The sequence below is a fragment of the Chloroflexota bacterium genome (genome assembly GCA_026708035.1).
Lineage (GTDB): Bacteria > Chloroflexota > UBA11872 > UBA11872 > UBA11872 > JAJECS01.
The window spans coordinates 173,015-229,443 of sequence record JAPOVQ010000001.1 but is presented as its reverse complement, the minus strand read 5'-3'; the positions used below and the strand labels follow the sequence as shown (position 1 = coordinate 229,443).

Genomic DNA, 56,429 nt, shown 5'->3' with positions numbered 1-56,429 from the left:
CGCGGATCGCCCGCAATGGCGCGCGCGACGGCGATGCGCTGGGCCTGGCCGCCCGACAGTCGGAGACCCCGCTCACCGACCTGGGTGTCGAATCCGTCCCGCGTGGCCTCGATGAAGTCGGTGGCGGCGGCGATGTCGGCTGCCTGGGCGACCTCGCGCCGGCCGATGCCATTGCGTCCAAACCCGATGTTGTCGGCAATGGACCCGTGAAAAAGCACCGGATCCTGAAACACGACGCCGACGTGCCGACGCGTTTCCGTCGCGCTCGCGGCGCCGATGTCCTGCCCGTCGAGCCGGATCTCGCCGGCGCTTGGCTGGAGGAAGCGCAGCAGCAGGTTGACGACGGTCGACTTCCCGGCGCCGCTCGGGCCCACGATCGCCGTCGTTGAGCCGCCCGATACGCGAAACGACACGTCGGTCAGCACTGGTGTACCGGCCATGTATGCCGCGCCGACGCCGCGAAACTCGACATCGCCGCGGGTCGCGGCCAGTGTCTTCCGATCGCCTGCGTCGTCTTCCGCCGGCGTGTCTAGAAAATCGAAGAGTCGCCGCGCGGCGCCCACGGCGTGCAACAGGTCGACGTAGGACATGGTCATGGGGGTCACCTCTCGGTTGAGCCACGAGAGATAGCCCGCCAGCGCAAGCGCGAATCCGATCGTCACTTCGCCCCCGAAGATCGGCTCTGCCAGCACGAGGAAGATCGCGGCGTAGGCGATCCAGAAGATGGTCGTGGTCACCCAGGTCCAGCCGCGAACGAAGCCCTGATACACGCGCGCATCGCGCAACTCGCGAAGCAGACGCCGCAGTCGTTCGAGCGACCACGCCTGGCGATTGAAAGCGCGGATGTCGCGCATGCCGGCAATGAGTTCCGTGGCCAGACCGCCGAGCTCGCCGGTGGCGCTTTGGACGCGCTGCGCGGAGCGCACGTGGTGTCCTTGGCGAAGCCGCGGCAGCAGCATGTACACCGGAACCAGCATGGCGGCGAGCACCCCGAAGCGCCAGTCGATCACCGCCACCACGATGACGATGCCGAGCACCGAGATGGCGGCGGACAGCCCCTTGCCGTAGGCGCGCTCGTAGGCCTCGGCAATCGCGGCCGAGTCGGCGGTGAAGTGGGTCACCGTGTCACCGGTGCGGTGCCCGCGAAAGTAGGCGAGCGGCAGGCGCAGCACCTGGTCCATCAGCGCTCGCCGCAGGACGTTGGCCGCCTGCTCGCCGGCGCTCGTGAAGAGATAGTTGGCGGCAACGTAGCCAGCCGACCCTGCAATGGCCAGCGCGCCGATGGCGATGAGCAGCGGCGGCAGCAGGCTCAGGTCGCCCCCGATCGCGACATCGTCGACCAGCGCCTTGATGAGCAGCGGCGTCGGTAACTCCGCGCCAACCGTCACCAGGGAGGCCAGCACGGCGCCCAGCTGCGCTCGCCAATGCGGGCGCAGATAGGACGCCATGCGACGAGCCGTACGAAGCACGTTGACGGGCTGCTGGCTCATCGGTCCCGGGCACTGCCCTCCTTGACCCGTTGCCGGGCCCGGCCGACCGCCAGGCCCGAAAAAGGTCTCGCTAACGCCGGGGCACTTCCGGACGCGCGGTCAGCACCGCTAGTCGGCGGCATCGAAGCCGAGGGTGTCGTGCGCGCGTGACGCGACGACCGGCTGCACGGCGTCCAGGAAGGCGTCCACGGGCATGCCCTTGAGGTCCTCGCCGGTGCGCAGACGCACGGAAACGTGCCCCGCGGCAATGTCGCGGTCGCCGGCGATCAGCATGTAGGGGGCCTTTTGGAGCTGCGCGTCGCGAATCTTGCGATTCATGCGCTCGGACCGCGCGTCAAGCTCCGCGCGGAGCCCGGCGGCCCGCAGTTGCTCGACCACGCCCTGGCCGTATTCCGCATGCCGGTCGGCGATGGGGATCACCACGGCCTGCACGGGCGCCAGCCAAACTGGGAACGCCCCGGCGAAGTGCTCGATGAGGATGGCCGTGAACCGCTCGATCGTCCCCATGATGGCGCGATGGACCATCACCGGACGCTCGCGGCTGCCGTCGGCGGCCTCGTAGGTGATGTCGAATCGCTCCGGCAGATTGAAGTCGACCTGGATCGTCGTGAGCTGCCAGGTGCGCCCGATGGCGTCCACGAGATGCACATCGATCTTGGGCCCATAAAAGGCCGCCTCGCCTGGGACGCGACGGAATTTGAGGCCGTGCCGATCCAAGGCCTCGACGAGTCCCTGCTCGGCTAGCTCCCACAGCTCGTCGTCCCCGGCGTATTTGTCGCGGTCGTCGTCGGCCCGCACGCTCACGTCGATCGCGTAGTCCGAAAACCCGAACGTGCCGAGAATCATCTGGGTCAGGTCGATGACGCCGCTGACCTCGTCCACGAACTGGTCGCGGCGGCAGAAGATGTGGGCGTCGTCCTGCGTCATGCCGCGCACCCGCAACGCCCCGTGCAGCGTGCCCGAGCGCTCGTAGCGGTAGACCGACCCAAGCTCGCCCAGTCGCAGCGGCAGGTCGCGGTAGCTGCGCGTGCCCGACGCGAAAATCTGCACGTGGAAGGGGCAGTTCATCGGCTTGTTGATGAACGTCTGGTTCTCCAGCTCCATCTCCGGGAACAGCCCGTCGGCAAAGAACTGCGTGTGCCCGCTCGTCTCCCACAGCTCCTTGCGGCCGATGTGCGGGGAATACACCAGGTCGTAGCCGCGGCGCCGGTGCTCGGCGCGCCAGAAGTCTTCCAGCGTCTCGCGGATCACCCCGCCCTTGGGATGCCACAGCACCAGTCCCGCGCCGACCAGCGGATTGAAGGAAAACAGGTCGAGTTGGCGCGACAGCAGGCGGTGGTCGCGCTTCTTGGCCTCTTCGAGCCGCTGCAGGTGCGCCTTCAGCTCGGCGCGCGTGGCAAAGGCCGTGCCGTAGATGCGCTGCAGCTGTGGTCGCCGCTCGTCGCCGCGCCAGTAAGCGCCGGCGATGGACAGCAGCTTGTACGCGCCGATCTGACCCGTCGACTCGACGTGCGGGCCGCGGCAGAGGTCGACGAACGGCCCGGACGTGTAGGTGCTGAGCGTTTCGTCCGCCGCCAGGTCGTCGATCAGCTCGACCTTGAAGGATTGGCCGTCCTGGCGAAACTGCTCCAGCAACTCCGAGCGCTCATGCTCGGCGTACTCAAAGGGGTAGTCCGCCGCCACGTGCTTGCGCATCAGCGCTTCGAACTGCTTCAAGTCCTCGGGCGTCAGCGCGCGCGGGAGCAGAAAGTCGTAGTAGAAGCCGTCATCCGTGGGCGGCCCGATGCCGAGTTCGGCGTCCGGAAAAACGTCCAGCACGGCTGTGGCCAGCACGTGCGCGGCGGAATGCCGCATGCGAGAGAGCGTGTCGTTCATGGGAGAGATCCTTGGTCAGGTAGAGAGCGGGCCGAACCCCGCCGAGAAAACAAAATCGCCCGGCAGTGCCGGGCGCGGCCCCCGCGGCGCGGCACGCTGGCCGCGACATGGCGGGGGCTAGGTAGTGACGCGGATTTCACCCAGGGATGGGCGACAGTTTCGGCTACAAAACACCATGGCGGGATGCTATCACAGCCCCTCGGCCTCCCACTCGAATTCCAACTCGCCGATCACCACCGTGTCGCCGGGCTCGGCGCCGGCCTTTTCGAGGCGCGCGGTGACGCCGCTGCGGTCGAGCCGGCGCTGGAAGTAGTCGACCGCGTCGGGAGTGTTGAGATTGAGTTGCCGCGCCAACCGTTCGAGCGTCGGGTCGCGGATGACATAGGCCCCGTCCTCGCGACGAAACAGCCGCGGGGCCTCATGGACCGGCTCGGGGCGCAGCACCGGCGGGGCCGTCGGCTGGGGACGCTCCGGCTCGCGCGCCTCGGCCAGCGCGCCCAGCGCGCGTTGAATCAGCGTCGGAATTCCTTCGCCGGTGGCCGCGGACACCGCCACCGGCTCCCAGGCGCGCTCGCGGCACTCCGCGGCAAAGGCGCTCCACTCAACGCGAGATTCGGCAAGGTCGATCTTGTTGAAAACCACGATCTGCGGCCGCGTCTCCAATCCGGCGCCGTGGCTTGCCAGCTCATGGTTGATGGCGTCCAAGGCCTCGATCGGCGGTCGCTCCAGGCCCGAGCCGTCAACGACGTGAATGAGCACCCGTGAACGCCTGGCGTGGCGCAGGAATTGCGCGCCGAGACCTGCCCCCTCGCTGGCGCCCTCGATCAGCCCCGGCAGATCGGCGACGACCACGTGCGTGTCGCTGGCCGCGACGACGCCCAATACGGGCTGCAGCGTCGTGAAGGGGTACGGCGCGACTTTCGGCCGGGCGTCGCTGATGCGCGCCAGCAGCGACGACTTTCCCGCATTGGGCGCGCCAACCAGCCCAACGTCGGCAATTAGCTCCAATTCGAGGCGCAGGTGGCATTCGTCCCCGTCCGCGCCGCGCAGCGCAAGATCCGGCGCCGTGAAGCGCGACGACTTGAAGCGCGCGTTGCCGCGTCCCCCCGAACCGCCGTGGGCGACCACCTCAACTTGGCCCGCTTCAACCAGATCGTGCAGCACGCGCGAGGCCGCGTCGTCATACACCACGGTGCCGAGCGGGACGTCGATGATCACTGGCTTGCCGTCCCGCCCCTGGCGCAGGCTGCGCTGGCCGGGCGCGCCGTTGCCGGCGACGAATCGATGTCGGTATTGCAGGTGCGTAAGCGCGTGTAAGTTTTCGCGCCCCCGAATCATGACGTCGCCGCCGCGGCCGCCATCTCCGCCGTCGGGTCCGCCGAGCGGCACGTGCTTCTCGCGGCGGAAGCTCGCCACGCCGTCGCCACCGCGCCCGGCGCGCACGTAGACGCGGGCCTGGTCGAAGAAATTGGCGGTGGAATCGGGCATAAGTCCGGCGCGGCTGCGGCGCAGGTCAATTCTGCCGCACGCGGCGGGAGCGCCTGAGGCGCCGGGCTAAACTCTCACCACGTCACGCTACGGGGGACTCATGCGCATCCTCGCCCTGGCCGCTTCGCCCGGCGACGCCGAGATGTGCTGCGGCGGCACGCTGGCGCGCGTGGTGGCCATGCGTGGCGCGGTGGCGATCTGCACGCTGGGCAACGGCAACAGCGTTGGCGATGAGGCGCCGCCGCGGGAGCAGGCCGACGCGCATCGCGCCGAAGCGGAGGCTGCGGCCGGGTCCCTGGGCGCGGAGTGTTTCTGGTTCGGCCACTCGGACTTCAGCGTGGCCAACGACGCGGTGACGCGAATGCAACTGGTCGAGGTGGTGCGGAAGTTCCGGCCGAATGCCCTGCTCGCGCCGGCGTCGGTGGACGCGCACCACGACCTGCGCGACGTCTTGCGGCTGGCGCTCGACGCCGCGCACCTTGCCGCCGCGCCCACCGCCCGCACCGACCAGGACCCCCTGGACGCGCCGCCCGCGGTGTTCGGCTACCAGCCGCGATGGTTCGAGGGTTTCACCCCCGACACCTACGTGGACGTGAGCGACACGATCGACGCAAAGCAGGCGGCCATCGCGCACCTCAAGGCGCTGGCGCACTGGTACCTGACGCGGCGGGGCATCGACATCGCCGAGGCGGCCGAGACGGTGTCGGCGTATCGCGGACTCCAGGCCGGCGTGGACTTCGCCGAGGCGTTCGCGGCGACGCCAATCGCCGGCGGCTCGGCCACAACTCGCATCCTCCCGTAGCGGCAACCGCGTGAACGGACCGACCGACGGCCGGCGGTCGCTCGAACGACTGTTCGGCGCCGGCGGCGCCCTGTCGAGGCTGCTCCCCGAATACGAGACCCGCGACTGCCAGCTCCAGATGGCAGGGTTCGTGGAAGATGCGCTCGCCGCCGGACAGCATGCGCTCGTCGAGGCCGGCACCGGCACCGGCAAATCGCTGGCCTACCTGGCGCCGCTGCTGCGCGCCAAGTCGCAGGCGATCGTGAGCACCGCTACCAAGGCGTTGCAGGATCAGCTCTGGTTCCACGACTTGCCGCTGGCCGTCCGCCTCACGGGCGTGTCGCCGACCGTGGCGCGCTTGAAAGGTCGGGCCAACTATCTCTGCCTGCTGTCGCTGGATGCGCAGGCGCAAATGCCCGACGCGGCGGTCGTGGGGCACATGCCTGAAGTTCGGGCCTGGGCCGACCGCACCACCAGCGGCGACATGGACGAGTTGGGCGAGGGCGCGACGCCGGTGTTGCGCGCCGCGCTGACCCGCGGCACGGAGACCTGCGAGGGACGCCTCTGTCCCTTCGTGCGCGAGTGCTGGGCCGAGAAGGCGCGGACGCAGGCCGCCGACGCCCAGATCGTGATTACCAATCACCATCTGGTGCTGGTGGACGCCAAGCTGCGGTCGGTGGGCGACGAGGACGGGTCCGGCATGCCGCTGCCCCAGGGGGCGCCGGCGGTGCTCGACGAGGCGCACACGCTCGAGGACGCGGCAACCTCCGTCTTCGCGGCGGAGATCGACGCCGGCCGCGCCTCCCGCATGCTCAACACGCGGCGGGTGATCGACGCCGTCGGTCGCGGGCGCGCCGGAACCATTCGGGCGGCGCTGGAAGCGTCCACGGCGGCATTTGCCCAGGTCGAGCGCATGTTGGGCGCCGGCCGATCGCCGATCCGGGAGGAGGTCCCCGCCGGAATCCGGCTGGCGGAGTTGGCCACCGACCTGGCCGAGGCGGTAGGCGAGGTTGCCGACGGCGAGGAGGGCGCCTGGCTTAGTCGCCGGCTGCGCGAGCTGGCGATGGACGCCGACCGAGTCTTTCGCGTCGGCGACCCGGATTGGGTGCACTACGCGGAGCGGTCCGACGAACGCGGCATCGTCGCGACCGCCGCCCCAATCGACGTGGCTTCGACCTTCAAGCGGCTGGTGGCCGACCGCCGGCAGGTGATCGGCACGTCGGCCACGCTCACCGTCGGGGGCTCGTTTGACTACACGGCCGATCGACTGGGCCTGGCCGGCGCCGAGGGGATGGTGACCGAGCCGGCGTTCGACTATCGGCGCCAAGCGCTCTTGTATCTGCCGCATGACGTCGCCGAACCGCCGGCGGGCGGCGGCGCCTCGGAGGTCTACGCAGCCGCCGTCGCCGCCCGCATCGAGGCGCTCGTGCAGGCCTCGGGCGGCGGCGCGTTTTGCCTGTTCACCAGCCACCGGGCGCTGCGCGACGCTTGGCGCCGGCTTTCGGGCCGGCTCGCGTTTCCCGTGCTGCGCCAGGGCCAGGCGCCCACGCCGGTACTGCTCGACCAGTTCCGCGCGGCCGGCAACGCCGTTCTCTTCGGCACGCGGTCGTTCTGGGAGGGCGTCGACGTGCCGGGCGAGGCGCTGAGCCTGGTCATCATCACGCGGTTGCCGTTTGCCGTGCCCGACGATCCCGTCATTGCCGCGCGCACCGACCGCCTGCGCGCCGAGGGCCGGAACTGGTTCGGCGAGTTCGCCCTGCCGCGCGCCACACTGCTGCTCAAGCAAGGCGTGGGCCGGCTGATTCGCTCGAGCCAGGACCGCGGCGTGGTGGCCATCCTGGATCGCAGGCTGACCACCCGCCGCTACGGCGACCTGGTGCTGGACTCGCTGCCGCCAGCGCGGCGCACCGCCGAGCTGGCGGATGTCTACCGCTTCTTCAGGTCCGGCGGCCGCTGAGGCTGGGCTGACTGCAGCCAGTGGCCCGCCCCCAATCCGTTCGCCCTGAGCTTGTCGAAGGGGCTCTCGAACGGATTGGGGGCAATTGATGCCATGGGTCCTGACTTGTTTTGAGGCACCTTAGCTCTCCTCGGACTCTTCCTCCTCCGAGTCGCCGTCCTCGTACGGCAGCTCGATGTCGAAGATGATGTTCACGGACACGCGAACCGTGAAGTCGCCGGGCGACACCGGAACGCTCCCGCCGGCGGTCTCCAGCATGACCGCTCGCTCGACGCGGACCGAGTCGGGGAAGCCGCCGGAGATTTCGGCGATATACCGCGGGCTGCCGACCGCGACACCCAGCCGCTCGGCCAGCTGCTCGGCCTTGGCGATGGCGTTGTCGACGGCAGCGTCGCGCGCGGCCTCTTCCAGCGACTGCGTGTCTTCCACGCCGAAGGAGATGCCGCGCACGGTGTTCGCGCCGGCCGCCAGCGCCGCGCCCAGCACGTCGCCGGTCTGGTCAATGTCCCGCACGCGCACCGAGATCTGGTTGACCACGTGGTAGAGGAATCGACCGGTCGGGCCGTCTTCGTCGTAAATCTGCTCGACCCACATGTTGAAGCTGCGCGTCTGGATGTCGTCCTCGGCGACTTCCAGATCGGTCAGCGCCTCGATCACGCTTTGCATCGTCGACGTGTTGTCGTCGATGGCGGTCTTCGGATCTTCGTCGATCGTCTCGACGCCGAGCTGGATATCGACGATATCGGGAGCGGCCGACGCCGTGCCGTCGCCATTCACCGAGAGGGTGCGCGGCGGCTCCAGGTAGGATGTCTCGTCTGAATCCGCGCCCACGACGGCAACGCTGCCGATAACCGCCGCCAGCGCCAGGATGGCGATGGCTAGGGTCACTCTTGCACGGTTCAACATCTCCAGCTCCTTCGGTGGAAGACGGCGCGGCACCGTCCTGAAGAGAGTACGCCCAACGGCTGCACATCGTTCCCTTGCACGTGGGATACGCCACACAACATCGCCACGGTCATTGGCAACGGCGCGCGGTATGCCCAGACGGAGGCAGCGCCCCGCCGCTAACGTGCTAGGGCGTCGGAGCTAGCAGCCGCAGGAACCGCCGCAGCAGCTTGCCCCCGCGCTATAGGCGGGCGGCGACTCACTGCTGCCGGACGACGAGGCCCCGACCATGGCCAGCGCGTGGTAGATGCGGCGCACACGCTTGCTCCGGCAGGACGTGCAAACGACGGGGCTCTCGTCCGTCATGCTGCGGCGAATATCGAACACGTCGCCGCACTTTTCGCATTCGTAGGTGTAGGCCGGCATGCAAGTCCTCAGCGCGGGTCCGTTGGCGCCAGAGTATACGCCGGACGCGGGAGGTCGCTGGGGGCGTGCCATGATGCCGCCCCAGAACCCTTGTGAGACGCCGTCCGCGGGCGGTCAGGTAGGAGGCCATGCGCATGGACCTGGAACGGTTCATTCGTGACATCCCGGATTTCCCCAAGCCGGGAATCATGTTCAAGGACATCACGCCGCTGTTGCGGCATCCAGAGGCATTGCGCGAAGCGATCGACCAGCTCGTGGCGCCCTACCGTGACGCGCCGCCCGACGCGCTGGTGGCGGTCGAGGCGCGCGGTTTCCTGTTTGCGGCGGCTGCGGCCGTGCAGTTGGGTTGCGGGGTGGTGCCGGTGCGCAAGCCGGGGAAGCTGCCCGCCGCGACCCATCAGATCACCTATGAGTTGGAATACGGCAGCGACGCGCTGGAAATCCACCGCGACGCGCTGCAAGCCGGTGATCGCGTGGTGGTGATGGATGACCTGCTGGCGACCGGAGGAACCACGGTCGCGGCCGTGCAGCTCGTGCGCGAGCTCGGCGCTGCGGTCATCGGCAGCGCGTTCCTGATCGAGCTCGTGTTCCTCAACGGACGGGCGCAGATCGACGACCACCCGGTGCATAGCGTCATTCGCATCGAGTGACCCTCCCCGCGCCGGCGGAGCTGGCCGACCGGCTCGAGCCGTTACTGGACGCGCTGGCGGACCACTTCGGCCCGCAGCGATGGTGGACCGATACCGACCCCTTCGAGGTGATCGCCGGTGCGCTGCTGGTGCAGAACACGGCCTGGACCGGCGCCGCCAAGGCAATCGAAAACCTTCGAGCCGCCGGTGCGCTCTCGGTCGAGGGCATCCTGGACCTGGACGAGCTCAGTTGCCAGGAGCTGGTGCGCCCGAGCGGGTCCTTCCGCCAGAAGACGGCCAAGCTGCACGCCTTCGCCACGCACGTGCGTGATGCGCATGACGGCGATCTGCACCGCATGCTCCGCACCCCGCCGGATCCGCTGCGGCGGGAGCTGCTCGGCATCTGGGGCGTCGGACCGGAAACCGCGGACGCCATCCTGCTCTACGCGGCGCGGCAGCCGAGCTTCGTGGTCGACACCTACACGCAGCGGGCCCTGGAGCGGCTGGGCGTCATTCCAAAGGACGTGCCGCGGCCAGCGCTGCGCGCGCTGCTCCTCGCGGCACTGCCGACGGATGCCTGGCAGCTCGCCGAGGCTCACGGGCTGTTCGTGCGGCTGGGCAAGGCGCACTGCCGCTCGACACCGGACTGTCCATCGTGCCCGCTGCTGCTGGGTTGTCGCTACGGTAGCGGCGGCTCCATTGCGGCCCGGACGGACTAGAGAACCGGAAGCGGCTCCGGCTTGGAGGCGTTGAGGCGGCTCAACTGGGCCGTCACGTGCTGCGCGGCGTCAAAATACGCCGACCCGAGCGCATCGTCGGCCCCGGACGCGGCGGGCGGGCGGCCCTGATCGCCACCCCTGCGGATGCTCGGGTCCAGCGGAATCTCGCCCAGCAGCGGCACCCCGGCCGTCTCCGCGGCACGTGCGGCGCCGCCGTGGGCGAATATCTCGTGCCGCTCCTGGCAGTTGCCGCAGACGAAGTAGGACATGTTCTCGACGACGCCGAGGTTCGGCACGCGCAGCTTCTCGAACATCGCAATGCCGCGACGCACGTCCTGTAGCGCCACTTCCTGCGGGGTGCTCACGATCACCGCGCCGGCCAACGGCAGGATTTGCGCTAGGGACAGCGGCGCGTCGCCGGTGCCGGGCGGCAGGTCCACGATCAGGTAGTCCAACTGGCCCCAGTCGACGTCCTCAATGAGCTGCCGCAGGGCCTGCGCCACCATCGGACCGCGCCAGATCATGGCGGTGCCCTCGTCGGCCAGGAACCCCATGGACATCACGGGCACGCCATAGCCGTAGAGCGGCTGAATCTTGTCGTTGGCGAGAATGGGACGCCCGTCGACGCCAAGCATGCCGGGCACGTTGGGGCCGTAGATATCGGCGTCGAGAATTCCCACTCGGGCACCCATGGTGTGCAGCGCGACGGTCAAGTTCACTGCCAAAGTCGACTTGCCGACGCCGCCCTTGCCGCTGGCCACGGCCACGGTGTTCTTCACGCCCTGAAGCGGCTGACCAGACTGGCCGAAGCCGGAGTTCGCGGTGATGTTGCTGGACCAGTCGATGTCGATGCTGCTCACCCACGGCAACCCGGCCAGCCGCTCGCGAACAGCCGCATCGAGCGACTGCTTGACCGGTCCAAGCGGTACCGGCAGCACCAGGCCGAGCGCGACGGCGCCGTCGGTGACCCGTACGTCGCGCGCGAGGTTGTATTCGCTAAACGCCGCGCCCAGAAACGGGTCCTGAATCGTGCGCAGCGCCTCGCGCACATCCGTCGTGGGCTGGTCCATGCTGATTCCTGAGTGCCGCCGTACGGATTTCCGTCCGGCTCTGGCAAGGCTAACGCGGTGCGACCTGGATGCCCAACAGGCCCGCGCGCCGTGCCAGGCGACCGCCCACGCCTACACTGGGGCGGCCAATGACAATCATCGAGGGCACTCCGACGCGCGTCACCGTCATCGGTTCAGGGAGCTGGGGCACCACGCTGGCGGCGCTGGTCGCCGACGTTGGCGGCGCGTGCGTGCTCTGGGTTCACGACCCAATCGAGGCCGACGCCATGGCGCGCCGGCGCGAGAACACGCGCTTCCTCCCCGGGATTCCGCTGCCCGATACGCTCACCATCACCCACGACGCCGCGACGGCGCTGGATGGCGCCGAGGTGGTAGTGCTCGCCGTTCCGATGCGGCGGCTGGCGGAAAACCTGGAGCGCTTGGGGCGCTGGTTGCCGCCCGAGGCCATCCTGGTCAGTGGAATCAAAGGCCTGGACCCACCGTCGGGCGCGCGGGTCTCGGAGGCCATGGCCGAGCTGGTGGGCGGGGAATTGACCGATCAATTCGCCGTGGTTTCGGGTCCCAACTTCGCGCGTGAAATCGCCGCCCGCGAGCCCGCGGCCACGGTCGTGGCGTCGGCGGACCCGGAAGTCGCGCGGACGGTCCAGCGGGCATTGCGCGCACCGTGGTTCCGCGCCTACACCAGCGACGACGTGATCGGCGTCGAGCTGGCCGGATCGCTCAAGAACGTCATCGCCATCGGCGCGGGCATGGCCGACGGCCTGCGCGCGAGCCAGAACGGCAAGGCGGTCTTGATGACGCGGGGGCTCGCCGAGATGACCCGCCTCGGGGTTGCCGCCGGGGCGAATCCCCTGACGTTCTGCGGCCTGGCCGGCGTGGGCGATTTGATTGCCACGTGCAGCAGCGCCAAATCCCGCAACCACTACGTGGGCAGCCAGCTGGCGCAGGGACGTCCGCTGGACGAAATCACCGCGCAGATGGTGATGGTTGCCGAGGGGGTGGAAGCGGCGCGCGGGGCGCTGCGGCTCGCCCAACGTCTGCGGGTGGAAATGCCCATCGTTGAGTTGATGAACGTCGTGCTATTCGAGGGCATGCCGGTGTCCGAGGCCGGCGAACGCCTCATGGCCCGGGAGCCGAGCCATGAGCTGTGGGGCATTGGCGGGCAGGGACCACAGTCGTAGGACGAAGCGATCGCTGGCCACTCGGGAGGAATTGGGCGGCCGTATGTCCGTCATTCCGGCGAAGGCCGGAATCCAGTCCGGGCGATCCTGGTAGCGCGCCGGATGTATGGCGTCGGGTGGGTCCGAACCCAGCCCCCGACAGTTTTCCTGCCCGCGGCGCTCGTCCGATCCCCTCTCCCCACCGAGGGAGAGGGTTAGGGTGAGGGGGGTTCCCACGTCGACCGCGTGCCGCCAGAATCAATACGACCCACGACCCTCTCGCGACGCCATCGGCGCCGTGACGTACACTTCCCGCATAACGGGCACCGGCTGCCGGCCGGAATATCCCGAAACGCGAAGGGGGTGATCTGTATGGGCGATGCCAGTCCGAAGGGTCCCCGAACAGAGAAGGTGCGCGCGAGCTAGCGCGAGTCTTCGCCCGCGGCCAGCGGTCGCGGGCCTGATGTTCGGAGACGCAGAAACGGTCCGCCGTCGAGCGGGCCGTTCCTGCTTAAGGGGACCGTGTTCGTAACCCATCCGTCATTCCGGCGAAAGCCGGAATCCAGCCCGGTCAAACCAGAAAGCGTGCCGGGTGCTTCGGGTAGGGGCGGGTCTCAGACCCGCCCGTCCGGGTCTACGCGGAGGCGGGAATCTAGCGGCCACTGAATCTAATGACCCACGGGTAGGGGCGGTTCGCGAACCGCCCTTGCTCGTGGGTTGGGCGGCCGCTACCCATCCAACTCGAAAACGGCCTCGATCTCCACCGGAATGTTCATCGGCAGCGTGCTCGTGCCCACGGCGGAGCGCGCATGGCGGCCCGCGTCGCCGAAGACTTCCACCATCAGGTCCGAGCAGCCGTTGACCACCCGGTGGGCCTGATCCATTCCGGGCGCCACGTTGACGAATCCCACGACCTTGATGACCTGGCGCACGCGGTCCAGCGATCCGGCCGCCTGCCGCACCTGGGCCAGGATGTTGAGCCCGGCGGCTCGAGCCGCGGCGGCGCCCTGCTCGATCGTGTACTCCCGCCCAATCTGACCGCCGCCCCAATCCGGACCCGGCGGCTGCCCCGCTATCCAAAGCTGTGATCCGCTCCGCACCGCCGGCACATAGCTAGCCATCGGCCGCGGCGCGTCCGGCAGCTCGATGCCGAGTTCGGTCAGGCGGTCTTCAAATGACATGTGTGGGCCTCTTCCGGCCGTCTTCCGCCGCCGAGCATTGTAGGCGTCGGCTGATCATCACCGGACATCGATTCGCATAGGTTGACAAGTGGGCGAAGCCGTCGGAGATTCGTCAATCCGAGCTTGGCAATCGAAATTCACCAGCGAGGCAGTAGGAATGGTGCAGACGGCGGCGGACGTTAGCGACTCGGACGCCGGTCAAGACGGCGAACAGCCGAGCACGTTTCAGGGGTCCCTTCGCGACCTAGCGCGTCGTCCACCCGAGGAGCGCCATCGTGTGCTGCGCCGGGCGCGGATCGCGATCGAACCTGATGTGACTGACGCGTGGGACGCGACGCTGTCTGACCCGATTCACTAGCCGCCGAGCGAGCCGTGGCGAATGACTCACCCTCACGCGGCGAAGTGTGGCTGGTTCGCCTGCCTCGTGCCGTAGGAGCCGAGTTGCAGCGCGACCGTCCGGTCGTGGTGGTGAGTTCGCCGGCATTCGACGTAGCCCTTCTTCGGATCATCGTTCCGCTGACAACCTGGCGACCGGAGTTCGCCGACCGAATCAACAAGCTCCGAATTCCGGTAGATGACCGGAATGGCCTGGATGCGGAGTCCGCCGCCGACTTCTTGCAGGTGCGCAGCGTGTCAACTGAGCGGTTTATTGAGCGGATCGGCGCGCTGGACGCCGACCAGGTCGAGGAAATCGTCGCCGGCGTGGTGATCGCTATCGACTATCCGGGCTGATCGGGTCAGTTCCCGCCGCGACAGTCCAGCACGATCTTCCCGCCCTCGCCGGCCTTGGCGCGGCGCACGCCGTTGACGGCCTCCGTGAGGGGCAGCACCTCGGTCACGATGGGCTCAAGGTCCAGCAGCGGCACGAGGTCCAGTGCGCGCTGGAACGTGTTGAGCCGTGTGTTGCTGCCCACGATCCGCAGCTCGTGCGAGAACAGGTCGTAGGGCTTGAGGTCGAACGTCGCCTCCGGGTTGGCCAGGCTCAGCACCAGGATCGTGCCGCTGTCGCGCACGCTGTCGATGCAGGCCTGGAACGCCGGATTCACGCCGGCGGCCTCGATGCAGATGTCGGCCCCAAGTCCGCGCGTGGCGTCGCGCACCGCCGCGGGTACATCGTCGGTGGTCGGGTCCAGGATGGCGTCCGCGCCTAGCTCCGCCACCAGGTCCCGGCGCGAGGGGTGCGGCTCGCTCACCAGCACTCGCGCGGCGCCACTGTGCTTGGCCATCTGCATGGCCAGCAGGCCGATCGGTCCGGCCCCGGCCACGAACACGAAATCCCCGGCGGTGATGTCGATGCGGTCGAACCCGCGCAGCACGCAGCCTAGCGGCTCCGTGAGGCTGACGAGTTGCGGGTCCAGGTGTTTCGGGAATCGCACGACGTTGCGATAGTCCACCACGGTGTACTCGGCCCAGGCCCCGCTGCCGCGCATGCCGCGCATGCTGGTGCAGAAATTCGTGATGCCCTTGCGGCAGGGCGCACAGGTCTGACAGGGCGTGCGCGGCTCGACCACCACGCGGTCGCCGACCGATAGGTCCGGCACCTCGCCGCCGACCGCCACCACCGTGCCCGTGAACTCGTGGCCCGGCACCCAGGGCTGGTCGTAGTTGGGGAGCCAGGCGTCGAAGGTCCAGCCGTCCCAGTAGTGCAGGTCGGTGCCGCAGATGCCGCAAAACGCCACGTCCACCGCCACGTCCGTGGGCTCGACGTTGGGGACGGGACGGGTTTCGATACGCAAGTCGCCGGGGCCGTGGAGCACGGCGGCGGTCATCGTCGTCGGAAGCATCGCAAGGGCCTCGGATTCGGAGCCGTGCTGCAAGCTAGCCCGCCGCCACGGGGACGGCAACCGGAGAGGGTTGTGGGTCACTCGAATTCCGCCGACAGGCATTCCGGAGTGTCACCCTCACCCCAACCCTCTCCCATCGAGGGAGAGGGGGCCGGACCCCAGCGAACGACAAAGGATCGGACCGGACTGAAGCGGGTACGGGCGGCGTGGATTCCCTTCTCCCCTGGTGGGAGAAGGACAGGATGAGGGGGAACCCAGGCCGGTTGCGGCGGATGCCTCGGCGCGGCCCCTCGGTTACCATGACGCGGCGCGGCGAGCGCCTCGTGCTCCGGGAGGAAAACCCATGTCTGACGAGCGCTCGGGCGCCATCGATTCCGCCATTGCGCAGATTGAGCGCAAGTTCGGCGCCGGCGCGGTCATGCGCATGGACGACCAGGCCCGCGACCCCATTCCGGTCGTCTCCACCGGCTCATTGAGCATCGATCTTGCCCTGGGCGTGGGCGGGCTCCCGCGGGGCCGCGTGGTCGAAGTCTTCGGCCCGGAGAGCTCCGGCAAGACCACCCTGGCGCTGCACGCGGTGGCCGAAGCGCAGCGGGCGGGCGGGACGGCGGTGTTCACGGACGTGGAGCACGCGCTGGACCCGGCCTATGCCGAGAAACTCGGCGTCAACATCGCCGATCTCATCGTCTCGCAGCCGAACACCGGCGAGGAGGCGCTGGAGATTACCGATGTTTTTGTGCGCAGCAACGCCGTGGACATCATCGTGGTGGACTCGGTGGCGGCCCTGGTGCCGCGTGCCGAAATCGAGGGCGACATGGGCGACATGCAGGTGGGATTGCAGGCTCGGCTCATGTCGCAGGCCATGCGCAAACTCACGGCCAACATCAATCGCTCGCGCGCCATCGTCATCTTTATCAACCAACTGCGCGAGAAGATCGGCGTAATGTTCGGCAATCCGGAGACCACGCCCGGCGGGCGCGCCTTGAAGTTCTACTCTTCGGTGCGGCTCGATATCCGGCGCATTGGACAGATCAAAGTTGGCACCGAGAGCGTGGGCGCTCGCACACGGGTGCGCGTGGTCAAGAACAAGGTCGCGCCGCCGTTCCGCACGGCGGAGTTCGACATGATGTACGGCACCGGCATCTCCCGCGAAGGCGACCTGCTGGACCTCGGCGTCGAGCAGGGAATCCTCACCAAGAGCGGCGCCCACTACTCCTACGACGGCACGCGGCTCGGCATGGGACGCGAAAACGCCAAGACCTTCCTGCGCGAAAACGCGGACTTGGCGGAACGAGTCGACCAGGCGGTGCGGACGGCGATCCTGGGCCCGGCCGTCGAGGACGAGGCGGTGGCGGCGGCCGCCGGGTAGGCGGCGCCGGCCAGCGTGGACGAAGACGGCCAGGGACCGGTTGCGGCGGCCGTCAACGGTGGGCACATGGACGAAATCGTCACCAGCACGGCCGCGCTGCTGGCGCGACGGCACCGGCGCTCGCTGCTGCTGCTCCATGTAATCGAGGTCGGTCATCAGCAACCGCTGGAAACGTCGGATGAACAGGCGCTGGTGCGGGCTGAGGCCATCTTGGCAACCGCGCAGAAGCACGTGGGTGATCGCCGCGTGAAGGTGGAAACCGAGGTGTGCCAGGCGCGCGCGGCTTCCACGGCCATCATCGCGGCCGCACTGCGCCACGACGCGGCCTCGATCGTGGTCGGCACGCATCGCTTCCTGGGACAGCACGAGTGCGACCTGGGATTCACCGCGACGCACGTGCTGCGCCAGAGTCCCGTCCCGGTCACCGTCTGCTACGACCCGATCCGCTGACCGGTGGCTCTCCACGGAAGGCGCTTGAGCATGCACGACAACGGGCTGATGGTCTTCGGCTGCCGCGGGCATCCCGCGCTGACCGAGGGAATCTGCCGCGAGGTGGGCTGCGAACCCGGCGCCATGGAGACCTTCGAGTACGGCAACGACAACACGTTTGTCCGCGTGCTGGAAAACGTGCGCGAAGCCGATGTATTCGTGGTCCAAACCTCGCGCCCGCCGGTCAACCAGTCCGTGATGGAGCTGTTCATCACGATCGACGCCCTGCGCCGCGCCTCGGCCGCGCGGGTGACGGCCGTCGTGCCGTACTTCCCCTACATGCGGTCCGACAAGAAGGACCAGCCGCGGGTGGCAATCACGGCGCGCCTGGTCGCCGACCTGCTGGCCACCGCCGGCGCCAACCGCGTGCTCACGCTGGACCTGCACGCCGAGCAAATCGGGGGATTCTTCAGCATCCCCAGCGACCACTTGAGCGGCATGCCGCTGCTCACCCAATACTTCGAAGACCTGGGATTCGACGATCTGGTGGTCGTGGGCGACACCGGCCGCATCAAGACGGCCAGCGAGTGCGCGCGGCGGCTGCGAGCGCCGCTGGCCGTGCTGGACAAGTTTCGCGATCCGCTCACGGCCGAGGTCATGATTCGCGGGCTGGTCGGCGACGTGCGCGGACGCACGGTGCTCTACGTGGAAGACGAGGTAGTCACCGGGCAGTCCATACGTGAGGGCTTGCGTGAAATCGTGAAGCAAGAGCCGCGGGCCGTTTACGCTGCCTGCGTGCACCCGGTGTTCACCGACGAGGCCTACGACATCGTGGAGGCGTCGCCGCTCGAGGAGATGGTGGTGACCGACAGCATTCCGCTGGAGCCGGGCCGGCCCCAGGGCAAGATTCGCGTGCTGCCCGTTGCTCCCCTGCTGGCCGAGGCCATCCGGCGTATCCATACCGGCGAATCGGTGAGCGCGCTGTTCTCGGAATCGGTGGTGGCCTGATGAATCCAACGCGCACGCAGGTCTCGATGCAAAAGTCGGAGGTCGAAGGGTCGCGCGGTCTGGTCGCCACCAAGCATCCGGAGGCCAGCGCGATTGGCTTGGACACGTTGCAGGCCGGTGGAAATGCTGTTGACGCGGCGGTGGCCGCGGCCTTCGCCGTCGGCGTGGCCGAGCCGTGGTCGAGCGGCATCGGCGGCGGTGGGTATTGCGTGGTGGCCGGACCGGCCGGTGCCGACGTGGTGGCCTTTCCCATGCAGTCGCCCGCCCTGGCCACGCCCGATCGGTATCCGCTGGACGGCCGGGGGGCCCTCGGCGCCTTCCTGTGGCCGGGAGTGGTCGATGACGCGAACTTGATCGGCTGGTCGTCGATGTCGATTCCGGGCGCCGTCGCGGGACTGGCGCTGCTGCACCAGCGACATGGCCGCCTGCCGTGGCGGGAGTTGGTGGTGCCGGCGGTCGAGCTGGCGCGCCGCGGGTCGCGGCTGACGTGGTTCGATTTGCTGCAAATGGGCCGCCACGCTGCCGCCGGGCAGCGCCGCGCGGAGTTGGGGCGCGTCTACTACGCCGACGGCGGACCGCCCCGAGCCGACGTGGGCGAGCAGCCGCTGCTGGTGCAGCCCGACCTGGCCGACAGCCTGGACGCCATAGCGCGCGACGGACCGGACGTCTTCTACCGTGGCGACCTGGCCAAGGCCATCGCGGACGACTGCGTGGCCAACGGCGGCGCGCTGCGCCGCGATGACCTGGCCCAGTACCGCGCCTGGGCGATGGAGCCGCTCGAAACGTCCTATCGCGATGCCACCGTCGTCACGCCCGGCCCAGGCTGCGCGGGGCCGACGACTGCCGGCACGCTCAACGTGTTCGAGCAGGCGTACGACGGAGCCGGGAACCAGGTCGATGCGGACCGTCTGCACGCCTACATCTGGGCATTGCGACTGGCGCAGGTCGATCGCTTCATTCACATGGGCGATCCGGACTTCGTCGACGCGCCGTGGGCGGATCTGGTCGGCAAAGAGCACGCAGCGGCGCAGGCCAAGTCGATCGATCTGCGGCATGCGCCCGCGTCCGCCGGTGCCGGCGATCCCTGGGCCTACATGGCGGCCGACCGCGAGATCGAGCGCCTGAAGGGCGACTCCTCCACCACGCACTTGTGTACGGCGGACGGCGACGGCACGTTCGTGTCGCTGACCAACACGCTGGGCGGGGCCTGGGGCGCGGAGATCGTGCCGCGCGGCACCGGCATCTGCTGGAACGACGGCATGTGGTGGTTCGACCCGCGGCCGGGACGCCCAAACTCCCTGCGGCCCCGCTCGTTCGGCCTCAGCAATATGACGCCCGCCATCGTTACGCGGGATGGACAACCGCTGCTCGCGGTGGGCGCGTCCGGCGGACGCCGCATCACCAACTGCGTCTCGCAGATCATTTCCCACGTCGTCGACCACGCAATGGGCGCGCAGGAGGCCATCGACGCGCCGCGCATCGACGCCAGCACGCCTTGGGTCACGGCCGACGCCCGCCTGGGCGACGCGGTGCACGAGGACCTGCGGGCGCGCGGCTGGGACGTGCAAGTGCCGCCGTATCCGGAACAGTCGGCGTTCGCCAGCCCGGTGACGATCCTGGCCGGGCCGGACGGCTCACTGCGGGGCGGCGTGGATACGTTTCACTCGGCGGAGGCGCGGGCGTGGTGATCGGCGCGGCGCCGGCGGTGGCGCAAGTCCTGGAGCATGCCGCCAGGCAGATGGCCGTCGACGGCGGCGGGCTGCGCTACCTGGGCGCCACGCCGGACGGCTACGTACGTCTGAAACTCACCGGCGCATGCGCCACGTGCCCGCGCCGCATGATGACGCTGGACCTCGCCATCGAGACGCCGCTGCGGTCCGTCGGCGCCGCGCGGGGGGTCGAGCTGGTGCCGTCCGCGCCGTTTTTCGCGACTTCTGCAAGCACATCACCAACCGTCCCCGGAACTAGTCGCACTACGCTCATCCACAAGCGCAGAAGACCGACTTGCTGCAAGGCCGGGAAGTCTGGCAAGCGCTAATCGGCTAGAATCTCACTGTCCCGATGTCTCACGCACCAGACTCGCAGTGAATCTGCTTGATCCACACGAATTCCGTGCAATCGCAGCCTCTGTTGAGGCTGCTCATCGAGCCATTGCTCCCACCCTCGAAGAAAACCGAAGGATCCTTGCCTCGACCCAGAAAACCCTTGCTCTCATTCGAGAATCTGTGACTTGGCCCCCTAATGTCGAAGTCATGTATAGCGACCAAATTGCCCGACAGGGCCAGCTGCCACCTCTGCACCCGCAAAAGGTCCTGGCTAAGTATCCGCCCCTGAATCTTCGCGGCTTGCGCCGACACCACCCGGAGCTAATTGCCAAGTTTGGACCCTATTGCCAAGGGTGTAGCATTGATCTCCTTGAGCGTCCTGAGTTGCTTGAGATCGATCATATACGCCCGACGGACGATGGGGGCACGAGCGATTTCCACAATCTTGCTTTACTTTGCTCGTCCTGTAACAGAGAGAAGGGATTCCGCTTCACTCTCACAGGATTGCAGGAGAGATTGCTCAGAAGAGGTGTTCGTATACGGGAAAATTTGATTCGAGAGGGTCGGATTGGTCGAGCAAACAAGACTGAGGAATGGAGAGTTCCTGGCTTCCCTGAAATAGTGGTGCATTTCCGACCACTGGAACAGAGCGCGGCAGATTTCGCAGCCTTTGTCGTTAAACAGAAAACCGATGAACGCATCTCGCTATACCAAGACTTCTACCAGGCATTTCCGAGGACAATCGACCACCAGATTTATCTAAAATACGAGCGAATGGATCCGACCGTCACATTGCCCTTTGCTTGCGTAAGGATCGAGAATACCGTTGAGAGGATATCGCGAGATTGGCTGTCACCTAAAGACGTGATGGATGCACCAGCCAAGCTTGTGGCGGTCGTGCACCGCGAGATTGTCGACCGATATGAGAAGGATCGGGCGAAATGAATGCAGCGCAACTAGGCTGGGCGGTTGGGTAGCCGAGGGTATCGCAGCTCCGCAGCAAATCGTCACAAGTCCCAGTCGGCACAGGAAGGAAAGCGCTCAGCAAAGTCGAGGTTCCGCGAGTGTCAGTTGGGGCTGGGAGTCACGTAGGTGACAAGGTGCGTTTAGCCGCAGCGCGATGGATCCTGGTGACTGTGCTACCGGATTTGTGTCTGAGTTCTTCCCAACCGTAACGCCACCGCAGACGTAGGGTCGGTAGAACGGGATGGTCTCCACCACGATCCACGAGCGCGGTATGACAAGAACAGCCAGCCTCAGCCGCCGCCAGTTGCTGCGCGGTGCCACGGTTATCGCCGTGGGCGGCGCTTCGGCGCTGCTGACCGCCTGCGGCGAGTCGGCGTTGACCGCCGAGGACGGGTCCACCCCATCCCCAAGCCCGGCCGCGCCGACCTCGGCGCCTGCAACTGCCGCTGCGGCAACCCAAGCCCCAACACCGCCGACGGCCTCCCCGACTCCGCCGACCGCCACCCGGGTCGACATGCTTCCACGGGCCACTGTCGCACCGACGACTCCGGCGCCCACCGCCGCGCCGACGACCCCGCCAGCCACCCCGGCGCCATCCCCCACGGCGACGCCGATACAGGCCGCCGATGTCGTGCTGGCCGACGGGGCCATAACCCTTCCGGGAAGCGTCGTCGCTCGGCGCGAGCCGCGCCTGATCGCGCCCGAGTCGCACCACCGGGGACAGATCGAGATCTGGCGGTCGGGCGGATGGCAGACGAACTTCGATCTCAGCGTGGTGTCCTACGGGGAGATTCTCTCCGGCGGCGTACCGCGCGACGGCATCCCGCCCATCGACGCGCCCACGTTCGTCGCCGCGCCCGAGGCGGACGCCTGGCTCGACGACCGCGAGCCGGTGGTGGTCTTCGGCGCCAACGGCGAAACTCGCGCCTATCCGCTCCAGATCCTGACCTGGCACGAGATCGCGAACGACGTGGTCGGGGGCCGACCCGTCGCCGTGACCTTCTGCCCGCTGTGCAACTCAGCGTTGGTGTTCGACCGCGAGGTGCTCGGGGCCACCATGCGCTTCGGCGTGTCGGGCAACCTGCGCAACAGCGACCTGATCATGTGGGACGACCTGACGGAGACCTGGTGGCAGCAGCTCACCGGCGAGGGCATCGTGGGCGACCTGGCCGGGTACTTTCTCGACCCGCTGCCCTCGCAGCTCATCGGATACGGGGAGTTCAAGGCGTCCTTTCCCAATGGAATGGTCCTGGGGCGCGACACGGGCTTCCGCCGCGACTACGGTCGCAATCCCTATCCCGGCTACGACGCGGCCCGCGGCAGCCCGTTTCTGTTTCGCGGGGAGTTGGACGACCGGCTGCGGTCGGGGGAGCGCGTCGTGGCCATTGAAATCGGCGGCGAGGCTGTGGCCTACGCCTTTACCCACCTGCAAAGCGTCGGCGTGGTCAACGACGTGGTGGGCGGCCTGCCGGTTGTCGTGTTCTGGTCGCCGGAAACGGCCAGCGCGCTGGACGCTCGCGCCATCGCCGATGCGAAGGCCGTGGGGTCAGGGGTGGCGTTTGGGCGCGAGGTCGCCGGCCGCACGCTGACCTTTGAGCCTGGGGACGGAGCCTTCACCGACCGCGAAACCGGTTCAACCTGGTCGATCGCCGGCGAGGCGGTGGCAGGAGCCTTGGAAGGCATTCAACTGCCGCCGGTCGTCCACGCCAATCATTTCTGGTTCGCATGGGCCGCGTTCTACCCAGAAACCCGCCTCGTCAAGTAGTAGGCGCGCCCTCGCGGTGAACGGCTGCCACCCGATCCTCGACCTGCGGCGCTCCCGCTTGTACCGTGCGCCCCGGCCCTTGCGGTTGTCGGCCGCCACGACCGGCGCCGGCTCGCTACGCTTGCCCTGATGCACACCCTTGGCTTTTGGCTCGTCGTCGGAATCCTGGCGGTCGTCCAGGCCGCCGTTGTCGTCACCGCGCTGCGCATGCGCGTGCGGTCCACGGCGGCCCGCAGCGTCGTCGGCGGCCGGCCCGCCGAGATCTCGTGGACGCTGCTTCCGGCATTGCTGCTCGCGGTGCTGGTCCTGGTGTCATCGCAGGCCCGGTAGAAGCGCAGCGCCCCTTGAACGCCTCGGAGATTCCGCTCGCCATTCATGTGCGCCGCGCCGGTCAATGGGCCTTCGCCGCGTCGGTGCTCACCATCGGCCTCATCGCCTACGGCGCCTGGGTGCGCGTGTCCGGGGCCGGCCTGGGCTGTCCCGACTGGCCGCTGTGCGAAGGCGTAATCGTCCCTGAGCTCGAGGGCGACACCGCCATCGAGTTCGGTCACCGCGTCTACGCCGGCGTCACCATGCTCGCCACCGCGGTAGCCGCCTGGTACGCATTCCGCGCTCGGACGCTTGAGCCATTAACCAACCGCCTGCTCCTGTGGGCGCTGGCGGCCATCGTCGCCCAAGCCGGGCTCGGCGGCGCCACCGTGCTCACCGAGCTTCACGGCATGGTTCGCCTGGCCCATCTCACCTTTTCCCTGCTCACGCTGGCCCTGCTGACCATTGGTGCGCTGCATGCGCTGGGTTGGACCCGCGCGGCGCTGCCCGGGATTCGTCGCACGCGGGCGCTGCTGGTGGCGACCGCGTTCGTAGTGCTGGTCGGCGGCTCCATCGTGGGCACCAACTCCAGCGCCGGCTGCCCCACGCTGCCGCTTTGCGACGGAAGCGTGGGTGCGGAGAACCTGACCCTGCACATGCTGCATCGGGCCGCGGCCTCGGCGCTTCTGCTGACGTTCTTCTTCACCGCCTGGCAGGTTTGGCGGCGCGCGGGAATCGGTCTTGCCTTCAACTTGAGCCTGGCCGCAGGCCTCGTATCAGCCGCGCAGTTCGCCGTCGGCGTCACGTCCATCGCCATCGGCCTCTATCCCGAGCTGCGCGTGCTGCATCTGGCGCTCGCCACCCTGCTCTGGTGGGTGGTGGTGATCCATTTCGGCCTGGCGCTGCAGCCGCGGCGGCGCTGATGGCCGCGCTGGCTCGCCACCTCTTCACGCTGACCAAGCCCCGAATCGTTCTGCTGCTCGTCTTCACGGCTGCCGCCGGGGTCTGGAGGGCCGCCGCCGGCAGCCCCGAGCCCGCGGTGTTGCTGGCCGTGGTGCTCGCCGGCGCCGTGGCCGCCGCCGGGGCCAATCTCATCAACCAGGGTCTGGAGCCCGACATCGACGCCAAGATGCGTCGCACCCGCGAACGTGCGGTGGCGTCGCGTCGGGTCCGCCCGGCAGCGGCGGTCATCGCCGGGCTCGTGCTGGTGGCGATCGCCGTCGTCGCCCTCGCAGTCACCACCAACCTCCTCGCCGCGCTGCTCACGCTCGCGGCGGCCGCGGTTTATGTGCTCGTCTACACCGTCCTGCTGAAGCGCCGTTCGTGGAACAACATCGTGATCGGCGGCGCCGCCGGCGCGTTCCCGCCGCTGATTGGCGCGGCCGCCGTCTTAGGCCACATCGACGCTGTCGGCCTCTACATGTTCGCCTTTGTGTTCTTTTGGACCCCGCCGCACTTTTGGACGCTGTCGCTGGTGCTGCGCGATGACTACAGCGCGGCCAGGATTCCGATGCTGGGAGCCGTCGCCAGCCCACGCGATACCGCCGTGCAGATCATGCTGTACATCCTGCTGCTCACGGCCCTGGCATGGCTGCCGCTGGCCGCCGGCTACGGCGGGCTGGCGTTTGCCCTTGCGGCGACGTTGCTCGGCGCCTACTGGCTGCGCGCCTCCTGGCCCCTGCGCAACGGCGCCGGCTCCAAGCAGGCGTTGAACGCCTACAAGTTCTCGCTGGTCTACCTCGCGCTGGTGTTCCTGGTGCTAGCCGTCGAGCCGATGCTGCCCTGGTATGTCTAGTCTCGGGTCGGCGTCGAGCGTGCGTGCAGTCGTCCTCCTCGACCCCGGTATGGGCTGACTACCCGGTCACCCCCGCGATTGCGTCGCATACCTGAGCGTCGCGACGATGGGCAGCGCAGCCAGGACGACCACGGCCGCCGCGAAGAACGGCAGACCGACCATGTCGTCGAATTGCCCGGCCAGTCGCCCGCTGCCGGCCGCACCGGCGGCCACGCCCAGCGAATACACCGCATAGAAGACCCCGAACACCCTCCCGCGGCTCCTGGCGCCCGTGGCTTCCGTAACCAATGCCGCCGCCGCCGGAAATACGAGCCCGTACCCGAGGCCGAAGACTGCCATTCCGATGGCGATCCCGGTGTAGCCGGTGGACGTTCCCACCACGGCCAGTCCGGCTGCAACGCCAACGAGTCCAACGATCAACGGAATGAATCGTCCGATGCGGTCGCTCGCGCCCCCGATGGGACTGGCCATCACCAGCATCGACACCAGCGCGTAGATCGCGAAGCTGACGCCGGACCGCGCGGCGGTCTCGCCCTGGTCTTCCAGCACGAGGGGCAGGTGCGTCACCAGGACGCCGACGCCGACAGTGATGGCGAACTGGGCGGCATAGGCCGACCACAACAGGCGGCTGCGCCACAGGGCGGGCAGTGACTCGGCGCTGCTTGCGACGGTGCGTGAATCCGCCGGGCGCCATGCCCCGCGCGAGGTGGTCGCAAAGATGATGAGCGTGGCCATCACGAAGGCGGCGTCGGCCACGAACACGGCATTGGCGCTCCACGCGTCGCGAAGCAGCCCGGCGGCCGGCGGTCCGATCATGGCCGGGATCGCGATCAGGGCGCCGGCAAGCGCCATCGCCCGCGCTCGCCGCTCGGTCACGGCGCGGTCTCCCAGGATGGCGAAGGCCCCCGGCGTGAGCGCGGCCGCCCCAAGGCCGTGGATCGCTCGCGCGGCCAGAAGCTGCTCGGGCGAGCGGACCACCGCGTAGCTAAGGACGGCCAGCGCCGTGATTCCCAAGCCGAGAAGCACTGGCAGCCGGCGCCCCCATCGGTCGAGGACGAACCCGGCGGCCAAGTTGCCGAAGAGGTTGGTGACCGAGTAGGCCGCGACGATCACCCCGACCAACGTGGCCGACGCGCCGAGGTCCCGGGCATGCGGCGCCATGATCGGGAACTGCATGAAGAGATCGAAGAACGCCGCCAGCACAACCATGCGCGCGGCCCAGGTGGCGTAGCGCGTGACGCCTTCGGACTGGTCGTTCCCGGAGCTCGCACGTGCCACGGAGCGGATTGTCCGAAACCTTTCGACTATCGGGCGACTGGGGCGAACTCAGTCACCCACGCCGACCACTCCGGGTTCGCACGAGGCGTGGACTCCCGCCAAACCCGCCTGCTGAGGTCGATGGCACGTCTCCGCTCGATTCGTCGGCGCAGTTGCGCTGCTAGCCTCTAGTCTAGGTCGAGTCTCGGATCTCATCGCCCTCATGGATTTCGCGCACGGGCGGTCGTCGGGGCGGGCTTCCTTCAGTCCGCGCGAATTCGCGCGCGCCCTGGGCGCCACGTTTGCCTACACGCCGCGCGTGATGGCCATGGTGTGGCAAACCAGTCCCGGCCTCACCGCCGGGGTAGCCGCCGTCACGGCGGTTCGCGCCCTCATTCCCGCAGCGACCATATGGCTCACGAAGCTGGTCATCGACGCGGTCGTCGAGGCCATCGCCGTCGGCGGCGCCGGCGACTCGGTCAACCGCGTGGTGATGCTGGTAGTGCTGCAGCTGGCCCTGGCGCTGGTCGGCACGGCGCTCGATCACGGGGGCAACGCGCTGCAGGCGATGCTGGGCGACCGCTTCTCGAACCGGATCAACATCATGATCCTGGAAAAGGCCGAGACACTGGATTTGGCCTATTTCGAAGACTCGACGTTCTACGACATGCTGGAGCGCGCCCGCCGCGAGGCCAACATGCGCCCGACCGGGCTCGTCACCAACGTCTTTTCGCTGGCCGGCAGCTTCATCCAGCTTGTCTCGGTGGCGGCGCTGCTGGCGGCGCTGGCCTGGTGGATTCTGCTGGTGGTGGCGGTCACGTCCATCCCCTATCTGGGCGCCGACATGTGGTTCGCCCGCGCGCGCTACCGGATGAACTGGCGGCGCGCGCCCGACGCCCGCCGGCTCTGGTATCTGGGCTACGTGATGACCTCGGACGAAACGGTCAAGGAGGTGCGGCTCTTCGATCTGGGCGGCCATCTGCTGGCGCAGTACCGCCGCACCTTTGCCCGGTTCTACCGCGAGAATCGCAAGCTCACGCTCTCGCGCGAGAGCATCACTTTCGCTCTCGGCATTGTGTCGGCGGGCACGGCGTCCGGGCTGTACATCTTCGTGGCGCTGGCCACCATCGCCGGGCGGCTGACGCTGGGCGATCTCACGCTCTATCACCAGGCGCTGGTGCAGACCCAGGAGCGGCTGCGACGGATCTTCGCCGGCGTGAACTCGATGTATGAGGCCAATCTGTTTCTGACCAACCTGTTCGACTTCTTGGCCTTCGAGCCGACGATTCGCCCCGATCCGGGGCAACGACCGGTGCCGCGACCCATCCGGAAGGGCATGGCCTTCCACGACGTGCACTTCAGCTATCCCGGCGTGCGGGAGCCGGTGCTGCGCGGCATCGACCTCACCATCGGCCGCGGCGAGACCATCGCGCTGGTCGGGGCCAACGGCGCGGGCAAGACCACCATCGTCAAGCTGCTCACCCGCCTCTACGATCCCTCGCGCGGACGCGTGACGCTGGACGGCGTGGACCTGCGCGAGTACGACGTCGCCAGCGTGCGCAGCCAGATCGGCGTGACGTTCCAGGACTTCGTGCAATTTCACGCCACCGCCAACGACAACATCGGCTACGGCAACCTGCCGCTCAAGGACGTGCGATCCCTGGTGGAATCGGCGGCGCGACGCAGCGGTGCGGCCGAGACTATCGAGGGACTGCCCGAAACCTACGACACCACGCTGGGGCGCTGGTGGGGCGACGGCACCGAGCTCTCCGGCGGCGAGTGGCAGAAGATCGCGCTGGCCCGAGGCTACATGCGCGACGCCCAGCTGCTCATCCTCGACGAGCCCACCGCGTCGCTCGACGCGCGCACCGAATATGAGGTCTTCCAGCGCTTCCGGGAGCTGACCTCGGACCACATGGCGGTGCTGATCTCGCACCGGTTCTCCACCGTGCGGATGGCCGACCGCATCTACGTCATCGAGGACGGGCGGCTGTCCGAGCACGGCACCCACGAGGAGCTGCTGGCCCGCGGCGGAACCTACGCCACCTGGTTCGGCATGCAGGCGTCGGCCTATCGCTAGCCGGCCCGTTTTGTGGGCGGGGTCGGCGACCCGTACGATCGCGGCAGCTACTTCCGCGGGAGATGTGTCATGTCTGAGACGGCAACGTTGAAAGTGGGCGACGAGGCCCCGGACTTCGAGCTTCCGACGGCCCCCAGGGACGCCGAGCCCTTCAAGCTGAGCGACCATCGCGGATCGACGGTGGTGATCAATTTCGTGCCGGCCGCGTTCTCGCCGGTGTGCAGCGACCAGTTGCCGATCATCGCGGAAAAGCTGGGTGGACTCGAGGGCACGGTGACGGTCGCGATCTCGACCGACAACACCTGGACGTTGAAGGCCTGGGCCGAGCAGTCGGGCGTGAGCTATCCGGTGCTGAGCGACTTCAATCCCCTCGGGGCCACCGCGAGCGCCTACGGCGTGCTGATCGAGGACATGAACATCGCCAACCGCGTGATCGTGGTCGTCGACGGCGATGGCAAGGTCGCGCACATCGAAACCGCGCCAGAGGTGGCCGAGCTGCCCGACTACGACCCCGTGATGGCGTGTCTATCGGGCTGAGGCCTCGCTGCGTAGGGCAGGCCGAATCGTAGAAGCGGCCAATCACGTCTTCTTCTGGAGGAAGACGCGATGCCCGGCTGTCGCGAGGCGGCGAACGTGGCCGACCGCCTTACGCCAGAACGAACGGCCAGATCCGCCGAGTGTTAGCGAGCTTCCTCCCAGGCGGCGGGCTTTTCGAATGACCCACTCACGTCTATCAAGTGTCGCGGGAATTGGCATTGCGCTAGCAGCTCTTGGTCTAGCAGCTCGTACGACGTGGCTGCTTTTCGCATACGGTCACTACGGCTCCGCTGCGGATTGACAACCATGACCGGGCGATTGAACTCCTGTCGTACCAGCTTGATTGGCTCCACCAGATCGGTGTCGTTGGAGACGACGACCGCTGCTTGAAAGTCTCTGACCGCAGCATCGAACACTAGGTACGTCGCCAGATTCACGTCAGACCCCTTCTCTTCCGTGCATTGCACACGAACCTTGTCGGGCAGGCCAGGTACCGGCTCAGCGAGATTCATCCATCGGGAGCCACGTGCGAAGCGGCCCTTGTGAATGTCCAAGCATGAAATGGTTCGGAGCGCGCGCTGGCAAATCTGCTGACGCACATGCTTCTGACGATCAGTCGGAACGGGCCTCACGTCCGCCGTGAAGTAGCGAATGCGGCTCAGTGTGAGTCGGGATCCTAAGAGTCGACGGCAAAGCTCTTCTAGGTCCAACCACTTGTAAGGCGTGCCTCGAAGGGCACCGTAGTACAGGTTGAAGCCGTCGACGTATACATTTGTGCGCATTGGCAAGAAAAAGCAGAGGCCACCCTCGGGTGGCCTCTGCCCAGCCGCCGAAGCAACTGGGGGAATTACCCTGACTGTCTGACCATCCCCGTAGGCTTGTCAAGAAGTCGTCAGTCGGAGTGCCCGTTCTGGCATCGGGTGCGTCACAATTGGGTCAGTGAGTCCGTGCTGAACGGAGGACGTTCGTGAGGTTTCCGAATCCGGTCTTGGCCACGCTGCGCCGAGGCGAAGTGTCCATTGGCTCCTGGCTGAACCTGGCGTCGCCCCTGGCTGCCGAGGTGATGGCGGTGGGCGGCTGTGAGTGGCTGGTGATCGACGCCGAGCATGCGCCCTGGGACCTGGGGATGATCACGGAAGGGCTACGGGCCATCGAGTCGCAGGATTGCGTGCCTCTCGTGCGTCCCTGGACCAACGATCCGGCCTGCTTCGGGCAGATCCTGGACGCCGGCGCCATTGGGCTGGTCGTCCCGCACGTGAGCACGGTCGAGCAGGCCGAGGCCATTGCCGAAGCCGTGCGCTATCCGCCCCGCGGGCATCGCTCGTCCGGCACCTCGCGCGCCACCATCGACCGCGCCTGGACCGCGCAGGCCAACGACAACCTGATCATCTGCCCCCAGATCGAGGACCTGGAGGGCGTGGCCAACACTCAGGCGATCATGGAAGTCGACGGCATGGACGTGGCCTATATCGGGCCGTCCGACCTGGCGCTCTCCATGGGGCTCACCAGCGCCGACATGTTCACGAACGCCGACCACGCGGACGCCATTGCCAGGATCCTGGCCGGGGCGCAGGCCGCCGGCAAGCCCGCCGGACTGCCGGCGCCGAACGTGGAACGGGCGCAACAGCTCATCGCGCAGGGATTCACGATGATCGACTACTCGAGCGACTACCGCATCTTGCAGGCCGCTCTGGCTGAGCAACTCGCCGCGGTGCGGGCCTAGTGGCCGCCGGGGGCGACATGAGCTACCTGACCACCGACAAGGTCGCCGTGATGGGCGCGGCGGGCGCCGTGGGCTCGAACCTGGTCCAGGCGCTGCTGTCCACCGGCACGGCCAACACCGTCGCCATGTACGACCCATTCGGGCCCGGCCTGGAGGGCGCGGCGGAGGAGATCTACCACTGCGCCTTTCCCGGCGCCGACGTGACCTGGACGACGGACGCGGGCGAGGCGCTGGACGGCGCGGCCTTCGTACTCAGCTCCGGCGGCGCGCCGCGCCGCGAGGGCATGACGCGCGAGGACCTGCTGCGCGGCAACGCCGAGATCGCCGCGCAGCTCGGGAAGGACATCAGCCAGCATGCGCCGGAGGCCAAGCTGGTGGTCATCGTGTTCAACCCGGCGGACATCACCGGGCTGGTGACGCTGGTGCACTCGGGCCTGCCGCCGCAGCGCGTGACCACGCTGGCGGCCCTTGACAGCACCCGTCTGCAGACGCGTCTGGCGCAACATTTCGGCGTGGCGCAGCACCGTGTGGACGGCTGCCGCACCTACGGCGGCCACGGCCAGGAGATGGCGCTCTACAAGGGCGCGATCCAGATCGACGGCGTGCCGCTCAACGACATTGTCAACGGCGGCGCTGCGGCCAATGGCGTGGGGCTGGACGCCGAGGGATGGCAGGAGATCCGCGAGCACGTGCTCGGCGGCGGCGCGCGCGTCATCAAGTTGCGGGGGCGCTCGTCGTTCCAGTCGCCGGCGCACCTCACCGCGATGATGGTGCGCGCGGCCTGCGGCGGCGAGCCGTTCGAGTGGCCCTGCGGGGCCTTCGTGACCGGCGAGCCGTACACAAACGTGATGATGGCCATGCCCACGACGCTCGGTCCGGGCGGGGTCGCCTGGCGCCTGCCCGAAGGCGACGCGGACGAGCGCGCGGAGCTCGACGCCGCCTACGCGCACCTCCAGCACCTGCGCGACGAGACGATTGGCATGGGCCTGATCCCGGCCGTCGCCGATTGGGGCTCGGTGAACCCGCACCTCGCGGGCTGACGCGGGGTCAGCCGTAGGTGCGCATCAGCTCTTCGGGCGTGAGGCGGCCGGCGTTGGTGGCCGAGTAGACGGCCGCCTCGACGCGGCGATCGGCGTCCAGCACGAAGGCCGTGGCCTGGAAGGCCCGGCGGCGCTCAAAACGGTAGGCGCCCACCGCGTCGGGGGCGTCCGGATAGGCCAACTCGCCCACCAGTGGGAACTCGAGCCCCAGGCGCTCCGTCAGCGCCGCGATGTCCTCGCGCGGATCGACGGAGAGTCCCACCACGTCGACGCCGATCGCGTCAAGGGTGTCGAGCAGCCAGTTGTAGCCGGCCAACTGCCGGCGACAGTGCGATCACCAGTGGCCGCGGTAGAACAGCAACGCCGTGCGCCGGTCCCCCAGATCATTGGGGATTCGGAACGGCGTGCCGTCGCCCAGCACACCCTCCAGCGCTGGAAACGCATCGCCGAGGTTGAGTCTTGCCATGTCGATGCTCCCCTTTCGTTCGCGCCAGTATGACCGACGGCGGCAGTGGCTCGGGTGCCGGGTGCTTGGGCCGGCAGGGCCGCCCGCCGTTCGTGGTGAGCCGGTCGAACCAAGACCGGACTCCCCGCCATTACCGACTGCGGCCCCGATTTGACACAATTGGGAGACGACCTTCCCGCACCGCCGGGACTTTCCTGGAGACAAACCATGGCAACGCAGTCAACGCCTGAGATCGTGGCGTACCTCAAGCCCGTCTGCGGCTGGAGCGCCGGCGTCCGCGCCGTCCTCGACAAATACGACCTCGGCTACGAGGACAAGGACATCATCAACAGCCCGACGAACTACCACGAGATGGTGATCAAGAGCGGGCAGCCGCTGTCGCCGTGCGTGGTGGTGGACGGCCGCATGCTGGCCGACGTCAGCGGCGAAGAGGTCGAGGCTTGGCTGGCCGACAAGGGCTACATCGCCAAGAACAACCTGCCCACGCCGGTCCCCATCGACCGCGCCTGCGCCGACGAGGTCCACGCCGCCAACGTCGCGTTCGAGGACCTGTAGCGCCGGACGCACAACCCGATTCGCCGCGCGCGCGGCGGTGATTCGGTTCCTTTTCCGAGTCGAAGCCACGCCGGCCCGAGCCGATAGGAGCGACCTGAAGCCGCGTTGCTCAAGCGACGGGCATCGGACCGCGTCGTTACCCTAGTGATCGAGCCGTTGCCGCATGTACGCTAGGCGGCCCGACTCTGCCGATCGGCCCTCCCTTCCCAGATAGCGACGTTTCCGCTGCGCCCCACTCGTCTCATCACTGTGGCCGTCGCTCTATTGCTCGCGGCGGTCGCTGCGGCTCCCGCAGCCGCGCGTGAGCTCGGCTTCGGCGTCACGGCCACGGCGCAGGTCACGGCGGTGCGCTACTACGCCGAGCTGCAGCACAACATCCTGAATCTCTCGGGCACATTCACCAACGGCGCATCCTTCGAGGCCAATTTCCTGGCCAACTTCGACCGGACCGGCGGCGTCGAGCGCTGGGGCTTCCCCACGTCGGAGATCTTCGAGGAGACCCGAGGCACGCTGACGCAGTACTACCAGCGCGGCGTCGTCGACTGGCAGCCGCCGCCGCAGGGCGGTCGGCACACGTTCCAGCGCCGCCTGGCCTGGGACCATCTGGGCGGCGGCCTCGGCGGGTCCATCGACCAGGGCGTTGAGCCGGACTTCACCAACCCGCATCCGGGGGAAGTCCTCGGTCCCTGGGGCCACAAGGTGGCGAACATTTCGGTGGAGGGAGTCTCAATTGGTTTTGCGGACTTCTTCCACCGGCTTGGCGGCGTGGACTCCTTCGGCTATCCCAAGTCCGACGCACGGCGTGACAACCACCACCAGGCCGTGCTGCACGACCCCGGTCGGGCCGTGGACAGCCGCATTCGGCAGTATTTCCAGGCCGCCGTCCTGGAATATCACCCGGAGTCCGAGACTTCGCCGGTCAAGCTCCGTTTGCTGGGCGACACCCTGCGCAACCGCAAATACCCCGGCAACTCCTGGGAGCAATTCCCGGCCTTCACCTCGAAGCCCCCGTTCAGCGTCGGCGATCAGGCGCGTCTCCACCAGGGTGGGTCGCTCGCTGCCGTCACGGCGACCGGCGACGTGGCGAGCACGGTGCAGCGCCTCCAGCCGTCGTTGCTACGCATCGAGACCGACCTGAAGCAGTGCGGCTCCGGCTTCTTCGTTACCGACGACGGCTACGCCGTCACGAGCTGGCATGTCGTTGAGGGCGCCCAAACGATCACCGCCACGACGGTCACCGGGCACCAGGCTACGGCCTCGGTGGTTGCCGCCAATGCGGACATCGACCTGGCGTTGCTGGTCATCGACGGATTGACCCACTCGGTACCGGTTACCTGGGGCAATTCGGCAGATCTGCCGCTTGGTTCACAGCTCGTGGCCATGGGCCACGGCGCGACGCTCACGGGTAAAGACTCGCCGTGCGCCGCCAGTCCAACGGTCACCACCGGCTTGCTTTCGAACCGCATCAGCGTTCCAGGCGGGAAATATCTCCAGACCGACGCCGCGCTCAATCCCGGCAACAGCGGCGGGCCGGTCGCGACGCTGGATGGGCACGTGGTCGGCATCACGGTCGGATCCCTGAGCGACCTTCAAAACACGAACTTCCTGATTCCAAGCGAGCGCGCGCGGCCCTTAATCGATTCGTGGCTTGAGACCATCAGCAGCGGCGGCGCGACGTCCCTTCCACCCCCTCGGCCCATTCTGCTGTTCAGTCGCGCCCACATTGACTGTCAAGACAGCTACGAAACCGAATTGACACCTGCCTCTGCCTTTGGTCGTGAGCTCATGTTGCAGGCAACGGTCGTGCTGCATCAAAACCCAGGACGGCAAGTCCCGATTGTTGACATCAATCTACGCAGCGCCTACGAGGGCTGGGAGAACCACGACCGAATCGGCATCGGCATACATGGTCGACCAGACACTTCCGGAACCGAGAGTTTTGGTTTGACGTGGGGCCGGTTCTCCAACGGCAGGTATGACATCATTCAAGAGTGGCCATGGGGCCAGATTCCTGATATCGACTACGGACGGCCCTTTGCCGTTCGCTTCACTTATCGCGACGGCTGGGCCGGCCTTGCGATCAATGGCGTGACCGTAGCGGCGGCCGAAGACCTGCCCTATGGCGCGGAGGCGCTCGTCAGCCTGGAATGCAAGAACTGGGGCGAGGGCGGCAGCGTCACCTTCACGAACGTGTGGGTGCAGGGCTACCCGCTCTAAGCCGCGAGCGGCGTTACGGGCTGTCTAGCCCCGCAACTCCGCTCCCAGCCGGTGCTGGAGCGCCCGGACGACGCGGTTGTGCGCCTTGTCGGCCTCCTTATCGGTGAGCGTCCGGTCCGGCGCCGCATAGCTCAGCGCGTATGCCAGGCTGCGCTTGCCGGCCGCGATCTGTTCGCCGCGGTACTCGTCAAACATGCGCACCGAGGCCAGCAGCGGCCGCCCGGCGCGCCGGATGGTTTCCAGCACCTCGGCTTGGGCCACGCCCTCGTCGACGACGACCGCCAGGTCACGCAGCGCAGCCGGATACTCCGACCAGGGCGTGAACGACGGCGGGCCGGCCGAGGCTGCCCGCAGCGCGCCCACGTCCACCAGCAGCGCCCAGGCGCGTTCGTCCAGGTCGTAGGCCGCGGCCACCTCCGGCTCGATGGCGCCATAGGCGGCCAGCGTTCGACCGGCTTGTGTCACTCCCACCGCCTGCCCGGCCGCGAACGTCGGGTGCTCGACCTCCTCGTGGCTGACCGTGGGCTGGTCGACGCCAGACCGCGCCAGCACTTCGTCGACGACGCCGCGGACGAACGGAAGCTCGACGGTCGCGGTCTCGTCCCAGCGCCCGGCACTGACGCGCTCACCAATCACCGCCGTCAGCAGCAGCGGCTCATCCGGCAGGTCGTCCTGGCGCGGCAGGAATGTCGGCTGGCACTCGAAGAGCAGCAGGTCGCGGTCGGTGTGGCGGCGGTTGGCGCGCAGGGTCTCCAGCATCGTCGCCAGGCCGGTGAGCCGCAGTGTCGACTCATCGGACGACAGCGGATTACGGATCGCCAGCGGCGCTCGGTGCAGCGGCAACAGGCGGTCGGCAAGCGCGCGCCCGGCGTCATTCATCGCGGAACGCTGAACCATTTCCCAGGTCTCCGGATCGCCCAGCGGCGTTTCCGGATCGGCGTCCAGCAGGTCGGGCGACACAAGCCGCGCCAGGCGGGCCTCGCTCGTGAGCGCATAGGTCACGCACTCGGTGAATCCAAGGCCGACCATCACGTCCCGCAGCTCGTCGTCGCGGGGGTCAAGCTCGCCCGGCACCGTGTCGGTCACGCCGCCGGTGGGCAGCGTATTCGGGATGCGGTCATAGCCCAGCAGCCGCGCGACCTCTTCCACCACGTCGGCGGGCGTGGTCACGTCGCGGCGCCAGAACGGCGGCTGCACGTGCAACAGGTCGTCGGTCTCGGTCACCGTGAAGGCCAGCGCCTGGAGCGCGCGCCGCACCTCGGTGCATTCGTAGGCCAGGCCCATGAGGCGCTCGATGCGGTCGAACTCGAGCGAAACCGGCTCGGGTTGACTCGGTGCCGGGTAGGCGTCGCCCGACAGGAACTCCCCGCGTCCCGCGCCGATGGTCTCGATGAGTTGCACGCAGCGTCGCAGCGCGGGTTCGGTGAGTTCAGGGGGGAGGTTTTTCTCGAACCGGCGCGACGCCTCGCTGCGCAGCGCCAGCCGGTGCGCCGTGCGGCGAATGCTCACGGGGTCGAACGTGGCCGATTCCAGCAGCACCGTCGACGTGGCGTCGGTGACTTCGGTAGCCAGCCCGCCCATCACGCCCGCCAGCGCCACCGGGCCTTCGCCGTCCACGATGCAGAGCGTCTCGCCGGTTAGTTCGCGGTCCTGGCCGTCCAGCGTCACCAGCCGCTCGCCGGCCCTGGCCGTGCGGACGCCGATCAGGCCGCCGCGGATGGTGTCCCAGTCGAACGCGTGCAGCGGCTGTCCGGTTTCCAGCATCACGTAGTTCGTCACGTCCACGATCGTGTTGATCGGCCGCATGCCCGCCAGCTCCAGCCGCTTGCGCAGCCAGGCCGGCGACTCGGCCACCTCCACGTCGCGCACGAACGCCGCCGAGTAACGGGCGCAGAGCGCCGGGTCGTCGATCTCCAGCTGCACCGACGGCCACGGTTCACCGTCGCTCGCCCGAGCGTCGGGGATCGGCGAGCGGACCTCGGTGCCGAAGAGCGCGGCGGCCTCGCGCGCGATGCCCAGCACCGAGAGGGCGTCCGGGCGGTTGGCCTTGAGCTCGAATTCGATCACCTCGTCGCCGAGGACCTCGGTCAGCGGGCGGCCCACGGGCGCATCGGGCTCCAGGATCAGGATGCCCTCGTGGTCGTCGCTCAGTCCCAACTCGCGGTTCGAGCACAACATGCCGCGTGAGACCACGCCGCGAATCTTGGTCGGCTTTAGCTCCTTGAGCCGCGGCTCGTCGGAGTAGGCGTCCCACAGCCGCGCGCCCTCGTGTGCGAAGGCGATCCTGTCGCCGGACGCGAAGTTCCACGCGCCACACACGACTTGGAACTCGTCCGCGCCGGTGGTCACCGTCGGCAGGTTGAGCCGATCGGCATTGGGATGTGGGTCGATGCGCACGACTTCGCCCACCACCACCCGGTCCCAGTGCTCGCCGGCGCGGTGAATCTCGGCCACCTCGAAGCCCGCGTCCGTCAGCCGCCGCGCCGCCTCGTCAACCGGCGCATCGACGCCCGACAGCTCGCACAGCCACTCGTAGGGCACCCGCATGAGCTAGTGGAACTGCCTGAGGAACCGCAGGTCGTTGCGGTAAAAGCTGCGGATGTCGGTGACGCCGTATTTCAGCATGGCGATCCGCTCCACGCCCATGCCAAAGGCGAAGCCTTGATACACCTCGGGGTCGTAGCCCACGTTCGCCAGCACCGTGGGATGCACCATCCCCGCGCCCAGAATCTCGATCCAGCCGCTGCCCCCGCAGACCGAACAGCCGCCGCCGTCACAGGCGTGGCAGGACATCTCGGCCTCGGCGCTGGGCTCGGTGAAGGGAAAATAGCTGGCGCGAATCCGCAGCTCGCGGTCCGGGCCGAACATCGCGCGCACGAAGTGGGTCAGCGTGCCGCGCAGGTCCGCCATCGTGATGCGCTCGTCGATCGCCAGCCCCTCGACCTGCATGAACTCGGACTCGTGCGAGGCGTCGCGGTTTTCGTAGCGATAGACCTTGCCCGGCGCGATCACGCGCACCGGCGGCCGCACCTGCTCCATCACGCGCGCCTGCACCGGCGACGTGTGGGTTCGCAGCAGCAGATCGCCGGGCCGCGCCTGCTGCTGGAGATGGAAGGTGTCCCACATGTCGCGGGCCGGATGGTCGGCGGGAATGTTGAGCAGCTCGAAGTTGTAGCGGTCCCACTCCACCTCCGGCCCGCTGACGGCGCGGAAGCCCAATGGCGCGAGCACCGCGCGAATTTCGCGCAGCGTGCGCGTCAGCGGATGCAGCCGGCCGAGTCGCACGGGGTAGCCCGGCATGGTGACGTCGGGGCCTGACCCATCGGCGCGCTGGCTCAGGCTCTGTTGGTGGGCGGCAAACGCCTCCTCGAGGGCCTGGCGCGCGGCGTTGGCGGCCTGGCCGGCGGCCCGGCGGTCCTCGGGGGGCAGCTCGCGGATCGACCGCAGGATGCCGGTGAGCGCGCTGCGCCGTCCCAGGTGCGCCACGCGCCAGGCTTCCAACGCCGCGTCGGAGCCGGCCTGCGCCAGCTCGGCCCGCGCCGCGGCCAGCAGCTCGTCAATCCGCTCGCGCACCAGGATCTTTGTTGGTAGAGGCAGCCACGCGCTGCCGCGCGGCCTCGAACAGGATAACGGCGGCCGCGGCGGCCGCGTTGAGCGACTCGACCTCGGCGTGCATCGGCACGCGGACGGTCGCGCGGCTCGCGGCGCGCCACGCAGGCGAAACACCGGCCGATTCGGCGCCCACGATCAGTCCGCAGGGGCGAGTCAAGTCGATGTCGTGATAGGTCAGATCGGCGTCGGTGACGGCCGCATATATGTCGACATCGTCGGCGAGCGACTCGAGGTCCGCCGGTTCGGCCGCTTTCCGAATGGGCACGCGAAACTGCCCGCCCGCGCCCGCTCGCATGGCCTTGGGGCTGTAGGCGTCGGCCGTGCCCGGGGCGCAGACTACGCCCGTCGCGCCCGCCGCGGCGGCGCTGCGGACCATGGCGCCGACGTTGCCCGGGTCTTGCACTCCGTCAACGACCAGGAGCAACGCGGGGCCCGAAACCGGCGGCGGGTCCGGCGTGGCGATCACGGCCAGGACTCCCTGGGGCGTCTCGGTGTCGGCGACAGCGTCGAATATCCCGTCGGTGCACCGGCGCACGGAAAGCCCCTGCGCCGCGGCCTCGTCGGCGACTGCCGCCGCGGCCGGAGACGGCTCCGCCGTGCACAGCACGGAAACGATCACGCCGGCGCGCAATGCCTCGGCCACGAGCTTCGGGCCTTCGACGACCGTGTGACCGGCGCGGCGGCGCGTGCTGCCGCGTTGGAGCAAACGAACATGGGCAACCGCCGGGTTGCGAGCACTGCGGATGAGCGGCGACGGAGCCACGGCCCCACCGCGCCTAGGCGGCGGCTTGCGCCGCCTTCACCAGGTCTTCGAAGGCCTCGGGCTCGTTGAGCGCCAGGTCCGCCAGCACCTTGCGGTCGAGGTCGATGTTGGCCCGACGTAAACCGTGCATGAACTGGCTGTAGGTCATGCCCAGCGCCCGAGCGCGCGCATTGATGCGCAGGATCCAGCCGCGCCGCATGTCGCGGCGCCGCGTGCGCCGGTGGGCGTAGGCGTATTGCCGCGCGTGCATCAGGTCTTCGTGGGCGGCCTTGAACTGACGGCTGCGGGCGCCCTTGTGGCCCCGCACGGCTTTGAGGACGCGCCGGCGGCGCTTGCGGCTGGCGACGCTGCGCTTGACTCGTGCCATCGGCGGTCCGCCCTATCCGGCGAGCAGGCGCTTGGCCTGCTTGAGCTGACCGCCGGTGATCGGCTGCTCGTGACCCTTGGCGCGCCGAGCGCGGCGGCTCTTCTTGCGCCGCAGGGTCTGCGCCGTGCTCTTGGCGCAGGTCACCTTGCCGTTGGCGGTCTTGCGCAGCCGCTTAACGGCGGCTTTTCGTGTTTTGAGTTTTGGCATAGGACAACAAAACCGCGGCGCATCACGCCGCGATGCTTCAGAGTAGCACGGGCCGACCGACCAGCCTGAGCATCGGAAGAGGTTTCGTGTGACTCGACCGGCCAGTGATTGTCACTGAGGGCCCTGGCGCAAGGACCGACTCGTGCCGGTCCCAGGGTCAGGCTTCAACTGGTGTACCAGCAGAACGGCAACTCCAACTCTTCGAGGTCGTTGAACCGAGCGTTACGCAGCCTTGCGGGGAGGCACCCGGTGAGTCGATTGGTACTACCGAGATTCACATGCTGCAGATTTGCTAAGTGGCCCAGGTCAGACGGAACCTTCCCGTCTAGCCGATTGTCTCTGAGGCTCAACTCCCTTAGGTGAGTGAGACTACCCAGTTGGGGCGGAATCGTCCCACGAAGTTGGTTGCCATCGAGCGACAATCTTCTCAAGTTGGTCAGACGACCCAGTTCAGGTGGTATTTCCCCCTGCAGCCTGTTCCTGGCGAGCGTCAAGGAGGTTAGTCGGGAGAGGCCACCAAGTTCGGGAGGAAGATCTCCTCGCAACTGGTTATCGGCCAGGTCCAGCACCTCCAGGGAAGCGAGGAGGCCCAGCTCGCGCGGTATCGGCCCCTGCAGATGGTTGGCAGCGAGATTTAGATGCCGCAGCCTGTGGAGGTCGCCCAATATCCTCGGGATTGCTCCACTGAGCTGGTTTTCTTCGAGAGACAGCGAGTGCAGATTGCCGAGGCTGCCCAGCCAGGACGGAATGGCGCCGCTCAACTGGTTGTTGCTGAGGCCCAAGTCTTGCAGTTGAGTGAGGTGGGCCAGATCGGGCTGGATCGCTCCAGTCAGTTGATTCCAAGAGAGCCAGAGCGTTTTCAGATTTGTCAGGCCGCTCAGCGTGGACGGAATAGTGCCAGTCAACTGGTTGTGACCCAGGACTAGTTCTTGTAGTTGAGCGAGGTGACCGAGATCGGGCGGGATCGCCCCAGTCAGTTGATTCCATGTAAGCGATAGCTTTCTCAGATTTGTCAGGCGGCCCAGCGTGGACGGAATAGTGCCGGTCAACTGATTCTCATCGAGTCGGAGTTCCGTGACCCGACCGCGGACGGTAGTGACGCCGAACCAGGCACCGATGTGCACATCGGTGAGCCAGTTTCGATTGTCCGTCCAATTCGGTCCATCGGTCGCGTGGTAGAGCGCGACTAGAGCCACCCGGTCCGCGGCAGCAGATCCGGGTGTAGGGATCGCCACGGGCGTGTCCACCGGCGCGTCGCACGTGGCCGCCATGAGCGCCATTGCCAAAAGGAGCGCGAGCGCGGCGGCACAATTGGTCATGGGTACGGTTATTGCGGCTTGCAATCACCTCGTTTGAGACATGGTACCTAAGGACCTGATCGACCGATAGATTTTGCTCGGTTCGTTCGGAACCTCTGCGCCGGGCGCTGGCCGCTAAGGCCAAGCCTCCGGGCGGTATCGCCTGGCGGACCCGTCGGCCGCGTTCCACCGTCAATCCCGTCAAAAGCGGCGGATCTGGCCTCGCCCACGACTCGGCTGGCCGGCACCGAGCGATTCAGCCGCCAGAAACTGAGGTCAGGTCGGCCGCTGCGCCCTCACGCGCAACCGTTCCCCTTCAGCACGCCTCGTGCACGTTTCCGGGGTTGCGGACGTGCACCCAACTCCGAGCCCGGCGGCGCGGATGGTCATTGTCAGGGCCTCCCACGGAGCCCGTCGCACGCCGGCCCGCCCATCCATACTCAACTCGCCCCACAGAATGGCAGACCAAGCCTTTCGAGGTCGCTCTCCTCGAGGTCTCCCAACCCCTCGGGGATGCAGCCCGTGAACTGGTTGTACGCGAGCTCGAGCGACCGCAGATTCGAGAGTTGGCCGAGCTCAGGCGGAATCGGTCCACTGAGATGGTTGCGGTCGAGCCGCAGGTGCACCAGCTGGCCGAGGCTGCCGAAGTCGGACGGGATCGGCCCGTGCAGCCGGTTCCCCGCGAGAACCAGCACGCGCAGGCTGGAGAGACGGCCGAGTTCGCGCGGGACCGGTCCACTGAGTTGATTCTCCGCGAGCGCCAGCGCCGTCACGCGACCGCTGACATCCGTGATGACCCCGATCCACTCGCCGAGGGGCGCCTCGCTGAGCCAGTTGGTGCTGTGCACCCAGTTCGGGCCATCGGTCGCGCGATAGAGCGCGACCAGTGCCGCGCGGTCGGCGGCAATAGCGGCCCGCAGTCCCCCGGCCGACGCCGGATCCGCAACTGCGCAGAACGGCAGGCCGAGCTCTTGGAGGTCACTGCGCGGTAGCTCAGCCAAGGCTGCGGGGATGCATCCAGCGAACCGGTTGCCGCCGGCGAGGCGCAGCATCGTCAACCTGGTGAGGCGACCGAGACTGGAAGGAATCGCTCCGCGCAGCTGGTTGCCGCTCAGCCACAGCTCGTCCAGATCAGCCAGTCGGCCGAGGTCGGCAGGTATCGGCCCGCCGAGCTGGTTGTCGCTGAGGTCCAGTCCGACCAGATTCGAAAGCCAACCCAATTCGGGCGGGATCGGCCCGCTCAGCCGGTTGTCCGTCAGGTTCAGCCCGACCAGGTTCGCAAGCTGGCCCAGTTCGGGCGGGATCGGCCCGCTGAGTTGATTGGAGCCAAGCGCCAGCCCGTACAGCTCGGTGAGCTGACCCAATTCTGGCGGAATTGGCCCGCTCAACCGGTTGCCGAATAGGACCAGCTCTTGCAGGTTGCCCAGGCGGCCCAGCCCCGGCGGGATCGGCCCGTCCAGCAGATTCCCACGAAGATCCAAGAGTTCCAGCTTGGCGAGCTGGCTTAGCCCAGGCGGGATCGTCCCGCTCAGCTGGTTGTCCCGGAGGACCAGCCCTATCAGATCTGAAAGCCGGCCCACTTCGGGCGGGATCGGCCCGTCCAGTTGGTTCCCACGAAAATCCAAGAGCTCCAGGTTGTCCAGCTGCCCCAACGTGGGCGGGATCGGTCCACGCAACCGGTTGAAGCGAATCTCCAGTCGTCGCAGCCGCGAGAGATTGCCCAATCCCGATGGGATCGCCCCGCTGAGTTGGTTCCCCGAGAGCCACAGCGCCTCCAGACGCGCGAGGCCTCCCAGCTCAGCCGGGATCTCCCCGACCAACTGATTGTCATCGAGCGCCAGGCGCGTGACACGGCCATCGGAGTCCGTGGTGACCCCGTGCCATTCACCCAACGGCGCGTCACTCAGCCAGTTGTCGTGGTTTGCCCAGTTCGGTCCGTCGGTCGCGTGGTAGAGCGCCACGAGCACCGCCCGGTCAGGGTTGGAGGTGGGCGCGCCGGTCCGCGTTGCCGTCGCGTCCGGCATTGCGGTCGGCGATGGCGAGACCGGCGCGGTCCGGATTGGGTCAGGTGTCGCAGCGGGCAAGGCATTCGGCGCTGCGGTCGGGTCCGACGTGGCAACGGGCGTGGCTGGCTGAGCCGTGGCTCTCGCCTGCGCCGCGTCCGCCGTTTCCGCCGAGTCGGCGGGCGCGTCGCACGCGAACGCCATGAGCCCCAATGCCAGCAGGAGTCCGAGCGCGGCGGCAGGGACGGTCATGGGCCATGCCTCCCACGGAGGCGCTTGCGCGGCGCACCGCGCGATGCCCGCAGCCCGATCCAACAAGTAGACGCGGGCAAGCATCACGCAAGCTCTCGTGCCGGGCAACCTGGGCGTAGCCAAGCTGCAGGACAGACCCGCCAATGGCAACGCAACCGGCTGCCCCGCGCACCTGGAGTCCTCCCGGGCGGACTATGGTGAGGTCCCCACGAAAGGAGACGATGGCGACACTCCTCCGTCATTCCGGCGGAAGCCGGAATCCAGTCCGGTCGAATCTGGGGGAGCCTGGATTCATGGTGGGGGAACGGCTCGCGAACCGCCACTACGTCAATCGCTCAATCCTGTCGGTAAGCGGGACCGACGCGATAGCGACGGCTCACGCTCCGGCTCACCGATGCCGTGCGGTACATTCGCCAGCGAGGGAGGCTGGCCGCTGCGTTGTCGCGCGCCCCAAGTCCCCGCTCAACGCGCCTCATGCACATTGCCGTCGTGTCCGATGTCCATGCCAATCTGACCGCGCTGCGCGCGGTGCTGCGGGACATCGACACCCGTGCTCCCTTTGATCTGATCGTGTCCAATGGCGACCAGATTCTGGGGGGGCCGCGACCGCTGGAGACTTGGCGGGAGTTGCAGCGCATCGGCGCCTATTGCCTCTGCGGCAACACCGAGCGCGATCTCGGGACCGGCGAGTTCCCACCGGCGCCCGCCGGCGGCCGATGGCGCGATCGCATCCTCGAAGTCTTCGACTGGACGATCGAGGCGCTGCCGAACGCGGTCATCGCGCGCGCGGCGGCCCTGCCGCGCCGGCTTGAGCTGGGCATCGATGGCGCGCCGCTGCTGGTCATCAGCCACGCCAACGGCGTCAATCTGGACGAGTTCATCTGGGCCGACACCGATCCGGTGGAGCTCGACCGCTTGATGGGCACGCCGCGGCCGGCGCTGCTGGTCGTCGGCCACATTCACGCTCCGCTGGACCTGCAGGTCGGGCCCACGCGAGTGCTGCGGGCGGGCAGCGTGGGATTGATGTATGAAGCCAACGCCTACAACCAGGCCCATTGGACCGAGATCACCTGGGATGCGCCGCGAGGCGCGTGGACGGCGGAGCCGCACGCCGTGATCTGGGACCACACGGCCGAGATCGCCGCGGGACGCGCGGCCGGATATCCGGGCACGGAAATCCTGCCGGGATACGAGCGCGCCTAGCGGGCGGCGTCTTGTTCGCGTGCGCAAGGGCTGCGATGCTTGCGCATGAGAGGCATCGCGCTGGAGGCGACGATGGACGCACCCCTGGCGGAAGAGACGATTCGCGACTCCCTGCGCGAGGTGATCGACCCTGAAATCGGCATCAACATCGTGGACCTGGGACTGATCTACGAGATCGACGTGGCCCCCGCTGAGTCCGAGGCCCACGACGTGTCGGTGACCATGACCCTGACGACGCCCGGATGCCCGGCCGGACCGCAAATCCTGCAGCAGGTGAAGCAGGTGGTGGAGGCCGTCCCCGGCGTGCGCAGCATGGATCTCGATCTCACGTTCAGCCCCTTGTGGAACGAGGAGATGCTGAGCGAGGACGTCCGCTGGATTCTGGGCCGCTAGCCACGATGCGCCGGGCGGGGTTTTGGTAGGGGCGGTTCGAGAACCGCCCGTCCAGGGGCCGTGACGATCGCACGTCGCGCAACCCGGCTCAGCTTCACCAAGCTGTCGCTCTTCGAGTTCTGCCCCACGGCCTATCGCTATCGCTACGTTGAGCGCGTGCCGGTGCCCTTTGTGCCCCGGATCGTCGTTGGGGCGATCGTGCACGCGGTGCTTCACCGGCTCTTCGAGCGCCTGCAAGCCCGTGAACGAGTCGACAAGAGTGTTCTCGACGGTCTGCACGCGGACTACTGGGCCGAGGCCCCGCGGCTGGACCGCGACCGCTTTCCGGAAATGTGGCGGGACGGGCAGGCGTTGCTCGACGGCTATTGGTCGGCCAATCACGCAAACCTCGGCCAGCCGGTCCTGCTCGAATCGCGCTTCCGCTTTCGTCCAGATGCCGATGCCGGCTATTCCATCGAGGGCGTGATCGATCGGGTGGATGAAACGCCGTCAGGCACGGCCATCATCGACTACAAGAGCGGCCGCCGTCCCGAGCGGCTGCCGGACCGCCTGCGCGCCCAGCTGCACACCTACGCGCTGGGCGTGGAGCAGGTGCACGAGCGCCGCGTCGAGCGTCTCGACGCCTATTTCCTGGCCGACAACGCGGGCATCTCAATCACGCCGGACCCCGACTACAGCGACGCGTTGCTGGATCGCTACGCAAACACGGCGGATCGGGTCGAGGCCGCCAGTTTCACCGCCACGCCCGGGCCGCATTGCGACTGGTGCGATTTTCGTGACCGGTGTCCGTTCCGCGCGACGGACGCGTAGCGCTCAGCCCGCGCGGCCGTTGCCGTTCGCGTGGAATCAGGTTCCGGCTGGGGAATGGCGACCTTGAATGTAGGCTTCGAACTCGTCGCGGAAGCGGCTGACCGCGCCGCGCACCGGCTGGTGCGCGAAGTGCCCCAGCCCGCAGAACGACGCCATCATGCTGGCGCCCAGTTCCTCGAGCAGGTCGAGGTCATCCATCGTGCCCTGGCCGTGCAAGATGCGCTCGCAGATCTGGACCAGGTTTGGCGTGCCCTCGCGGCAGGGGATGCAAAAGCCGCAGCTCTCGTCCTCGAAGAACAGCGCGTCCCGGTAGGCCACGTCTACCATGCAAGTGGTGTCGTCGAACACCACGACGCCGCCGGTGCCCATGATCGTGCCCAGGTCGGCCATCGACTTGGGTTCGAGCGGCGCGTCGAGCTCGGCAGGGGTGAGGGGCGCAGACGATGCTCCGCCGGGCTTGAATCCCTTGAGAGTCCGCCCTTCGGGCACGCCGCCGCCGTGATCCATGATCACCTCGCGGGCCGTGACGCCCAGGGGCAGTTCCACGCAGACGGGGTTCACCACGTTGCCCGAGAGGCAATACATCTTGGTGCCCGCCGCGTCGCCGACGCCGAGGTCCTTGAACCACTCGGCGCCCTTCATCACGATGGCGGGGGCGGCGGCCAGCGTCTCCACGTTGTTGATCGCGGTTGGCAGGCCCCACACGCCGAAGTTCGTGGGGAACGGCGGCTTGAACCGCGGGTTGCCCCGCTTGCCTTCCAGGGAATTGAAGAGCGCCGTCTCCTCGCCCACGATGTAGGCGCCGGCGCCGCGCCGGAACTCGACCTCCAGGTTGAAGTCGCTCCGGCCGCAGATGCCCTGGCCCAGATACCCGGCCTCGTAGGCCTCGCGCAGAGCGGCCTTGACTCGCTCGTGCGACAAGCCGTACTCGCCGCGGATGTAGAAATAGCCGCGCTCGGCGTTGGAGGCGTAGGCGGCGATGATCATGCCCTCGATGGTCATGTGCGGGTCCAGCTCGAGGGACAGGCGGTTCACGTAGGTGCCCGGCTCGCTCTCGTCGGCATTCACCACCACGTAGCGGGGCGTCTTAGGGTCTTTGCGGACGAACTCCCACTTCAGCCCGGTCGGGAAGAAGGCGCCGCCGCGGCCGGTGAGGTTCGACGCTTTGATTAGCTCGGTTACGTCCTCTGGAGTCATCTCCTTCAGGACGCGCTCGAGGGCCTCATAGCCCCCGGATTCGCGATAGCTGGCCAGCGTCCAAGGCTCGGGATTCCCAAAGTTGCGCGTGACGACCAGCTCCATCAGCCCGCGCCGTTCCGGATGTCGTCGAGCAGATTCGGCACGTCGTCCGGCATCACCGGACCGTGCTGATCGAGGTTGACCAGCATGGCCGGCTGCTTGTCGCACAGGCCGAGGCACGAGACCACTTTCACGATGAACTGGCCGTCGGGGCTGGCGTGCCCGCGCGGCACGCCCAGCGCCTGCTCCAGCGCGCCGATCAGCCTGGGCGCGCCGGCCAGGTGACAGCTCAGGTCGCGGCACACCCGCAGCACGTTGGGCGGCTGCGGCTCCAGCGAGAACATGGTGTAGAAGGTCACCACGCCGAACACCTGGCTCTCGGGGATGCTCAGCTCCTCGGCGATCAGGGTGATGGCTTCGGGCGGCACGTAGGAGAACAGCTCCTGGGCGGCGTAGAGCGCCTCGATGGACGAGCCGGGCAGATCCTTGAGCGGCTGCAGCTGTTCCCGCAGCGTTTCCAGCTTGGGTCGCTCGGACTCCGGCAGCGGCTCGCGACCGGGCGGCGTCTCGAGCTCAGTGTGGTGAATGGCCATGCAGCAAGGGCGCGCGCGGGCGCGTCCGTTCACCTGGAAATTGGCGGGTGAGTTTAGCACCGATCCCCGTGGCGGCTGGCGACGGATGCGGGTGGCCGCCGGACCGAAACGCGTGGTGCTAGCGTGGCGCGTGGGGAGGGCCAATGGCACTGACGGAACGGCAAGCCCGCGAGCTGCGCAGCCTGGCGGCCAGCTGGAATCGAGCCTCGATGGCGGTCGGCAACCTGCTGCGCGACGGCGCCGTCGCGGCGGACGGCATCGACATGGAAGTGCTGCGTGACGCCATCGACCGCCGCGCGCAGGCCGAGCACCTGCTGATCAGCTTCTGGATCAGTGTCGCCAGCGACCAGTCCGGCGACGTATAGCCGGCTGACGCGGCGCGCATGTCCGAGCGGCAGGAGCAACCAGGCGATGAGTGAACCGCGACCCGGGCCGACCGCGCCGGTCGACACGGAGGAGTTGGCAGCCGGCCGTGCGGCCGCCGGCTATATCAACGGCCTCATCCGCGGTCCCGCCGGCCCCACGCAGCCTCGCGCGCCTTCTCAACAACGCCGGCGAGGCCACGAACGCCTGGCGCGGATGCGTCGCTTCCTCGATGCGCAGGGTAACCCTCAGACTGACCTGCCCGTGGTGCTGGTGGCGGGAACCTCGGGCAAGGGCTCGGTCGCAGTCAAGATCGCGGAGGGACTGCGGGCCGCCGGCTATGTGGCCGGCCTGCACGTCACCCCCTATCTGCAGACGCCGCTGGAGAAGTTTTGGCTCGACGGTCGGCTGGCCCGGCCCCGGGAGCTGGCCGATCTGGCGGCGTGGATCCGACCGGTCGTCGAGCGCGCCGATCCCCGGCAGCCGCCGACCTACGGCATGGTCTGGGTGGCGCTGACGTTCGAATACTTCCGCCGCGCCGGGGTGGACGTCTTGGTTCTCGAGGTGGGCGCGGGCGGACGGTTCGATCTCACCAACGTCTGCGACCCGCTGCTCAACGTGATCACCACTGTCGGGATGGACCACGAGAAGAGCCTGGGGCCGTCGCTGTCCGACATCGCCTGGCACAAGGCCGGCATCGCACGACCGGAGGTGCCTACGGTCATCGGCGAGATGCCGCCGGCGGCGCGGACGGTGGTGATTGACGAGGTGCAGCGCGCCGGGGCGCCCCTCATCGAAGTCGGACCGACGGCCCCCGGCGACTTCCGCGCGACGAATGATCACCTGGCGGAAGCGGCCCTCGATGCACTCGCGGCGAGAGGATTCGCTCGAATTGACGGCGCCGCGCGCGACGCCGCTCGAGCGGGCGCTCTCCCCGGACGCTACGAACGCATGCCGTCCCCCGATGGCCCCGCCGTCATCCTCGACGGCGCCCACAATCCAGACAAGGCCCGCGCCCTGGCCGCCCTGTGGCGGCGCGAATGCTCACCCGAAGCCGGCGTGCTGGTGGCGGGTACGGTGGGCTACCGGTCACCCGCCGCCGTCCTCGGCCCCCTGTGGCCCACGGTCCGAACGTGGATCGCCACTGAGCCCCAGGTCTTGGGCAAACCGCCCACGTCCGCGGCGGTCGCCGCCCAGGCCGGCGGCGAGGCCGGGTATCCGGCGGTCGCCGCCGAGCCCGACCCACTGCGAGCCCTGGATCGCGCCCTGGAGATCTGTCCTCCGGGCGGACGCGTGCTCGTGGCGGGCTCGCTCTACCTGGCGGGCAATATCCGGTCGCGCTGGTATCCCACGGAGGAGATCGAGCGGCAGCGCACCATGTGGCCGCTGCGCCATACTGCGGCCGACGATGCATGACGAACCCGAAGCGCTGCACGGCGACGAGCCCGAAGAGCCGGAGCTTCGCCACTACACGCTGAGCGAGGCCAACGAGATGTTGGTCGAGGCGCGGCCCGTGCTGGCGAAACTGCGTCGCATCTGGCTGGAAGCCGACCCCGACCGTCAGGCCTTCGAGCGCGTCCAGGAATCCGACGCCGGCGCGGTGGACGTGAGCCTGGCCCACCAGCGCCTCATCGCCGGGCTGTGGGACGTCCAGCCGCTGGTGGCTTGGCTGCGCGCCCGCGACATCCTGCTGCGCGACCCCGCCACCGGGCTGATCGACTTCCTTTCGGAGATCGACGGCGAGGACTGCTACCTCTGCTGGCGTCTCGGCGAAGAGGACATCGCCTACTGGCACGGCACCGACGAGGGCTTCGACAACCGGAAGCCGTTGCCGGGCGTTTAGCTTGTCCGCACTCCGAGAAGTAGCTACCGGCGAGCTTCCCATGCGTCAAGTTCTTAAGGCTCGCTTTGGGTACGACGAGTTTCGGCCGATGCAGGCCGAGATCATCGGCAACGTAATGGCGGGCCGAGACTCACTGGTCTTGATGCCCACGGGCAGTGGAAAGTCGCTGTGCTATCAGCTGCCGGCGCTCTGCCTGGACGGGCTGACGCTGGTCGTCTCACCCCTCATCGCCCTGATGAAGGATCAGGTGGACGCGCTGCGATCCAACGGCATCGAGGCGGCGTTCATCAACAGCTCGGTACCGCCGCACGAGGCCGGCGGCGTCTACAACGCGGCGCGGGCCGGGCGGCTCAAGCTCCTCTACATCGCACCGGAGCGTCTGGCGGTCGCCGGGTTTGGTGAGTTTATTCGCGGGGTGCGCATCGACCAGATCGCCATCGACGAGGCGCACTGCATCTCCGAGTGGGGTCACGACTTCCGGCCGGACTACCGCAACCTCCGAACCCTGCGCGAGATCCTTCCTGGCGCTCCCGTGATGGCGCTGACGGCCACCGCGACGGCCAAAGTCCGCGACGACATCGTCGAGCAGCTCATGATCCCGGAGGCGCGTCGGTTCATCTCGAGCTTCAACCGTGAAAATCTGTCCTATATCGTGCGCCCCAAGCGCCGCCCCATCGACCATTTGGTCCAGCAGTTGCGCCGGCATGCTGACGGGGCGGCGATCGTCTATTGCCTCTCGCGCGACGGCACCGAGAGGCTGGCGGCGAAGCTCTCGCGCCACGGCTTGCCAGCGCTCCCGTACCACGCCGGTCTCGACCCGACCGTCCGCCGGGAGACGCAGGAGCGGTTCAATCGGGACGATGCGCGGATCATTGTGGCCACCATCGCCTTCGGCATGGGCATCGACAAGCCCGACGTGCGTCTCATCGCCCACTTCGACCTACCCAAGACGCTGGAAGGCTATTACCAGGAAACGGGGCGGGCCGGACGCGACGGATTGCCCAGCGAATGCGTGCTGTACTTTTCCGCCGGCGACCGGGCCAAATTCACGCGCTTCATCGACGAGATCGAGGACCCGGCAGAGCGCGAGCGGGCTCACCAAAAGCTCGACCAGGTGATCGCCTTTGGTGAGGCGCGGACCTGCCGCCGGGCAACCCTGTTGCAGTACTTCGGTGAGAGCTACGACCGGCCGGATTGCGGCGGCTGCGACGTGTGCCTGGTCGAGCGCGAGGCGTTCGACGCGACCGAGATTGCCCAAATGGTCCTGTCGGCAGTCATTCGCACCGGCGAGCGGTTTGGCCCGGCCCACGTCATCAATGTGCTGCGCGGCTCGCGCGCACGGCGCGTACTGGAGTTGGGTCATGACCAGTTGTCGGTCCACGGCATTGCCCGCGGCCATGGACGCGACGAGCTCAAGGAGATCGTGGGCCTGCTGGAAGACGAGGGGCTGCTGCAGCGGAGTCCCGACAAATTCGCGACAGTCTCGGTGACGCCCGCCGGCCGTGACCTTCTACGCCAGCGCCAGCCGCTGACGCTCAGCCGCATCAAGCGCGCGGCTCTCGACGATCACAGCGGCCCAGCCGACCTGTCGGAACGGGCGAATCTCCAGCAGCGGGCGCGCGGCCAGGGCAACGACCGCGCCGACTTCGACCCGCAGTTGTTCGAACGTCTTCGCGAGTTGCGGCTCCGCCTGGCCGAAGCCAGGGAGCAGCCAGCCTACGTGATCTTCAGCAACCGCACGCTCGAGGAGATGGCGCGCGCCATGCCCCGCGACCACACGACCTTTGCGGAAATCTCGGGCGTCGGCCCGGTAAAGCTGGAGGAATTCGCCGACGATTTCCTGCGGGTAATCCGCGAGTACACAGTTTCAAGGCAATCGGCCTAGTCCGAGAGCTCGGCTCAGTTTGGAACTCGGACAATCCGTCGGGCATGGGTGGTCAGGCTCGGAACGGATTGGGGGAGTGCCTGTGGCCAGATTCCGTTCTTCGGAAGCCCATTCATCCCCTGCGGAGTCCGTTGACGGCCAGCGCGGGCCAACCGTACGGTCAATCTCCGCCAACCATCCCTGACGAGGAAGACAGCCATCGCCAAGCCGCCCGTCAGCGACGCCGCCGTCGCCGCCAAGACCGGCAAGACCTGGGACGAATGGTGCGCCATCCTGGACGCCGCCGGCGGCATGGCCATCGGCCACACGGCCATCGCCGCCTATCTGCGCGACCACCACGACGTCCCGCCCTGGTGGAGCCAGGAAGTCACCGTGGGCTACGAGCGCATCCGCGGCCTGCGCGAGGAGCACCAGACGCCCCGCGGCTACCAGGTGAGCGTGAGCAAGACGCTGCCGGTCGCCGCCGAGACGCTCTACGAGGCTTGGACGGTTGAGGAAACCCGCCGGCGCTGGCTCGGCGACGACGAGCCCCACATCCGCACCGCGCGCCCCAACAAGTCGCTTCGCATCACCTGGGTCGACGGCGTCACCCACGTCGAGGTGGCCTTCTATCCCAAGGGTTTGTCAAAGAGCCAGGTCGTGGTGCAGCACTCAAAGCTCGCGGACCGCGCCGACGTCGAAGCCAAGCGCGCCTACTGGAAGGCGGCCCTCGCCCGCCTCGGTGGCGAGGTGACCTAGCCGCCCGCTACGCTCCCCGAATCCACGCGCCGGAACTCACTCATGCTGCCCCGTGAACGCTATCTGCCTGCCGCCGGCGAGGACATCGCCCAGTGGCATTCGGTCTGCTATATCGACGCCGGCCTCACCCGACTCGAACGATTTCAAACCAGCAGCGCTTCGGACGAATACCACGAGTTCGAGGAACGCACCTCGCCCGACAACGGCCGCACCTGGACCGAGCGCGAAACGCTTCCCGGCGTCGTGAAGGATCTCGAAGGCGGCGGCATCGTCACCTATCTGCCCGGCATCTACGTCGACCGCGCCCGCAACCGGCGCTACCAGATACGTATGCGCCGGATCTGGCCCGGCCTACCGGCCTATACCCATGCGTGGGGGTCCCACCGGCACCCGTGCAACGACCATGCCTTCGCCTGGGCCGACGACGAGCCCGAAACGCTGCTCCGGTATGAGGAAGGGCCGGAATTCGATCCCGAGAATCCGTTTGACGCCGACTTCTGCGCGACCAACCGTGCCTATCCGGGACAGGCCATCACCATCGCACCCGACGGCACGGCCTATCTGCCCCTGGTGGCGCACCCTGCTGAGCTAGAGGCCGCACACGCCAGCGGCGGGCTGGTCGTCATGCGCCGCGAGCCCCAGTCGAGCGAATGGCAGGCCTCGAACATCGAGTTCCTCGGGTGGGAGCGCTCCTCGCGCGGGGTGCTCGAGCCGGAGGTCGCCGTGCTGCGTGATGGCCGCCTGCTCACCGTCGTCCGTGCCAGCCACACCGCCACGACCCCAGGGCGCAAGTGGTTCAGCGTCTCCGACGACGGCGGCCGCGGCTTCTCGCCGTTTCAGGAGCTGCGCTACGACGACGGCTCCCGGTTCTATTCCCCGTCCAGCATCCATCGCTTCATCCGTTCGGAGCGCAACGGGAAGCTCTACTGGCTCGCCAACATCACCCAGGAGCCGCCCGACGGCAACAGCCCGCGCTACCCCCTCTACATCGCCGAGATCGACGAGGATGGCCCGGCGGTGCGGCGCGACAGCCTGCGTCTCGTCGACGACCGCGGCCCGAACGAGCCCGAGGCCCTGCAGCTCTCGAATTTCAACATCCTCGAAGACCGCGAGACGCTGGATATCGAGATCTACCTCACCCGCCTGGGCGAGGTGGCGGACCACTTCTGGCAAGGGGCCGTGTACCGCTACCTCTTCTCGCCACCGGCCTAGGAAAGCTCTGACTAGACCTTTTCCAATCGCAGGAGACCCTTGCGCAATCCCTCCGTCATTCCGGCGGAGGCCGGAATCCAGTCCGGTCGAATCTGGAGTCGCGCGAGATGCTTGGCGTCGGGTGCCCATTGCGAGGAATCATTCAGAATCTCCCTCACGGCGCGCGGTCATCAGATAGAGCCGGCGTTTCGAGTCCTCGATCGCATCCGACCGCTGGACCTCGAAGTGGCGGCCGAAAGCCGACTCGAATTCGGGCTGCGTGTACCAGGGGAAGTCGTGGTTCCGCATCGCCACCAGGCCAACCGCCATGGGATCGTCGGGCGGGACGAACTCGATCAGGAGCTTTGGCCCCAGCGCCGCGAAAAACCGCGCCAGGCGGTCGAAGCCGGTGTTGTTGCCGACTGCCACGTGGTGAATCAGCGCCAGCGCCATCACCAGCCCAGCCGGTCCCCGCGCCGTGAGCGAGGCGATCTCGCGGTTGTCCCACCCAAGCGAGGGGCTGGGATTCGTGATGTCCGCCACGATCGGAATGAGATTGGCTTCTCCAGCCGCGGCCATGCGCCGGTAGTTCACGTCCACCGCACCAGGGTCGCTGTCGATTGACACCACCGAAACGCCGCGAGCGGCGGCAAGCCGGCTGAAGTCGCCCGTGTTGCCGCCGATGTCCCACACCGATTCCACCGAGACGGTGGCGAGGTATTCGGCCACCAGGCGTTTCTTGTCGGCCAGGGCGCGCCCGGAATAGCTCGTCTGGTCGCCATATCCGGCCCAGGGCGTGTCGTCCGGGTTCCACGAAATCCGGCGCACCGTCGACTCCAGGCTGTCCAGCAAGGCGTCGAGCCGTCGTCGGCTCATGCGCCCGGCCAGGTCGGCGCGCTTCCGGCTGGCCGAAGCCGCGCGCGCTTGCGCCCGGCTGTGCAGGTGGAGATGCATCAACAGGCCGGTTCGCAGCCGCGAGCGCCAGGGCAGCAGCCGCGCGGCCAGGTCGAGCGGCAGGCCGTCCAGGTGACTCTGCAGCAGGCCGCTCAAGCGTGCGTCGGTGGAGGCCATGACCGCCAGCGGAGCCAGGAAGTGCTGGCAAAACTGCCGATAGCCCACCCACGGATACCCCGGCTCGTAAGGCTCGAACGACAGGGTGTCGATGAGCATCGGACGACCCGCGTGCAATTGGATGTTGCGCGCGCTCGCGTCCTTCAGCGACAGGCCGTGGTCCAGCGCGCGGCGCTGCACGTGCAAGGTGGCGAGCGCCGCGGCCTTCAGCTGCGAGAACGACCACTCAAACGGATAGGAGACGAACGTCAGCTGCTCGGGCCGCAAGACGGCCACGGCGCCCGGCTCGGCCGCCAGGTTCGGGTCGACGGTCTCGTGCGGAATGAGCAGACCGTCGTCGACGAGGCTGGCATACAGCCCCGAGTCCATCAGGGTGCGGAACGTCGACTCGTAGGACTGGTTGACCTGTCGCAGGAACTCGCCGTCGCGCCGGAACATGAACCCCGCCGGATCGCGGAACGACCCCGGCAGGCGCGCGTCAGGATCGGCGGTCATCCGTCCTCTCGGCTGGCCTCCTCGGCCGGCGGGCTCGCCTCCGGCATCGACCGTCGAAACCACCCGATGATTCGTCCAAACACGTACCGAAACCACAGCCGTGCCGATAGGAGCCCGCCGAGCACGGCCGCAATGATGATCTGGATCGCGAAGCTGCCGCTGCCGGGATCGATGTAGCTGCGACCGGCGAGCCGCACGATCTGGAAGGCAACCAAGACGGCGGCTAGGGCGCCAACCGGCGCACGTGCCATCGGCGGTCGTGATGGACGGGCATTCAAAGCCACGGCACCCCGCTATGATCTTTGGCTTCGGTGGCCGACACTACCGACATACTGTGGACGAGACTCACGACCAGCGCAAGACGGGGATCTCCGGCGCCCCGCGTTCGTTTCCGGTCACGCCCGCCCCGCTGGGTCGAGCCTTCCGCGCCTGTCGGTGGTTGCGGGTGACCTGTGCTCACTAGGTCGCTCTGGCTCGCCATTGCGCTGGCGGCGCTTGGGGTCTGGGCCAGCCTCGTGCCCCAGGTGACTTATACGACCGTCTCGAGCGGCGAGCCCGCGGACGACGTCTTGATCGCTTGGCCGGGATGGGGCGTGCAGCAGGACCTCGGTCCCGTGAGAGGGATCGTGGGGCGCTTTCAGATTTGGGTGTCAGCGGAGCCCGACGGGGATGACGTGACCGTGCGGGCCTCGCTGGTGGATGCCGCCACCCGCGAAGTGCTGCGACAAACGTTCATCGAGGCCACGCCAAGCTATATCCCGGTCCCGCGCACACTCACCTTTCCCAGCTATGCCGTGCCGGAGGGCCAGCGGCTGCTGTTGCAACTTCAAGTGCAGTTGCCCGAGCAGTACTACGTGATCTATCGGCTGGCCGCCTCGCAGCATGGGATTGCGAACGCGATGGTGAACGGGGTCCCGGATTCCAGCGACGGACCGTTGGTCGTTGCGCATGTCGAGACCGGCAGCGGGCTGCGCGCCGCGCTTGTCGGTGAACCAGCCGCGCGGAGTCGACTCGCCCTGTCTGTCCTACTGAGTGTGCTGGTGACTCTCTCGCATCCCCGCGTCTTGGCGGCGTTTCGGCGCCTGGGGATGGCCGCA

General features: G+C 67.9%; 53 protein-coding genes and 1 pseudogene (1 of these 54 cut by a window edge). 32 read left to right on the top strand and 22 right to left on the bottom strand.

The genetic code is table 11. From position 1 onward, the window contains the following. The 3 genes from OXG33_01020 to obgE all read right to left on the bottom strand — a co-directional run. Nucleotides 1–1,490, bottom strand: a 1,490-nt coding sequence (locus tag OXG33_01020) for an ABC transporter ATP-binding protein (protein ID MCY4112505.1), incomplete at its 3' end; no start/stop codon positions are given. Nucleotides 1,491–1,598: 108 nt separating this feature from the next. Beyond that, nucleotides 1,599–3,365 carry a threonine--tRNA ligase gene (gene thrS / locus OXG33_01015; GenBank protein ID MCY4112504.1) on the bottom strand — a complete coding sequence of 589 codons (1,767 nt, stop codon included), beginning with the start codon at nucleotides 3,363–3,365 and terminating at the stop codon, nucleotides 1,599–1,601. A 189-nt stretch (nucleotides 3,366–3,554) separates the two neighbouring features. Then, nucleotides 3,555–4,853 (bottom strand): GTPase ObgE, encoded by a 1,299-nt coding sequence (gene obgE / locus OXG33_01010; protein MCY4112503.1) that lies wholly within the window; start codon nucleotides 4,851–4,853, stop codon nucleotides 3,555–3,557. 100 nt (nucleotides 4,854–4,953) lie between these two features. Between obgE and OXG33_01005 the strand changes: the two genes are divergently transcribed. Both OXG33_01005 and OXG33_01000 read left to right on the top strand, forming a co-directional pair. Next, complete coding sequence (locus OXG33_01005; GenBank protein MCY4112502.1) at nucleotides 4,954–5,655, top strand: PIG-L family deacetylase; 702 nt, start codon at nucleotides 4,954–4,956, stop codon at nucleotides 5,653–5,655. A gap of 10 nt (nucleotides 5,656–5,665) precedes the next feature. Then, complete coding sequence (locus OXG33_01000; GenBank protein ID MCY4112501.1) at nucleotides 5,666–7,591, top strand: ATP-dependent DNA helicase; 1,926 nt, start codon at nucleotides 5,666–5,668, stop codon at nucleotides 7,589–7,591. 120 nt (nucleotides 7,592–7,711) lie between these two features. Here OXG33_01000 and OXG33_00995 read toward each other — a convergent pair whose 3' ends face one another. Both OXG33_00995 and OXG33_00990 read right to left on the bottom strand, forming a co-directional pair. Further along, nucleotides 7,712–8,497: an SIMPL domain-containing protein gene (locus OXG33_00995; protein MCY4112500.1), complete on the bottom strand. Its 786-nt coding sequence runs from the start codon at nucleotides 8,495–8,497 to the stop codon at nucleotides 7,712–7,714. 180 nt (nucleotides 8,498–8,677) lie between these two features. Then, nucleotides 8,678–8,902 (bottom strand): zinc ribbon domain-containing protein, encoded by a 225-nt coding sequence (locus OXG33_00990; GenBank protein ID MCY4112499.1) that lies wholly within the window; start codon nucleotides 8,900–8,902, stop codon nucleotides 8,678–8,680. A gap of 134 nt (nucleotides 8,903–9,036) precedes the next feature. Here OXG33_00990 and OXG33_00985 point away from each other — a divergent pair, with 134 nt between their 5' ends. After that, on the top strand, nucleotides 9,037–9,552 hold the full coding sequence (locus OXG33_00985) for an adenine phosphoribosyltransferase (GenBank protein MCY4112498.1): 516 nt from the start codon (nucleotides 9,037–9,039) through the stop codon (nucleotides 9,550–9,552). Then, on the top strand, nucleotides 9,549–10,250 hold the full coding sequence (locus OXG33_00980; protein ID MCY4112497.1) for a hypothetical protein: 702 nt from the start codon (nucleotides 9,549–9,551) through the stop codon (nucleotides 10,248–10,250). Before OXG33_00985 ends, OXG33_00980 begins: the two co-directional genes overlap by 4 nt. Here the strand turns inward: OXG33_00980 and OXG33_00975 are convergent. Continuing rightward, nucleotides 10,247–11,320 (bottom strand): Mrp/NBP35 family ATP-binding protein, encoded by a 1,074-nt coding sequence (locus OXG33_00975; protein ID MCY4112496.1) that lies wholly within the window; start codon nucleotides 11,318–11,320, stop codon nucleotides 10,247–10,249. The two genes, OXG33_00980 and OXG33_00975, sit on opposite strands and share 4 nt — an antisense overlap. A gap of 128 nt (nucleotides 11,321–11,448) precedes the next feature. Between OXG33_00975 and OXG33_00970 the strand changes: the two genes are divergently transcribed. Next, nucleotides 11,449–12,501 (top strand): NAD(P)-dependent glycerol-3-phosphate dehydrogenase, encoded by a 1,053-nt coding sequence (locus tag OXG33_00970; GenBank protein ID MCY4112495.1) that lies wholly within the window; start codon nucleotides 11,449–11,451, stop codon nucleotides 12,499–12,501. Between the two features lie 707 nt (nucleotides 12,502–13,208). On the opposite strand, the gene OXG33_00965 is transcribed toward OXG33_00970, so the two are convergent. Next, nucleotides 13,209–13,661: a RidA family protein gene (locus tag OXG33_00965; protein MCY4112494.1), complete on the bottom strand. Its 453-nt coding sequence runs from the start codon at nucleotides 13,659–13,661 to the stop codon at nucleotides 13,209–13,211. A gap of 372 nt (nucleotides 13,662–14,033) precedes the next feature. Between OXG33_00965 and OXG33_00960 the strand changes: the two genes are divergently transcribed. Further along, a complete protein-coding gene (locus OXG33_00960) occupies nucleotides 14,034–14,393 on the top strand; it encodes a type II toxin-antitoxin system PemK/MazF family toxin (GenBank protein ID MCY4112493.1) in 360 nt (119 codons plus the stop codon). Between the two features lie 5 nt (nucleotides 14,394–14,398). Here the strand turns inward: OXG33_00960 and OXG33_00955 are convergent, their stop codons facing one another. Next, nucleotides 14,399–15,445, bottom strand: a complete 1,047-nt coding sequence (locus OXG33_00955) for an alcohol dehydrogenase catalytic domain-containing protein (protein ID MCY4112492.1) — start codon at nucleotides 15,443–15,445, stop codon at nucleotides 14,399–14,401. 343 nt (nucleotides 15,446–15,788) lie between these two features. Between OXG33_00955 and recA the strand changes: the two genes are divergently transcribed. The 10 genes from recA to OXG33_00905 all read left to right on the top strand — a co-directional run bounded on the left by recA (nucleotide 15,789) and on the right by OXG33_00905 (nucleotide 25,131). Continuing rightward, nucleotides 15,789–16,814 (top strand): recombinase RecA, encoded by a 1,026-nt coding sequence (recA, locus tag OXG33_00950; GenBank protein MCY4112491.1) that lies wholly within the window; start codon nucleotides 15,789–15,791, stop codon nucleotides 16,812–16,814. Between the two features lie 15 nt (nucleotides 16,815–16,829). After that, the gene (locus tag OXG33_00945) at nucleotides 16,830–17,264 is read left to right on the top strand and encodes a universal stress protein (GenBank protein MCY4112490.1); all 435 of its coding nucleotides are present in this window, start codon (nucleotides 16,830–16,832) and stop codon (nucleotides 17,262–17,264) included. Nucleotides 17,265–17,294: 30 nt separating this feature from the next. Then, entirely contained in the window at nucleotides 17,295–18,251 is a 957-nt protein-coding gene (locus OXG33_00940; protein MCY4112489.1) for a ribose-phosphate pyrophosphokinase, read from the top strand. Then, nucleotides 18,251–19,939 (top strand): gamma-glutamyltransferase, encoded by a 1,689-nt coding sequence (locus OXG33_00935; GenBank protein MCY4112488.1) that lies wholly within the window; start codon nucleotides 18,251–18,253, stop codon nucleotides 19,937–19,939. The genes OXG33_00940 and OXG33_00935 overlap by 1 nt, the downstream gene beginning before the upstream one ends. Next, nucleotides 19,933–20,289 carry a NifU family protein gene (locus tag OXG33_00930; protein MCY4112487.1) on the top strand — a complete coding sequence of 119 codons (357 nt, stop codon included), beginning with the start codon at nucleotides 19,933–19,935 and terminating at the stop codon, nucleotides 20,287–20,289. The genes OXG33_00935 and OXG33_00930 overlap by 7 nt, the downstream gene beginning before the upstream one ends. Before the next feature lie 46 nt (nucleotides 20,290–20,335). After that, the gene (locus tag OXG33_00925; GenBank protein MCY4112486.1) at nucleotides 20,336–21,241 is read left to right on the top strand and encodes an HNH endonuclease signature motif containing protein; all 906 of its coding nucleotides are present in this window, start codon (nucleotides 20,336–20,338) and stop codon (nucleotides 21,239–21,241) included. Nucleotides 21,242–21,533: 292 nt separating this feature from the next. Continuing rightward, nucleotides 21,534–23,027, top strand: coding sequence for a DUF3179 domain-containing protein (locus OXG33_00920; GenBank protein ID MCY4112485.1), 1,494 nt, complete (start codon nucleotides 21,534–21,536; stop codon nucleotides 23,025–23,027). Nucleotides 23,028–23,156: 129 nt separating this feature from the next. Further along, nucleotides 23,157–23,357 (top strand): hypothetical protein, encoded by a 201-nt coding sequence (locus OXG33_00915; protein MCY4112484.1) that lies wholly within the window; start codon nucleotides 23,157–23,159, stop codon nucleotides 23,355–23,357. 14 nt (nucleotides 23,358–23,371) lie between these two features. Further along, complete coding sequence (locus OXG33_00910; protein MCY4112483.1) at nucleotides 23,372–24,259, top strand: COX15/CtaA family protein; 888 nt, start codon at nucleotides 23,372–23,374, stop codon at nucleotides 24,257–24,259. Continuing rightward, nucleotides 24,259–25,131, top strand: coding sequence for a heme o synthase (locus OXG33_00905; GenBank protein ID MCY4112482.1), 873 nt, complete (start codon nucleotides 24,259–24,261; stop codon nucleotides 25,129–25,131). Before OXG33_00910 ends, OXG33_00905 begins: the two co-directional genes overlap by 1 nt. A gap of 66 nt (nucleotides 25,132–25,197) precedes the next feature. Here OXG33_00905 and OXG33_00900 read toward each other — a convergent pair whose 3' ends face one another. Then, complete coding sequence (locus OXG33_00900) at nucleotides 25,198–26,409, bottom strand: MFS transporter (GenBank protein MCY4112481.1); 1,212 nt, start codon at nucleotides 26,407–26,409, stop codon at nucleotides 25,198–25,200. Between the two features lie 202 nt (nucleotides 26,410–26,611). On the opposite strand from OXG33_00900, the gene OXG33_00895 reads away from it, so the two are divergent. The 4 genes from OXG33_00895 (at nucleotide 26,612) to OXG33_00880 (ending at nucleotide 31,768) form a co-directional block, all read left to right on the top strand. Continuing rightward, a complete protein-coding gene (locus OXG33_00895) occupies nucleotides 26,612–28,468 on the top strand; it encodes an ABC transporter ATP-binding protein (protein MCY4112480.1) in 1,857 nt (618 codons plus the stop codon). 69 nt (nucleotides 28,469–28,537) lie between these two features. Next, entirely contained in the window at nucleotides 28,538–29,005 is a 468-nt protein-coding gene (locus tag OXG33_00890; protein MCY4112479.1) for a redoxin domain-containing protein, read from the top strand. Nucleotides 29,006–29,972: 967 nt separating this feature from the next. Continuing rightward, complete coding sequence (locus tag OXG33_00885; GenBank protein ID MCY4112478.1) at nucleotides 29,973–30,728, top strand: aldolase/citrate lyase family protein; 756 nt, start codon at nucleotides 29,973–29,975, stop codon at nucleotides 30,726–30,728. 17 nt (nucleotides 30,729–30,745) lie between these two features. Further along, on the top strand, nucleotides 30,746–31,768 hold the full coding sequence (locus OXG33_00880; GenBank protein MCY4112477.1) for a malate dehydrogenase: 1,023 nt from the start codon (nucleotides 30,746–30,748) through the stop codon (nucleotides 31,766–31,768). 7 nt (nucleotides 31,769–31,775) lie between these two features. Here OXG33_00880 and OXG33_00875 read toward each other — a convergent pair. Further along, nucleotides 31,776–32,087 (bottom strand): annotated as a pseudogene (locus tag OXG33_00875) (peroxiredoxin). Between the two features lie 15 nt (nucleotides 32,088–32,102). After that, nucleotides 32,103–32,234 carry a hypothetical protein gene (locus tag OXG33_00870; GenBank protein MCY4112476.1) on the bottom strand — a complete coding sequence of 44 codons (132 nt, stop codon included), beginning with the start codon at nucleotides 32,232–32,234 and terminating at the stop codon, nucleotides 32,103–32,105. Between the two features lie 207 nt (nucleotides 32,235–32,441). Here OXG33_00870 and OXG33_00865 point away from each other — a divergent pair, with 207 nt between their 5' ends. After that, nucleotides 32,442–32,789, top strand: coding sequence for a glutaredoxin (locus OXG33_00865; protein ID MCY4112475.1), 348 nt, complete (start codon nucleotides 32,442–32,444; stop codon nucleotides 32,787–32,789). A gap of 249 nt (nucleotides 32,790–33,038) precedes the next feature. Then, the gene (locus tag OXG33_00860) at nucleotides 33,039–35,006 is read left to right on the top strand and encodes a S1C family serine protease (protein ID MCY4112474.1); all 1,968 of its coding nucleotides are present in this window, start codon (nucleotides 33,039–33,041) and stop codon (nucleotides 35,004–35,006) included. Between the two features lie 24 nt (nucleotides 35,007–35,030). Here OXG33_00860 and pheT read toward each other — a convergent pair whose 3' ends face one another. The 7 genes from pheT to OXG33_00825 form a co-directional block, all read right to left on the bottom strand. Further along, nucleotides 35,031–37,553 (bottom strand): phenylalanine--tRNA ligase subunit beta, encoded by a 2,523-nt coding sequence (pheT, locus tag OXG33_00855; GenBank protein MCY4112473.1) that lies wholly within the window; start codon nucleotides 37,551–37,553, stop codon nucleotides 35,031–35,033. Nucleotides 37,554–37,556: 3 nt separating this feature from the next. Further along, nucleotides 37,557–38,579, bottom strand: coding sequence for a phenylalanine--tRNA ligase subunit alpha (gene pheS / locus OXG33_00850; GenBank protein ID MCY4112472.1), 1,023 nt, complete (start codon nucleotides 38,577–38,579; stop codon nucleotides 37,557–37,559). Then, complete coding sequence (locus OXG33_00845) at nucleotides 38,563–39,381, bottom strand: RNA methyltransferase (GenBank protein MCY4112471.1); 819 nt, start codon at nucleotides 39,379–39,381, stop codon at nucleotides 38,563–38,565. Before OXG33_00845 ends, pheS begins: the two co-directional genes overlap by 17 nt. A 13-nt stretch (nucleotides 39,382–39,394) precedes the next feature. Next, nucleotides 39,395–39,748 carry a 50S ribosomal protein L20 gene (gene rplT, locus OXG33_00840; protein ID MCY4112470.1) on the bottom strand — a complete coding sequence of 118 codons (354 nt, stop codon included), beginning with the start codon at nucleotides 39,746–39,748 and terminating at the stop codon, nucleotides 39,395–39,397. A gap of 12 nt (nucleotides 39,749–39,760) precedes the next feature. After that, entirely contained in the window at nucleotides 39,761–39,955 is a 195-nt protein-coding gene (locus tag OXG33_00835; GenBank protein ID MCY4112469.1) for a 50S ribosomal protein L35, read from the bottom strand. A 164-nt stretch (nucleotides 39,956–40,119) separates the two neighbouring features. Beyond that, complete coding sequence (locus OXG33_00830; GenBank protein MCY4112468.1) at nucleotides 40,120–41,274, bottom strand: leucine-rich repeat domain-containing protein; 1,155 nt, start codon at nucleotides 41,272–41,274, stop codon at nucleotides 40,120–40,122. Nucleotides 41,275–41,693: 419 nt separating this feature from the next. Continuing rightward, nucleotides 41,694–43,508, bottom strand: a complete 1,815-nt coding sequence (locus OXG33_00825; protein ID MCY4112467.1) for a hypothetical protein — start codon at nucleotides 43,506–43,508, stop codon at nucleotides 41,694–41,696. Nucleotides 43,509–43,982: 474 nt separating this feature from the next. Here OXG33_00825 and OXG33_00820 point away from each other — a divergent pair, with 474 nt between their 5' ends. From OXG33_00820 to OXG33_00810, 3 genes are read left to right on the top strand one after another with little or no spacing between them, the layout of a single operon-like run. Beyond that, a complete protein-coding gene (locus OXG33_00820; GenBank protein ID MCY4112466.1) occupies nucleotides 43,983–44,711 on the top strand; it encodes a metallophosphoesterase family protein in 729 nt (242 codons plus the stop codon). Nucleotides 44,712–44,756: 45 nt separating this feature from the next. After that, nucleotides 44,757–45,104, top strand: coding sequence for a metal-sulfur cluster assembly factor (locus OXG33_00815; GenBank protein MCY4112465.1), 348 nt, complete (start codon nucleotides 44,757–44,759; stop codon nucleotides 45,102–45,104). 60 nt (nucleotides 45,105–45,164) lie between these two features. Next, nucleotides 45,165–45,914: a PD-(D/E)XK nuclease family protein gene (locus tag OXG33_00810; GenBank protein ID MCY4112464.1), complete on the top strand. Its 750-nt coding sequence runs from the start codon at nucleotides 45,165–45,167 to the stop codon at nucleotides 45,912–45,914. 36 nt (nucleotides 45,915–45,950) lie between these two features. On the opposite strand, the gene nuoF is transcribed toward OXG33_00810, so the two are convergent. After that, nucleotides 45,951–47,216: an NADH-quinone oxidoreductase subunit NuoF gene (nuoF, locus tag OXG33_00805; GenBank protein MCY4112463.1), complete on the bottom strand. Its 1,266-nt coding sequence runs from the start codon at nucleotides 47,214–47,216 to the stop codon at nucleotides 45,951–45,953. Further along, on the bottom strand, nucleotides 47,216–47,746 hold the full coding sequence (locus OXG33_00800) for an NAD(P)H-dependent oxidoreductase subunit E (GenBank protein MCY4112462.1): 531 nt from the start codon (nucleotides 47,744–47,746) through the stop codon (nucleotides 47,216–47,218). The genes nuoF and OXG33_00800 overlap by 1 nt, the downstream gene beginning before the upstream one ends. A 143-nt stretch (nucleotides 47,747–47,889) precedes the next feature. Here OXG33_00800 and OXG33_00795 point away from each other — a divergent pair, with 143 nt between their 5' ends. The 6 genes from OXG33_00795 to OXG33_00770 all read left to right on the top strand — a co-directional run bounded on the left by OXG33_00795 (nucleotide 47,890) and on the right by OXG33_00770 (nucleotide 53,787). Beyond that, nucleotides 47,890–48,111 carry a hypothetical protein gene (locus OXG33_00795; GenBank protein ID MCY4112461.1) on the top strand — a complete coding sequence of 74 codons (222 nt, stop codon included), beginning with the start codon at nucleotides 47,890–47,892 and terminating at the stop codon, nucleotides 48,109–48,111. Between the two features lie 46 nt (nucleotides 48,112–48,157). Next, a complete protein-coding gene (locus OXG33_00790; protein MCY4112460.1) occupies nucleotides 48,158–49,525 on the top strand; it encodes a hypothetical protein in 1,368 nt (455 codons plus the stop codon). Beyond that, on the top strand, nucleotides 49,518–49,952 hold the full coding sequence (locus OXG33_00785; protein ID MCY4112459.1) for a DUF2203 domain-containing protein: 435 nt from the start codon (nucleotides 49,518–49,520) through the stop codon (nucleotides 49,950–49,952). Before OXG33_00790 ends, OXG33_00785 begins: the two co-directional genes overlap by 8 nt. A gap of 40 nt (nucleotides 49,953–49,992) precedes the next feature. Then, complete coding sequence (gene recQ, locus OXG33_00780) at nucleotides 49,993–51,837, top strand: DNA helicase RecQ (GenBank protein MCY4112458.1); 1,845 nt, start codon at nucleotides 49,993–49,995, stop codon at nucleotides 51,835–51,837. Nucleotides 51,838–52,035: 198 nt separating this feature from the next. Beyond that, on the top strand, nucleotides 52,036–52,575 hold the full coding sequence (locus tag OXG33_00775; protein MCY4112457.1) for a DUF4287 domain-containing protein: 540 nt from the start codon (nucleotides 52,036–52,038) through the stop codon (nucleotides 52,573–52,575). A gap of 42 nt (nucleotides 52,576–52,617) precedes the next feature. Continuing rightward, the gene (locus OXG33_00770; GenBank protein ID MCY4112456.1) at nucleotides 52,618–53,787 is read left to right on the top strand and encodes a sialidase family protein; all 1,170 of its coding nucleotides are present in this window, start codon (nucleotides 52,618–52,620) and stop codon (nucleotides 53,785–53,787) included. Between the two features lie 138 nt (nucleotides 53,788–53,925). Here OXG33_00770 and OXG33_00765 read toward each other — a convergent pair whose 3' ends face one another. Both OXG33_00765 and OXG33_00760 read right to left on the bottom strand, forming a co-directional pair. Further along, nucleotides 53,926–55,332: a class I SAM-dependent methyltransferase gene (locus tag OXG33_00765; GenBank protein MCY4112455.1), complete on the bottom strand. Its 1,407-nt coding sequence runs from the start codon at nucleotides 55,330–55,332 to the stop codon at nucleotides 53,926–53,928. Next, nucleotides 55,329–55,583: a hypothetical protein gene (locus OXG33_00760; protein ID MCY4112454.1), complete on the bottom strand. Its 255-nt coding sequence runs from the start codon at nucleotides 55,581–55,583 to the stop codon at nucleotides 55,329–55,331. The genes OXG33_00765 and OXG33_00760 overlap by 4 nt, the downstream gene beginning before the upstream one ends. Before the next feature lie 201 nt (nucleotides 55,584–55,784). Between OXG33_00760 and OXG33_00755 the strand changes: the two genes are divergently transcribed. Beyond that, nucleotides 55,785–56,429, top strand: the 5' end (the start) of a protein-coding gene (locus tag OXG33_00755) for a hypothetical protein (protein ID MCY4112453.1). 1,254 nt of this gene lie beyond the right edge of the window; 645 of the gene's 1,899 nt are visible here — the first part of the coding sequence; it begins with the start codon at nucleotides 55,785–55,787; the stop codon falls past the right edge of the window.

Bases quoted from the DNA above. Each gene is read 5' to 3' on its own strand.
- OXG33_00920 (MCY4112485.1), top strand. From the start codon at position 21,534: ATGACAAGAACAGCCAGCCTCAGCCGCCGCCAGTTGCTGCGCGGTGCC.
- obgE (MCY4112503.1), bottom strand. From the start codon at position 4,853: ATGCCCGATTCCACCGCCAATTTCTTCGACCAGGCCCGCGTCTACGTG.
- OXG33_00985 (MCY4112498.1), top strand. From the start codon at position 9,037: ATGGACCTGGAACGGTTCATTCGTGACATCCCGGATTTCCCCAAGCCG.
- rplT (MCY4112470.1), bottom strand. From the start codon at position 39,748: ATGGCACGAGTCAAGCGCAGCGTCGCCAGCCGCAAGCGCCGCCGGCGC.
- thrS (MCY4112504.1), bottom strand. From the start codon at position 3,365: ATGAACGACACGCTCTCTCGCATGCGGCATTCCGCCGCGCACGTGCTG.
- OXG33_00790 (MCY4112460.1), top strand. From the start codon at position 48,158: ATGAGTGAACCGCGACCCGGGCCGACCGCGCCGGTCGACACGGAGGAG.
- OXG33_00965 (MCY4112494.1), bottom strand. From the start codon at position 13,661: ATGTCATTTGAAGACCGCCTGACCGAACTCGGCATCGAGCTGCCGGAC.
- OXG33_00955 (MCY4112492.1), bottom strand. From the start codon at position 15,445: ATGCTTCCGACGACGATGACCGCCGCCGTGCTCCACGGCCCCGGCGAC.
- OXG33_00795 (MCY4112461.1), top strand. From the start codon at position 47,890: ATGGCACTGACGGAACGGCAAGCCCGCGAGCTGCGCAGCCTGGCGGCC.
- OXG33_00825 (MCY4112467.1), bottom strand. From the start codon at position 43,508: ATGACCGTCCCTGCCGCCGCGCTCGGACTCCTGCTGGCATTGGGGCTC.
- OXG33_00785 (MCY4112459.1), top strand. From the start codon at position 49,518: ATGCATGACGAACCCGAAGCGCTGCACGGCGACGAGCCCGAAGAGCCG.
- recQ (MCY4112458.1), top strand. From the start codon at position 49,993: ATGCGTCAAGTTCTTAAGGCTCGCTTTGGGTACGACGAGTTTCGGCCG.
- OXG33_00835 (MCY4112469.1), bottom strand. From the start codon at position 39,955: ATGCCAAAACTCAAAACACGAAAAGCCGCCGTTAAGCGGCTGCGCAAG.
- OXG33_00815 (MCY4112465.1), top strand. From the start codon at position 44,757: ATGAGAGGCATCGCGCTGGAGGCGACGATGGACGCACCCCTGGCGGAA.
- OXG33_00880 (MCY4112477.1), top strand. From the start codon at position 30,746: ATGAGCTACCTGACCACCGACAAGGTCGCCGTGATGGGCGCGGCGGGC.
- OXG33_00995 (MCY4112500.1), bottom strand. From the start codon at position 8,497: ATGTTGAACCGTGCAAGAGTGACCCTAGCCATCGCCATCCTGGCGCTG.
- OXG33_00890 (MCY4112479.1), top strand. From the start codon at position 28,538: ATGTCTGAGACGGCAACGTTGAAAGTGGGCGACGAGGCCCCGGACTTC.
- OXG33_00870 (MCY4112476.1), bottom strand. From the start codon at position 32,234: ATGGCAAGACTCAACCTCGGCGATGCGTTTCCAGCGCTGGAGGGTGTG.
- OXG33_00990 (MCY4112499.1), bottom strand. From the start codon at position 8,902: ATGCCGGCCTACACCTACGAATGCGAAAAGTGCGGCGACGTGTTCGAT.
- recA (MCY4112491.1), top strand. From the start codon at position 15,789: ATGTCTGACGAGCGCTCGGGCGCCATCGATTCCGCCATTGCGCAGATT.
- nuoF (MCY4112463.1), bottom strand. From the start codon at position 47,216: ATGGAGCTGGTCGTCACGCGCAACTTTGGGAATCCCGAGCCTTGGACG.
- OXG33_00765 (MCY4112455.1), bottom strand. From the start codon at position 55,332: ATGACCGCCGATCCTGACGCGCGCCTGCCGGGGTCGTTCCGCGATCCG.
- OXG33_00770 (MCY4112456.1), top strand. From the start codon at position 52,618: ATGCTGCCCCGTGAACGCTATCTGCCTGCCGCCGGCGAGGACATCGCC.
- OXG33_00820 (MCY4112466.1), top strand. From the start codon at position 43,983: ATGCACATTGCCGTCGTGTCCGATGTCCATGCCAATCTGACCGCGCTG.
- OXG33_00905 (MCY4112482.1), top strand. From the start codon at position 24,259: ATGGCCGCGCTGGCTCGCCACCTCTTCACGCTGACCAAGCCCCGAATC.
- OXG33_00975 (MCY4112496.1), bottom strand. From the start codon at position 11,320: ATGGACCAGCCCACGACGGATGTGCGCGAGGCGCTGCGCACGATTCAG.
- pheT (MCY4112473.1), bottom strand. From the start codon at position 37,553: ATGCGGGTGCCCTACGAGTGGCTGTGCGAGCTGTCGGGCGTCGATGCG.
- OXG33_00865 (MCY4112475.1), top strand. From the start codon at position 32,442: ATGGCAACGCAGTCAACGCCTGAGATCGTGGCGTACCTCAAGCCCGTC.
- OXG33_01005 (MCY4112502.1), top strand. From the start codon at position 4,954: ATGCGCATCCTCGCCCTGGCCGCTTCGCCCGGCGACGCCGAGATGTGC.
- OXG33_00895 (MCY4112480.1), top strand. From the start codon at position 26,612: ATGGATTTCGCGCACGGGCGGTCGTCGGGGCGGGCTTCCTTCAGTCCG.
- OXG33_00760 (MCY4112454.1), bottom strand. From the start codon at position 55,583: ATGGCACGTGCGCCGGTTGGCGCCCTAGCCGCCGTCTTGGTTGCCTTC.
- OXG33_00800 (MCY4112462.1), bottom strand. From the start codon at position 47,746: ATGGCCATTCACCACACTGAGCTCGAGACGCCGCCCGGTCGCGAGCCG.
- OXG33_00970 (MCY4112495.1), top strand. From the start codon at position 11,449: ATGACAATCATCGAGGGCACTCCGACGCGCGTCACCGTCATCGGTTCA.
- OXG33_00935 (MCY4112488.1), top strand. From the start codon at position 18,251: ATGAATCCAACGCGCACGCAGGTCTCGATGCAAAAGTCGGAGGTCGAA.
- OXG33_00940 (MCY4112489.1), top strand. From the start codon at position 17,295: ATGCACGACAACGGGCTGATGGTCTTCGGCTGCCGCGGGCATCCCGCG.
- OXG33_00830 (MCY4112468.1), bottom strand. From the start codon at position 41,274: ATGACCAATTGTGCCGCCGCGCTCGCGCTCCTTTTGGCAATGGCGCTC.
- OXG33_00915 (MCY4112484.1), top strand. From the start codon at position 23,157: ATGCACACCCTTGGCTTTTGGCTCGTCGTCGGAATCCTGGCGGTCGTC.